This is a genomic window from Clostridium sp. K13 (assembly GCF_019734195.1).
Classification (GTDB): Bacteria; Bacillota; Clostridia; order Clostridiales; family Clostridiaceae; genus Clostridium.
Genome location: NZ_JAASHM010000024.1, coordinates 1 through 51,775, shown reverse-complemented (window position 1 = coordinate 51,775; position 51,775 = coordinate 1). Strand labels below are relative to the sequence as shown.

Genomic DNA, 51,775 nt, shown 5'->3' with positions numbered 1-51,775 from the left:
AACAGGAAAGTTAAGCTCTACAGCGTCAATGGTACTGCACGGGTGACTGTGTGGGAGAGTAGAACGTTGCCAGGTAAGTACTTAGTTTAAAGCTAAGTACTTTTTTTTATTTTAAATTAAAAAATAGTAGAATTCAACGTTCTACCTACCACTGGGAGAGGAAAAAGACATGTTATGCCTTTTTCGGGTAATTTAGTGGAGATTAATCGAAGCGTAAAAAATTGTCCCGATGAACGTTGCCAGGTAGAAGATACTTAGTTTATACTAAGTATCTTTTTTTTCGTTAAAATCAATTAATGTCTAATATATAAAGTATGTAGTATATTGGTTATATACTTTTTTGTTATAAAAATAAATTAATATAAACATAATTATAATATAAAATAAAATTTACTAGGAGAGAGACATGGATATATATACTATAGGACATTCTAATTATTCAATTGAAAGACTTATCGATATGTTAAAATATTATAATATTAATTGTGTTGTTGATATTAGAGGTACACCTTATTCAAAATATAATATTCATTTTGATAAGGAAACTATAAAATATACTTTAAATAAAGCTGGATTTATTTACGTATATATGGGTAAAGAATTAGCAGCTAATAGAATAAACAAGCAATCTTATAATGAAGAAGGATATTCTGATTTTGAAAAAGTAATAAAAGAAAAAGAGTTTATAGAAGGTATAGAAAGATTAAAAAATGGATGTAATAAGGGATATAAAATAGCATTATTAGGAGCAATGCAAGAACCCATAAGGTGTCATCGTTCAATATTAGTAGGTAAGACATTAAAAACATGTGGCTTTAATGTTAAACATATATTAGATGATTATTCTATTGCATCACAAACGGATATAGAAGAAATGCTTTTAGATAAATATTTTAGTAATAGAGGACAGATGACTATTGCTGATTTAACTGGAGAAAGTTTAAATAGAGATGAAATGATTGAAGAAGGATATAAAATGGCTAATAAAGAAATAGGCTACCGTATAGAACACTTGAAATAAATTGCGAACTAAAGCTTAAGTCTACAATTTAAGCAGAATCCCCATAAAGTTAACGACTTGTAATACAAATTTGTAGCAGGAGTCGTTAACTATAAGTCGGGAAACTAAGAAAAACAGTGAAGAGAAAAAATGAAATATTAATTTGGAGAGAAGCATTGAAATTAAGCTGTAGAATTTAATAATTGATGTAGTAAAATTTGCGTGAAGAAGTTTTTACTGTTTGACGCGCTAGCTAGTTTAAAAACTTTAGCAAATTTTATGGAATCAATTATATAAATTCAAAGTGAAAATTTCACCGCTTACCGGAAAAGTAATATTCCATTTTTCGTTCTCACTGTAGTTCGCAGTTTATTAATTAAGTGTATATACGCAGAATTTTTGGCGCTTATCAACTAGATAAAGGTTATGTACAGGTATTTCTTGTCTTAGGGTTAGTGCTGTATAGTTTTCTATATAATATATATATTCTTCAGAGGGATAGTAGAAAATTAAATCTATTTCTCTAGGATTTTCTTCTACTGAAATTAAAATATTATTTAAAACCTTTATAAATAATTGTATTGAAAATGGATTAAAAAAATAAAACTTATTATCTTGTGGTAATATTTTATAATCTTCTGCAAAAATATTTAAGAATTGTATTTTATCTTTAGATTTTGAGAAAGCTTTAAAATAGCTTTTTTTATTATTTTCACATATGTCATAATAATTATTGTTCATTTCTATTCCTGTAACGAATGAATTATAATAATAGTTTATATAAAAAGCTAATCTTCCTTTTCCACAGCCAAAATCTATTAAATGATCAGAAGTATTTAATGTATACTGTTTAAAGAGTGAATCCAAAGCTAGATAAGATGTGGCTTCATATCTATTGTAATGATGTGATTCGTAGAAACCTTGTTGTTCTCCTGTTGTTTTTATATTAAGTAGTTTTTCATATTGTATATCATTCATAAATAAGCTCCTTTTATTATTTATAACTTTAATAGTGTATTTATAAATTATATCAAATATAAATATTAATCAATATTTGTTCTTAAATTAAATGATATATTGACAAAAAGTGAAAAAATATGCGAAAAAAATAGTAAAGGTTAATAAAAATGACAATAAAATAGAATATTTTTATATAAGTATTTATTAATATTCGGGTTTGGTATATACTATTAATGATTGGAATTTTATTAAAATAATATATACTATACATTATATAGTATATATTATATATAGTATATATTATTAAATTTGAATCTTTGAAATTTTAATGTAAAGGGGAAAGTTTGATGTCAGAATTAAAACATGAATTAGGAATAATAGCTTTAGAAAGTTGTAAGGAACTTGGAAATGCAATTGATAAATTTATCCAAGAAAAGAGAAATACTACTGAATCGTTCCTAATACCAATTAATGAAATAAGATTTTCTAACGGAGAGGGAAAGGTCAAAATATCAGAAAGTGTAAGAGGTAAGGATATATACATTTTATGTGATATTGGTAATTATAGTTGTACATATAAGATGTTTGGATTCGTTAATCATAAGGGTCCAGATGAGCACTTCCAAGACATAAAGAGAACTGTTTCTGCAATTAGGGGGAAAGCGGCAAAAATTACAGTAATAATGCCACTTTTATATGAGTCAAGACAACATAGACGTAAGGGAAGAGAATCTTTAGATTGTGCATTAGCACTTCAAGAATTAGAAAGACTAGGAGTACACGAAGTACTTACATTTGATGTACATGATCCTAATGTTCAAAATGCAACTCCTCTATTATCTTTTGAGAATTTCTATCCAACTTATGATATAGTAAAATCTCTTATAAAGAATGAAAATACATTAGAGTTAAACAAAGACAAGCTTATAGTTATAAGTCCAGATACTGGGGCTATGGATAGAGCAATTTATTATTCAAGTGTTTTAGGGGTAGATGTAGGGTTATTCTATAAGAGAAGAGACCACTCTAGAATAGTAAATGGTAAAAATCCTATAGTACAACATGAATATATGGGAAGAGATGTTGAAGGAAAAGATGTATTAATAGTTGATGATATGATAGCATCAGGCGAATCAGTACTTGATATAGCTGTTGAACTAAAAGAAAGAAAAGCAAGAAATGTTTATGTAGCAACAACTTTTGCATTCTTTACAGAAGGATTAGAAAAGTTCCACAGATTCTGTGAAGATGGAATAATAACTAGAGTATACTCTACTAATTTAACATATATACCACAAGAATTACGTGACTCTAAATGGTATAGAGCTGTAGATATGTCAGAATTAGTATCAAAAATAATAAATAAATTAAATTATGACAAGTCTATTGCTTCTTATATGGATGCAACAAGAGTAATACGTGACTTATTAGAAGAATAAGAATATAATATATTATAGCATATGTAAATTGATGGTAATTTGCTGTGCTATAATATTTTTTTTGAGGAGAAAGTATGAGAGAAAAATTAAGCTATAAAATTAAGGATTATAATAAGAAAAAACGTATAAATAAAGAGGAAAGTATAAATAGAATAAGTGAATGTAATTGGAATTATATTTCAACAATCAGTAAAAAGAATAGTAAAAGTATTTCTTCAGAATATAATGTATCTGGTGTAGGAGGATATGGTCTAAATCTTATATAAATTAGATAGATTACTGAAGAAAGGAAAGATATGATGATAGAAGCATTTCATTCAAACTGGACTAAACCATTTTTTACAATAAATCCACATATGGATTATTATGTAGAAGATTTTGAAATATTAACAACTATTCTTTCAGCATTAAAGTGGAGAGAAAAGAATGGAAGTATAAAAATGATTACTGATGAAATTGGTGCTAATTATTATAAGAGTATGGGATTAGAAAATATATGGGATTTAGGAATTGAAATATCTTTAGATAATATAGATTATAATATAGATAGTAGTGTATTTTGGGCAGCAGGAAAGTTATATGCATTAAAAGAACAAAAATCACCATGTGTAATGATTGATACTGATTTTATAGTTTGGGAAAATATAAGGGAGATTTTGAAGAACACACAAGTAAGTGTAATTCATAAGGAAAAAATAATAAAAGAAGTTTATCCCAATAAAAAATTTTTTAAATTTAAAGATGGATATTTTTTAGATAAAGGATTAGATTGGACAGTATTACCTAGTAATACTGCTTTTATGTATATTTCAAATGAAAATTTAAAAGAATATTATACAGAATCAGCTATAAATTTTATGAAGAATTTAGATAATAATAGTGATAAAATAGCTAATATGGTTTTTGCAGAACAAAGATTAATATCCATGTGTGCTAAGATGAAAAATATCGATATTAATGAAATAATGACTTTAGAAGAATTATTTTCTAATAAGCAAAAATTATTTACTCATACATGGGGATATAAGAAGGAAATGAGAAGTGATTTTAATAAAAGGAAAGAGTTTTGTATAAGGTGTATTGTTAGAATAATTAAAGATTTTCCTAAATATGAAGAAGTAATAGCTAATATTGAACAATTAAAGATATATTATGAAGAAGTTAAAAATTTTTTATAGATATAGAAGAGAGTATTTCACAGAGTTTTCAGATAAAATAGAATAATGAATCTTTTTAATTATTTAAAAGATTTAGTGTTATTATATATATATATAATAATTTTTTCGAAGGAGTGTGGGAAAATGAAAACTTTAGTAATAAATTGTGGTAGTTCATCTTTAAAATATCAACTAATAGATATGAGCACAGAAGAGTGTATGGTTCAAGGCTTAGTTGAAAGAATAGGAATTGAAGGATCTGTATTAACTCAAAAGGTTGAAGGAAAAGATAAATATGTAATAAATACAGAAATAAAGAACCATAAAGACGCAATAAAGTTAGTATTAGAAGCATTAATTGATCCAGTTCATGGAGTTATTAAGTCTATGGATGAAATTTCAGCAGTAGGGCATAGAGTTGTTCATGGTGGAGAAAAATATTCAGATTCAGTATTAATTAATGATGAAGTTTTACAATCAATTAAGGATTGTATAGTGCTTGCACCATTACATAACCCACCAAATGTTATAGGAATTGAGGCTTGTAAAGAGTTAATGCCAAATACTCCAATGGTAGCAGTATTTGACACAGCATTCCATCAAACAATGCCAAAGCATTCTTATATTTGTCCATTACCATATGACTTATATCAAAAATATGGAATAAGAAAATATGGATTCCATGGAACATCTCATAAATATGTTTCAAATAAAGTAGCAAAAGTTATGGGAAAAGATATAAAAGATTTAAAAATAGTTACATGTCACTTAGGTAATGGATGTTCATTAGCTGCTGTTAAGAATGGAAAATCAGTAGATACATCTATGGGATTCACACCACTTGCAGGAGTTATGATGGGAACAAGATCAGGAAGTATAGACCCATCTGTTATTAGTTTCTTAATAGAACAACATGGATATACAATAGAGCAAGTAGATGAATTATTAAATAAAAAATCTGGAGTTTTAGGAATTTCAGGAGTATCATCAGATTTTAGAGATGTTTTAGCAGCTGGAGAAGCTGGTAATGAAAGAGCAAAACTTGCTTTAGAAATATTCTATTATAAGGTTAGAACTCAAATTGCTGCTTATGCTGGAGCAATGGGCGGTATAGATGTTATAGTATTTACTGCTGGAATAGGAGAAAATTCTGCTATTACAAGAAAAGAAATATTAAATGGTTTAGAATTCTTTGGATTTACACTTAATGAAGAGAAAAATGAATTAAGAGGTGAAATTCAAGAAATATCTAATGAAGGTTCTAGAGTAAAGGTATATGTAGTACCTACAAATGAAGAATTAATGATTGCTAGAGATACAGCAAAGTTAGTTAAGTAAATTAGAAAAATGGTGTGCCATAAAGATTATTTAATAATCTTAAGCACACTATTTTTATACTTTGGAAATACTAATGAATGAATATAAAATTTATGGAGTATTTTAATAATAACGTATATGTTATAATAATAATTATTATTAATTAGATAAGGAGATTATTATGGGAAATAAAATAACTTTAACATATGAAAATGGAGAATTTAATGTAGCAATAAATGAAAATATTATATATACAGATAAAGATATGGAGAGCTCTCTTCTTAAATTTAACTCAGTAGTTAAGAATAATGCTATAGAACAAAAGATTGCTTGGGAATCTATTGAAGATGAAATTAATAAGTATGATTTAGCAGGTGTAGAATTAAATTCTCAATTTAAAACTGTTAACTTTGGAAAAATGAAATATTTTTACAATACAGATAAAGTATTTTATATTGAAAATAATAGTATGATATCATTAGGCGGAGGATATTCATTATTTAATTTTGTTTTAAATAAGATTAATGAAGGAAAATTAAATAATGAAGAAAGCTTTTTAGAATTATGTAAAATATCAATGGGTAATAAAGCAATATTTAGTGCAAATGAAGATATTGTTATTATATCAAGCCCGAAGTTTAGTTATGGAACAGTAGAATATAATTTTGCTACAAATAAGTTAAATAAGGGAACTAGTACTGAAAAAGTAAGTTTTGAAGAATTTAAGAACTATGTATTAGATATACTTAAATAAATTTTATAACTTACTAAAGAAGAAAAAATATGAAAGCTATTAAAGGTAAGAGTGAAGAGAGAAAAGTGAAAAGTGATTAGTTAAGGTTAAAACTGCCATTGCAGTTTCTTAAAATATATATTTTAATTCAGCTTAGCTGAATTTTCCCCTCACTTTTCACTCTTACTTCTTCACTTTTCACTTAATAAAGTGATTAGTTAAGGGAGATGCAAATGAAAAGATTATTATTAGAAGCAGATAGATGTTTATTATGTAAAAATGCTAGATGTCAGGCAAACTGTCCTATAAGCACAGAAATTCCAGAGGTAGTTAAGCTTTTTAAAGAAGATAAGATAATGGAAGCTGGTGAAATATTATTTAATAATAATCCATTATCAGCAGCTTGTGCTATAGTATGTCCACATGAAGACCAATGTAAGGGAAATTGTATTAGGGGTATAAAAAGTGAACCTGTTAGCTTTTGTGAAATTGAAGAATATATTTCTAAAGAGTATTTATATAAAGTGAAATTTGAAAGTATAGAGAAAAGAAATGAAAGTATTGCAATAATTGGTGCAGGTCCAGCAGGGATTACATTATCAATTGCTTTAGCTAGAAAGGGATTTAAAGTTACTCTTTTTGATGCTCATGAAAAAATAGGAGGAGTACTTAGATATGGAATTCCTGAATATAGATTACCAAATTCAATGATAGATAGATATGAAGAAATTCTTCTTGAACTTGGAGTAAAAATAAGACCTAATACTTTAATTGGACCAGTAATTACACTTGATAAATTGTTCTTTGATGGATATAAAGCTGTATTTATAGGAACTGGAGTATGGAATCCTAAAACTTTAGATATTAAAGGTGAATCTTTAGGAAATGTTCATTATGCTATTGATTATTTAAAATCACCACAAGTATATAATTTAGGGAAAAAAGTTGCTGTAATAGGAGCAGGAAATGTTGCTATGGATGCAGCTAGAGTAGCTAAAAGAAGTGGAGCAGAAGAAGTCTATGTGGTATATAGAAAGGGCTTTGAAAATATGCCTTGTACTAAAGTTGAGTTAGAAGAGGCAAAGGAAGATGGAGTTAAGTTTGAATTATTTAAAGCACCACTAGAGCTAACTGAAGAAGGAATTAAATATATTGAAACAAAAAATGAAGTTACTGAAGATGGAAGAATAAACACTGTTACATTAGAAGGAACTGAAGGAATATTTAATTGTGATTCTATAATTATTGCAGTAAGTCAATCACCAAGAAAGAATATAGTTGCTAATACTACAGGTCTTGAAACTAATAAATGGGGATTATTGCTTACAGATGATAAGGGACATACAACAAAAGATGGTGTGTTTGCATCTGGTGATGTTGTAACAGGAGCTAATACTGTAGTTCATGCTGTAGCATATGCAAAAGTAGTTGCAGATTCCATTGAGGAATATTGTAATAAAAAATAAAAAAATAGGGGGTGTTGAAGTGAGCAATAAAATAGTAAGTAGTGAGTGTGAAAACACCCCAAAAGACAACTTTTATTTTATTAATTGCTCTGAGATGGAAAAAGAATTATGTAATATGGAAATGAGAAGTATTTTTGGAATAGAACCTAAAGAAAAATATTTGTTTTCAGAAAAAAATTTTGATCCATCAAGAAGTCCATTTATTAAATTAAAAATTTCTTCAATATATATAGAAGAAAAGTTAGAACACATAATTAATAAAATAAAAGAAAATAAAATATCATATGATGACTTTAAAGTTAATTATATAAAGAGTGAGAATGGAGATGTTTCTTATGAAGAACGTCTTAAAGCTATAAGGGAAATTGGCTTTGTTGTAACTGGATTCCCAGATATACATAATCCAAAGATTGAGTTAGCAATTACAAAAGTAAAAGATAAGTGGATTTTTGGAGAACTTATAAAAAATAATTTTAAATGGCAAAAACATAATGATAAGCCATATTCATATTCAAATGCAGTGCCGTTAAGAATGGCTAGAGCATTAGTAAATATAGCTGTTGGAGATAATAGAGAATTAACATTGGTTGATCCGTGTTGTGGAATTGGAACAGTTGTTATAGAAGCACTTGATTTAGGTATTGATGTAAAAGGTTATGAAATTAGTAAATCTATTGCCTGTAATGCTAGGAATAATATAGAATTTCTAGGGTATAATAGAGAGATAATAACTAGTGGGGATATGCATAATATAAATGAAACTTTTGATGTTGCCATAGTTGATATTCCTTATGGATTATTTTCACCTGTAACTATACAGGAACAAATAGAAATAATTAATACTTCAAGAAAAATTGCTCGTAAACTAGTTATAATAACATTTGAAGATATGGATAATTTAATAATTTCAGCAGGCTTCAAAATAGTAGAAAAGTGCTACATGACAAAAGGAAATATGACGAGACAGATTAGTATTTGTGTATAAATCATATTTTTAAGAAACAAAATTATAAAACAAAAGATTTGACAATATGTTAAGACGATGCTATAATAAGTTTCGTCAAGAAGAAACAGCCGTTTCTCGCCTTACGGCTAAGCTTAGTAAGGTAATGAGTTTATTGGATTTTTATCTAGAAGAAAGTCTAGATTTTCTAAATAATACGAGGGCGGCAATTATGCTGCCCTTTTATTTATATATTTTTCTTGATAGATTTTATCGGAGGTGAATGTTATCAGTAAAAACTTTACTTGTAATGAAAGTATTAGAGAAAGAGAGTTAAGAGTAATTGATTCAGATGGTAGTCAATTAGGAGTTATCTCAAGAAATGAAGCTCTACAAATAGCAGAAGAGAAGGACTTAGATTTAGTAATGATTTCTCCAACTGCAGTGCCACCAGTATGTAAAATAATGGATTTAGGCAAATACATTTACGAGCAATCTAAAAAGGAAAAAGAGGCTAAGAAAAAGCAAAAAGTAACTGTTATTAAAGAAATCAGATGTAGTTTAACTATTGAAGAAAATGACATTGCTATTAAAGCTAAGAATGCTAGAAAGTTCTTATTAGACGGGGATAAAGTTAAAGTCACTGTTAGATTCAAAGGTAGAGAAGCAACATTAGGTCACCTAGGATTAAAAATCTTAGAAAACTTTGTTTCAAAACTTGAAGATGTTTGTACTGTTGAAAAAGCAGCTAAACAAGAAGGAAGAAACATGACTATGGTATTAGCCCCTAAAAAAGCATAACCAGAGAGGAGAATATTATCATGCCAAAAATGAAAACGCACAGAGGTGCAGCAAAAAGATTTAAGAAGACTGGTACTGGAAAGTTAAAAAGAGCAAAAGCTTTCAAGAGCCATATCTTAACAAAGAAGAGCGCTAAGAGAAAGAGAAACTTAAGAAAAGCAGCTTACGTTTCAACTACTCAAGAAAAAGCAATGAAGAAATTATTACCATACCTATAATATAGAGGACTTAGGAGGAATACAAAATGGCAAGAGTTAAGAGAGCGGTAAATGCTCGTAAGAATCATAAAAAAGTTTTAAAGCTTGCAAAAGGTTACTACGGTGGGAAGAGCAGATTATTCAGAACTGCTAACGAATCTGTAATCAGAGCTTTAAGAAATGCATACGTTGGAAGAAGATTAAAGAAGAGAGATTTCAGAAGATTATGGATAGCAAGAATTAATGCTGCTACAAGAATGAACGGTCTTTCATACTCAAAATTCATGAACGGAATCAAATTAGCTGGAATCGACATGAACAGAAAGATGTTATCTGAAATAGCTATCAACGATCCAAAAGCATTTGCAAACTTAGTAGAAACTGCAAAAGCTCAATTAAGTAAATAATTTTATTTGCATAAAGCAATCCGAAAGGATTGCTTTTTTTTTGAAATAAAATAAGTTCTAATTTAAAAACAATAATATATTATTATGAATATAATATATATGAGATAAATATTAGGATGAAAATAAGTAATATGTATAATAAAGGTGATTTTCATATACACTCAACTTATTCGGATGGCAGCTTAATGCCAAGTCAAATAATTAATTTGGCCAAGAAGAGAGATATGGATATAATATCAATAACAGATCATAATAATACAGATGGTATAGATGAAGCTATTATAGAAGGTAAAAAAAATAATGTTGCTGTAATACCAGGTGTAGAATTATCTACTAGATATAATGATTGCAGGGTACATGTATTGGGATACTTTAAAGATGATAGCTATAAGAATGATTTATTAAAGGAAGTACTTTTAAAGGTTAAGCAGCAAAGAATTAAGGATATAAGAAGAGGATTTGAAGATAAAATAGATTTTTGTGGCTTTAAGAATAAGCTATGTGTTCAAACTGGTGTTGATATATTAAGGTATTTTGGAGCAGTAGTAGTACTTGCTCATCCTGTGCTTTTATGTAAAAAAGATTTTGATAATATTATTAATATAAAGTTTGATGGGATTGAAGCAAAATATTTTAAAAATTCAGAAGAGGATACTAAGTATTTTATAGATATTGCAAATAAAAGAAATATTATTTATACAGCTGGATCAGATTTCCATAATTTTATTGAAGCCTATAGAATTCATGGAATGATAGGAGATGTATATTTAAATAGTGAAGAAATAGAAAGATTTTTAAATATATTAATTTAAGGTCTATATCTAAATAACTTTTAATTAGGTTGGTTAGATATAGATCATTTTTTATTTAATCTAAAATAATTATGAATTTATTTATATATATAAACAAATGATAATAGATGAATATAAATGAAGAATTTTACAAAAAATATTTTTATGACAAAGAGAGGTGGTAACTAATGAAAATAAAAATTACTGTTCAAAAATTTGATGAAATACTTAATGAAATTAAAGGTGAGTATAAAGTAATAGCACCAGTATCTATACCATATGCTGGTCAATATTCAGATACAGATGTAATTAGATATGAAGAAGTAAAAAGTATTAATGAGATTGAATTTGATCGTAAATCACACTTTACAGCTAAAGAAGTAGTTATGCCTGTTACAGAAACATTATTTTATTACACAGAAGATGAATATAAAATTCCAACAATAGATAAAAGAAAAATGTTGGTATTTATGAGATCTTGTGATGTTCATGGATTACATAGAATAGATAATGTTTATTTAAAGAATGGAAAAGAACCAGATTATTATTATAAAAGGCTTAGAGATAAGGTGAAAATAGTGGTGATAGGATGTGCAGAAAGCTTTAGAAATTGTTTTTGTGTAAGCTTTGGTACCAATAAAACAGATGATTATTCTTTAGGTATTAAAGTTGATAAGGGTGATGTGTATGTAGATGTAAAAGATGAAGAGTTTAAGGATATTTTTATAGGAGAAGAGGCAGACTTTAATATTGAATTTGTATCTTCTAATGATGTAACTGTAACATTACCAGAAAAACTGAATCCTCTAGAGGTAGCAGAGGCAGAGTTATGGAGAGAGTATGATTATAGATGTATAGCTTGTGGAAGATGTAATCTTTCTTGTCCAACTTGTTCTTGTTATACAATGCAGGATATAGTAAGTCAGGACAATTTAAGGTGTGGAGAACGAAGAAGAGTAGGGGCTTCGTGTCAGATACCAGGTTTTTCTTTAATGGCAGGAGGTCATGATGTTAGGGTAAGAAATGGGGATAGAATGAGATATAAGACTATGCACAAAATGTATGATTATGGTGAAAGATTTGGACCGCAAATGTGTGTAGGTTGTGGAAGATGTGATGATGTATGCCCTCAATATATATCAATATCTACAGCTATGAATAAAGTAACTCAATTTGTTAAGAGTAAGCAAAGGGGGGAGTAAAAGATGGTAAATGAATATATTCCTTATGAAGTAAAAATTCTAGATATTATTAAGCATACTCCAAAAGAGTGGACTTTTAGAGTTACTAGAAAATGTGATGAAATAAATCCAGGACAATTTTTTGAAATATCAATGCCTAAGTATGGTGAATCACCAATATCAGTATCTGGATTTAGTGATGAGTATTTAGATTTTACTATTAGAGAAGTTGGAAAAGTTACTGAAGAGATATTTAAGTTAAATATAGGCGACACTATGAGATTAAGAGGACCTTATGGAAATGGATTTGAGATAAAAAATTATGTTGATAAGGAAATTATAATTGTATCAGGGGGAAGTGGATTAGCACCTGTTAGAGGTATTTTAGAGTACTTTTATGAAAATATAGATAAATGTAAAAGTGCAACATTAATATGTGGATTTAGATCTCCTGAAGATATTTTATTTAAGGAAGATATAGAGAAGTGGAAGTCTAAATTTAATGTCATATTGACTGTGGATAAAGCTGATGAAGATTATAATGGCAGTATTGGACTTGTAACTAAGTATATACCAGAGTTAAATATAAACGATAAGAGTAATGTTTCTGTAGTTATTGTTGGCCCTCCAATGATGATGAAGTTTTCAATAATAGAATTCCAAAAGATAGGTATACAGGATTATAATATTTGGGTTTCTTATGAAAGAAAGATGAGCTGTGGACTTGGTAAGTGTGGACATTGCAGAATGAATACTACTTATATATGTACTGATGGACCAGTGTTTAATTATGCTTTTGGAAAAACTTTATATGATTAGGAGGGATAGGATATGACTCTTGTACATGATTTAAACACAAGAAAGACAATGAAAAATGCTTTTAGAATAACTAAAAATAAATATATGACAGCAGTAAGAATTAGAATTCCAGGTGGATCAATTAAATCAGATACATTAAAGATAGTTGCCGATTTAGCGGATAAGTATGGAGATGGAAGAGTACATATTACAACAAGACAAGGCTTTGAAGTATTAGGAATTCCTATGGAATGTATGAATGAAGTAAATGAAGCACTTCAACCTATTATAGATAATATGGGAACTAATCAAAAACATAGGGAGAGTGGATATCCATCTGCAGGTACAAGAAATATAACATCTTGTATCGGTAACAATGTTTGTCCTAAAGCACAATATAATACTACAGAATTAGCTAGGAAGATTGAAGATATGGTTTATCCTGATGATTTGCATGTTAAAATTGCAGCAACAGGATGTCCTAATGATTGTATTAAAGCTAGAATGCATGATATAGGAATAATAGGAATGTGTCTTCCAGTTTATGATTCATATAGATGTGTATCTTGTGGAGCTTGTGTTAAAAAGTGTAAACAAGTTTCAACAACAGCATTAACTGCTAAAAACTATAAGGTTATAAGAGATCCTAGTAAATGTATTGGATGTGGAGAATGTGTATTAGCGTGTCCTAATAATGCGTGGACTAGAAGTCCTAAAAAATATTTTAGAATTGTTATTATGGGGAGAACAGGTAAAACCAATCCAAGAATTGCAGAAGATTTTATAAAATGGGCAGATGAAGATACGGTATTAAAGGTTATAGACAATACTTATAAGTTTGTTAGGGAGTATATAAGTCCAGATGCACCTTATGGAAAAGAACATATTGGATATATAGTTGATAGAACCGGATATAAAGAGTATAAAAAATGGGCTCTTGATGGAGTTAATCTGCCTGATATTGCAGAAGTAAGTGAAAATGTAAATTGGAGTGGAGTACATTATATGAGGAAGTAAAATAATTTTTAAATTAGATAAGTGTAAGTTTGTAAAAGAAGGAGTGTTTTATATGAAAGTTATAAGATCAACTTGTAATTATTGTTCTATAGCTTGCAATCTTGATTTTCATGTTGAAGATGGAGAAATAAAAAAGGTTGTGCCTACTGTAGATTATCCTGTAAATACAGGGTTTTGTTGTACTAAAGGTTTAAATTTAGATAAACAAAACACAAAATTTCATAATCCTGTATTACCTCTTATGAGAGATGAAGAAGGACTTATGAGACAAATATCATGGAATGATGCATTTAAGCTTTTTGCAGATAGAGTATTAGATATTCAAAATAAATATGGAAAAGAAAGTTTTGCATTTATAAGTACAGGACAATTAGCAACAGAAGAGATGGCTCTTATTGGGCATATAGGAAGAAGTTTTTTAGGTGGAAATGGAGATGGAAACACTAGACTTTGTATGGCAACATCAGTTGTAGCATACAAGCAAAGCTTTGGATTTGATGCTCCACCTTATACATTAAAAGATTTAGAAGAGTCAGATGTAATTATATTAATAGGATCAAATCCTGTAGTATGTCATCCAATTCTTTGGAGTAGAGTGAGAAATAATAAGAGAAATGCTAAACTTATTGCTGTTGATCCAAGAAGGTCTGAAACAGTAACTAACTGTGATATTTGGTATGATATAAAACCAAAAAGTGATTTAACATTTTTATATACGTTAGCTAATATTTTAATTGAAAAAGGCTGGATTGATAATGAATATATAGAAAATTATACTGAGGACTTTGAAGGGTTTAAAGAAAAGGTAAAAAGTTTTACTTTAGATAAGATAGAACATGAAACAGGTATATCTAGTGAGCGAATGTTGGAGCTTGCAAAAATAATACATGAAGGTGAAAGAGTATCTCTTTGGTGGACTATGGGAATAAACCAAGGATATCAAGCTGTAAGAAATGCACAAGCAATAATTAACATTGCTTTAATGACAGGAAATATAGGGAAGGTAGGAACTGGAGCTAACTCTATAACAGGTCAATGTAATGCTATGGGCTCAAGATTATTTAGTAATACAACTGGTTTTTATGGTGGAGGTGAATATAGTGATCCAGCAAGAAGGGCTAGAATTGCTGAAGTTTTAGAGATGGATGAAGCTATGCTTCCAACAAAACCAACCCTTCCATACAATGTTATTATAGATAAAATAAATTCCGGTGAAATAAAGGCTTTATGGGTAGTTGCAACTAACCCTTTAAGCTCATGGATTAATAATTTAGAGTTTAAAAAAGCTGCAGAAAACCTTGATTTCTTAGTGGTAGAAGATATTTATGCAGATACGGATACTGCACAGTATTGTGATTTATTACTACCATCTACAAATGGTTTGAAAAAAGAGGGAGTATTAATAAATACAGAAAGAAGATTATCAAAATTAAACCCAGTATTGGAGAAGAAGGAGAATGAATTAACTGATTATGAAATTATGCTTGGAGTAGGAAAAGCATTAGGAATGGGAAAACTTTTAGATAAATGGAAGACTCCAAGAGAGGCTTTTGAACTTATGAAAGAGTGTTCAAAAGGAATGCCTTGTGATATTACTGGTGTAGATTATGATAAATTAAAGGATTCAAGAGGGGTACAATGGCCTTGTAGAAAAGGAGAGGAAATTAAAGAAGACGAAAGAAGATTATTTGAAGATAATAAATTTTATACTCCAAGTAAAAAGGCTAAATTTATTTATGAGGATGTAGCACCAGTTCCAATTGAACCATCATCAGAATACCCTTATTTATTCAATACGGGAAGAGGTACAGTAGGGCAATGGCACACTCAAACAAGAACTAGAGAAATATATGATGTAGAAGCAATTGTTCCTAGAAGAGGATATGTAAATATAAATAATGAGTTAGCAGAAGAATTAAATATAAAGGAAAATGATATTGTTAAGATATCTTCGCCAAATGGAGTTAGTAATGAGTTTCTTGTTAAATTATCAAGAACTGTTAAGAAAAATCATATTTATGCACCTATGCATTATATAGAAGCAAACTCACTTTTACCTTCAATATTTGATACATATTCAAAAGAACCTAACTTTAAATATGTACCAGTAAAAATAGAAAAGGTTAGTTAGGAGAAAGTCATGAAGAGAATAAAGATAGATAGAAAAAAGTGTATAGGATGTTTAACTTGTACTACTGCTTGTAAAGTAGCTCATGGTGGAGATACAAGAGGTAGAATTACTATTAATAGTGAAGGTAAGTATGCACCAATATATTGTAGACATTGTTCTAAACCAGAATGTGTTTATACTTGTATGACAGGTGCCATGAGAAGAGATGATGAAACAGGATTAGTTTTATATGATAAATCAAGATGTGCTAGTTGTTTTATGTGTATAATGGCATGTCCCTATGGAGTATTAAAGATGGATAGTGCTACTGATAAGGAAGTAATGAAATGTGATATGTGCAGATCTACAGATGAGAATTATCCACAATGTGTTGCTAGATGTCCAATGGCAGCATTAACACTAGAGGAGGTGGAAGAAGACTAATGAGATATGTAGTAGTAGGAGCTTCAGCAGCTGGAATTAATGGTGCTAGAACATTAAGAGAATATAATAAAGATGCAGAAATTATTTTAGTTTCAAAGGATGAGAATGTTTATTCAAGATGTATTTTACATCATTATTTAGATGGTCGTAGAACTGTAGAAGATTTAGATTTTACACCAATAGAATTTTTTGATAAATATAATATAAAATGGATTAAGGGAAAAGAAGTCATTGGAATTAATCCTGAAGGACATAGTATAACTTTAGATGATGGTGAAGAAATTAAATATGAAAAAATATTATTAGCAACAGGTGCATATTCATTTATACCACCAATAGAAAATTTAAGAGAAGCAAATAATGTAGTTGGATTAAGAGATTTAGATGACGCACTTAAAATTAAGGATATAGCACAAAAGGTTAAAAATGTTGTTGTTTTAGGTGGAGGATTAGTAGGAATAGATGCTATTGCTGGAATAATTGATTATGATATTAATTTATCTCTTATAGAAATGGGAGATAGGATACTACCACTTCAATTAGATAAACATGCAGCAAATAGATATGAAAAATTATTAGAAGATAGAGGAGTAAATTTAAAATTTGGAGTAAAAGCAGAAAAGTTAATAATAGATGAAAATAAAAATCCAGTGGCGATAAAGCTTAATACAGGGGAAGAGGTACCTTGTGAACTTGTAATAGCTTGCACAGGAGTAAGATCAAATATTAAATTTTTAGAAGGAACATCAGTGGCGTGTGATAAGTTTGGAGTAATAATTAATGAAAAAGGAGAAACTGATGCGAAGGATGTATATGCTGCAGGTGACATAAGTGGAAGAAATCCAATTTGGCCAACAGCAGTAAAGGAAGGAATAATAGCAGCTAGTAATATGAGTGGAAAAGTTGCTTTCATGAATGATTTCTTTGGAAGTAAAAATACTATGAATTTTTTAGGTCTTCCAACTATGTCTCTTGGAATCATAAATAAACCAGATGATAGCTATGAAGAAGTTATAGATAAAAATGGAGATGATTATAAGAAAATTATCTATAAAGATGGATGTATTTATGGAGCAATAATTCAAGGAGATTTATCATATGCAGGAGTTTTAACACAGCTAATTAAAGAAAATATTAATGTGTCAAAGGTTAAGAAACCATTATTTGATATTGATTACTCTGATTTCTTTAATATAAAAGAAAATTTAGAGTTTGTATATTAATGTATAAAAAACAAGTAAGTTGTTAAAATAAAAAAATCTTACTTGTTTTTTCTGATTTGTATTACATTTAAGGGGAGAAATGTATATAATAATACGTCACAAAATTACCAGCAAATGGGAAGTGTTATTATAAATTAACAAAAATCATTATCAGTTGAAAATTATTAATTGATAATTAAAAGTATACAAATAAGGGTTTTTAGCATATAATGTAATTATCAAATGAGAAAAAGGGGAAGATATTCATGGAAAAAAGATATGACGAATCAAATAAGGTAACAATATTATCGATTTTACTTAATATAGGATTAACTATAATGAAAATATTAGCAGGTGTTTTTGGTAATTCTACAGCTATAATCGCTGATGGATTACATTCAGCTTCAGATATAATTACTTCCATTGGAATTCTTATAGGAAATAAGATTTCAAGAAAACCAAGAGATGAAGAACATCAATATGGGCATGAGAAAGCTGAAAGCTTAGTAGCTTTTGTTTTAGCAGCAGTACTTATTATAGTTGCAGTAGAAATAGGGTATAAAGGCGTAGCTGCATTATTTAACCTAAATGAAATTCAAGTTCCAACTTTACTACCTTTAATAGTTGCTTTAATTTCAATTGGAGTCAAGGAATATCAATATCAAATTACTATAAGAGTTGCTAAAAAAATAAACTCATCATCATTAAAAGCAGATGCATGGCATCATAGATCAGATGCATTATCTTCTATTGCTGCATTTATAGGAATTGGTGGAGCAATGCTTGGATTTAAGATATTGGATCCAATAGCATCAATTATAGTGGCAATAGTTGTTGTAAAAGTGGGAATTGATATATTGAAATCAGCTTGTGATGAGTTAATGGATAGTTCAATTAGCAAACAAGATATTGGTGAAATTAAATCTATGATAGATAATAATCAAAAAATATACGGAATAAAGGATTTTAAGTCAAGAAAATATGGATCAGTAGCTTATATTGATATGAGTATATTTATTGATAAAGCTAAAACATTAGAAGAAGCACATGATATAGCAGATGATTTAGAGCATAATATAATTTCTACTTTAAGTTATATTAAAGAAATAAATATTCATACAGAACCATATAATAATTAGGGATTATTGAAAAAGTCTTAATTAAGAAGTGTATTTTAAATAAATATTCTACTTCTATTCTAAGGCTTTTTTTATTGTAATTTATATTATATTAGAAGTATAATAGTTAATGGTTTAAGGTGTCTTATTGTAATTTAAGATGCCTTTTATAATTTAATGAAATATGTTTAGGAATAATAATTAATTAAATTTACGAGGGGATAAATTTATATATGAGAATAAATAAATATTTTAGCAACTTAGGAATTTGCTCTAGAAAAGAAACTAATAGATTAATTGAAGAAAAAAGAGTTATTGTAAATGGTGTTTTATGTGAGCCAGGACAATGGGTTGAAGAATATGATGAAATATTATTAGATGGACAAAAGGTACAAGCAAAAGAAAAGATATATATAGCTTTAAATAAGCCTGTAGGGATAACTTGTACTGCTGCAGAGAGTGTTAAAAATAATATAATAGAGTACATGAATTATAATCAATATATATTTCCGGTAGGTAGATTAGATAAAGAATCTCAAGGATTAATAATAATGACTAATGATGGAGTGTTAGCAAATAAAATATTAGAATCAGATAATTTTCATGAAAAAGAATATATAGTAACTGTAGATAAAATAATTAATGATGATTTTATTAATAAGATGGCAAATGGAGTAGATATAGGAGATACTATAACAAGAAAATGTAAGGTGAATAAAATAGATGATAATACTTTTAATATAGTTTTAACTCAGGGACTTAATAAACAAATTAGAAGAATGACAAAAGCATTTGGATATACTGTGATAAAGTTAGAGAGAATTAGAATCCTTAACATAAAAATTGATGATATTCCTTATGGAAAATGGAGAATACTTACTACTGAAGAGCTACAGAGATTAAAGGAAGAATTATAAAATAATTAGATATAAAAAAAGTAGATAGAATTTTAAAATTCATATCTACTTTTTTTATTTATAAGTTAATTATTAACTTATATTATTGTTCAATTACATTTGGATAAATAAATTCGTTTGTAGATCCTAATTTTCCACCACCAGAAGTACGTTGAGTAACTACTATTGATGAATTAGGCTCTAAAGTAATATCAGTAACCATAATTGTATTAGAATCAACAAATATAGTTTTAGTATATTTACCATTTATATAGATTTTACTAAATTTATTGAAGTTCTCACCTTTTACAATTAAATTATTAACTTCTTCAGCAATAACCTCTTCTTCACTTTCTTCAGAGATTTCAGTATCTTCAGAATCTACAGCTACTTCAGTATCTACTACAGGTTCTTTTTCTGTTGGTACAGAAATTTCTTCATAAACATCTGTTATAGAAATATCATAAGTTCCCATTTTTAAGTCTGTAGCTATAAATGGATTAGTACCACCATAAATATATTTTTCACCATATAACATATCATATTGTAATAATTTTAAATCATCTAAATAATCGCTTTTATTTCTAAATTGATTATGGAACTTTGTTAAAACTCCATTATCTATATTTAAACTATTTAGAACAGATGATGTTAATTGGTATGCTGTTAAATCTTCATCATTTTTAGGTAAATCGAAGTTATTCCAAACAACATATTCAGTTTGGAAGATAGAATTATTAACTAAGTCTTCATCTTCAAAATTTAATGTTGGTAAATGATCACCAAATAAAACTAAAACAGTTTTTTCATCTCTATTAGAAAGTGCTTCTACTAATTGTCCAATAAATTGGTCAACTTCATATACTTGATTTATATAATAAGTAAAAGCATTAGTTGTTTCTTCATCAGGTAATCCACTAACTTCAATTTGTGGGTTATCCAATACTTTTTCTTTTGGATAATCACCGTGAGCTTGTACAGAAATAGTATATACAAAATCAGAGTTTTCAGTAGAATTTAATGATTTAAGTATTTCATCTGTAAGATAAAAATCTTTTGCCCAATCCTTTGGTGTATATTCTTCAACATTCATATATTCTAAAGAAGTAAAAGTATCAAATCCTAATTGAGAAAATACAAAGTTTCTACCATAAAAAGTACCTTTATTATTGTGAATAGCATGAGTTGAGTAGCCTAATTCTTTTAAATCATAAGCAACGCTTTCAGCAGTACTTTCTTGAAGAATAGTTTTATAAGGATATTCTCCAGGACCAAAGAATTGTAAACTCATACCGCTTAAAACTTCAAATTCAGTATTTGCAGTACCAGCTCCAACTGAAGGAACTGTTACATATCCAGATGAATAGTTCTCCATAAGCTTTCTGAAGTTTGGCACTGGATCCTCTGAAAATTGTAAATATTTAACCAATGTAGGATCAAAGAATGATTCTAATTGTACCATTATTATATTAGGCTTGTCAGTATCTGTTTGATGGTTTAAACCACCTTCTGTACTTGCTAATAAAATATCATCGCTGCTAAGATTATTTGTTGAATTATTTGATGCAATTAAATCAGAAATAGATGCAATTTTTTCAGCAGAGTAATCTTTAGGCTTATCAATACCAGTGTTTAATAAGGTATTAGAGAAGCAATAAGGAAAACCATAATCCTGATAAGCAAAAGCGATATTTCCAAAATAAGAAGCTATTATATTAAATCCTAAAGCAGTTTTTGTTGAAAGTAAAAGAAAAACCCATACTGATGCAACAATTAATACATTTTTCTTATAATTAAGTTTACCTTTATATTTAGGTCCTTTAAAGAATAAGAATACAATTCCAAGAACTACAAGGATTAAAAAAGTAGCTATAATAGTAGTTGTTGTTTTAGATAAATATTTGGATATTATACCCAATCCTAAATCTGCAAGTGTTAAATCAGTAGCTGTAAAAGGTGTAACTCTATTGCTTAGGATTATTCCATTGGTTATACCAAATCCAATCCATACAGTAGTTATTAAAGTGAAGAAAAATGTTCTTCTCTTAAATAGTAGTACAACCGATAACGTAGCTAATATAATTAACGAGTTATATAAAAATACTAATGGAGATCCAAATATATAACCAAAAGTATCATTTAGATTTCTTCTACTACAAAGTTCAATAATAAAGTTAATAATTAATGGAGCAAATAAAAATTTCATAAATGAGCGAGTCGACGGCTCTTTAAAAGAAAGTTTCATAAAAAATCCCCCTATGATTGTTTTTTCTGTATTAAATATTTGTTAAACAAAGTTAAACTACGTATTAAATCATAGATTATTATACAACTATTAGATTAATATTCCAAGAAAGTGAAATCGATAACATTAAAAATTAAGAAAAAAATAATAAAATGTTACAAAAAATTAAGAATTAGTAAACAGAAGTATTTTATAGTTAATCAATAACAAATTAGTATATATGATTATTTATTAACATATTATAAAGTACTAGAAATATAGTTAAAAACAGCAAAAAGAAGGAAAGGGTTTATGGGAATTGAATTAATATCAGAGTATTTTGTACGCTATGGACTAATATTTTTATTTGTAGTTATTTTTTTAGAACATCTAAATTGTCCAGGTGTTCCAGCAACAATAGTAATGCCTACTATAGGAGCTTTTGTAGCAGAAACAAAAGGAAGTCTTTTTTTAGTAATATTAGTATCAATAGCAGCAGCAGTATTTGGAAGTGTAGTATTCTACATAATAGGATATTATTTAGGAAAACCCATTTTAGATTGGTTTTATAAAAAATCTCCTAAAACTAAGAAGTATACAGAAAAAATATTTGAATACTCTAATAAATATGGGAACAAGACTATTTTTATATGTAGACTTATTCCAGTAGTAAGAACGTTAATATCTTTAGTTTCAGGAGTTTTAAGAACCGATTTTTTCGGGTTTTTATTATATTCAGCAGCAGGGATTAGTATATGGAATACTGTATTAATATCCTTTGGATATTTTGGATTAAAGACAATAATAATTAAATTCTAAGGCTTATTATATTATATGATACTTTCTTCTGGTGATATCATTAATTTTTCTCTATCACTGGCTTTAAAGCTTAAGTCTGTAATTTAAGTAGAATCCCCTTAAAGTTAACGACTTGTCATACAAATTTGTAGCAGGAGTCGTTAACTTTAAGTCGGGGAACTAAGAAAAATAGTGAAAAGTAATATTCCATTTTTCATTCTCACTATAGTTCGCAGTTTAGTTATACTGCGTTTAGTAGGGCATATTGTGATTGGTAAAGGTTATAGTAGTGCCCTCTTAGTGACATTAATTCATCGTGAGTTCCACATTCAACAATGCTACCATTATCTATATACATAATTCTAGAAGAATTTTTAATTGTAGATAATCTATGAGCAATTATAAATGAAGTTCTGCCTTTAAGAAGTTCATCTAATCCTTTTTGAAGTAGAATTTCAGTTTGAGTATCTATACTAGAAGTAGCTTCATCTAAAATTAATATTCTAGGATCAGCAAGTAATGCTCTAGCAAAAGATATAAGTTGTCTTTGACCTACAGAAAGTCGGCTACCTCTTTCATTTACTTCGGTATAATATCCATTTTCAAATTCCATTATAAAATCATGGGCACGAACAACCTTAGCAGCAGCAATTACTTCCTCATCTGTAGCATTAAGGTTACCATAACGAATGTTATCCATTATTGTTCCAGAGAATATGAATGAATCTTGAAGCATTATTCCCATTTGTTGTCTAAGTGATTTTAGTGTTACATCGCGTATATCAATACCATCAATTAAAATTTGTCCTTCATTTATGTCATAGAATCTACTTATTAAGCTAACTATAGTACTTTTACCAGCACCAGTAGGACCTACTAAAGCAATAGATTCACCACTTTCTATATTAATATTTATATTTTTTAATATTGGATTATCTTCTTCATACATAAAAGTTACATCTTTAAATTCTACATGACCTTCTATAGGAGCAAGTGTAGTTGCATTTTCTTTATCATGAATTAAAGGTTTTTCATCCATTGTTTCAAATATTCTTTCAAGATAAGCCATTGCATTAATTATAGTGTTATAAAAGTTACCTATATTAGTTATAGGAGCCCAAAATCTCCACACATATCCTATAAATGCAACTAAAACACCAACTTTAATAGATGAATCAAATATTAAAATACCAAAAAGATAAATTAAAGCAACTGAGGCAACAGAAATAATATCAATAGCTGGCCATACTAAAAAGTTTAATTTAACTGAATCCATCCAAGCATCGCTATATTGAGTACAAACATCGTTATAGATTTTCATATTTTCTTCTTCTCTAGAAAATGATTGAGTTACCTTTATTCCATTTATACTTTCATGAACATATGCATTCATGTTTGATTGTTTTGAACTAAGTTTTTGATGAGCCTTTCTTTGAGCTTTTTTTATAGACATTATAACTGTCATAAGTAAAGGTAAACCTAGTAAACTAACTAAAGCTAATTTATAGTCTAAGATAAACATAAATACTACAGTAATTATTAATGTCACAGTATCTGCTATTAAATTAACGAAACCATTAGACAATAAATCACTTAATGAATTAATGTAATTTACAACTCTAACTAATATTTTACCGTGAGGTCTACTGTCATAATAGCTAAATGGAAGAGATTGAAGATTAACAAATAAATCCTTTCTCATATCAACTAAAATATCTTGTCCTACTTTACCCATCGTAATTATACGTTGTTTCATAAATGCACTAACTAATATAAGAGAAAAAGCATAAATAATTGATAGTATTACCAGATTAGCTAAGTTTCCAGATGGAATAATATCATCTAATGCAATTTTTATTAAATATGGTCCAAGTAAAGAAACAAAGCTTGAAATCAGCATTAAAGTAACAGAAATAATAATTTTATTTTTATAAGGTTTCATATATTTTATAAGTCTTTTAAGATGAGATATGTTGAACCCAGCTTGTAATTCTTCGTCTACATCATATTTATTTCTAGCCATTTAAATCGCCTCCTTAGATACATTGAAATCTCCAAATTGAGTTTTATAAACATCATAATAATAGCCTCTATTTTTAACTAATGAATCATGAGTTCCACTTTCAATAATTCGCCCATTATCAAGAACTAGTATTAAATCTGCTGATTTAACAGAAGATATTCTATGAGCAATTATAAAGTTTGTTCTATTTGGATTATTTAAATTAACTTCTTTTTGAATTTTAAATTCAGTTTCCATATCAACAGCTGAAGTTGTATCATCTAAAATTAATATTGATGGATTAGTAATAAGTGCTCTAGCTAAAGAAATTCTTTGCCTTTGTCCACCGGACAAACCAACACCTCTTTCCCCAACAATAGTGTCATATCCTTCAGGCATTTCGGATATAAAATTATGAGCCTCTGAAAGTTTAGCTATATCTTTGATTTTTTCAAGTGACACAGAAGGTGAGCCATAAGCTATATTTCCTTCAATTGTATCAGAGAATAAGAAAATATCTTGCATTGCCATACCAATAGAAGATCTAAGCTGCTTTATATTTAAATCTTTAATTGGAACATTATCTATATAAACTTTACCTTCAGTAGCATCGTAGAATCTACAAATTAAATTAACTAAAGTAGATTTTCCTGAACCAGTAGGTCCTATGATACCAATAGTTTGTCCTCTTTTAGCTTGGAAAGAAACATTCTTTAATGCAGTAGTATCCCCATAACTAAAAGAAACATTATCAAATATAATATCTCCACGTATTCTTTCAGATTTTATTGGAGCTTCAGGTTCTTTAATATTTGATTCAGTATTTAATAATTCTCTTATTTTAATAGAAGAAGCAACAAATCTTTCAGTATCATTTATTAAATAACCAGCCATTCTCATAGGATTATTTAATGCCCATATTAATCCATTAAATATTACTAAATCACCTAAAGTCATAGATTTATTAATTACTAATATTCCTCCAACAAGTATCATTATTATAGATAAGAAGCTTGATAAATATTCAAGGACAGGCATATACTTACCTATAACCTTTGTAGTATCTAAATTTCTATCTTTGTAATTTAAGTTTTCTTTTTCAAATTTTTCGATTTCATAGTCTTCACGGCTAAAGGCTTTAACTACTCTATTTCCGCTAATATTTTCTTGGGTAATAGAATTAAGTCTAGAATAAGCTTCTCTTATGTTATAAAAAGTTGGAGAAATTTTAATACCCATTTTCACTGTAAGTATAGCAATTACAGGGCATATTGATAACATAAAGAGTGTTAGTGGTAAATTAACATATGCCATTGATATAATTGCAAATATAAATATACTAACATTTGATAGAATATTATAAACAACCCAAGCTATAAAATGGCGTAGGGCATCTGTATCTCCAGTCATTCTAGCCATAATATCACCAGTTTTTGTATTGTTATAATAATCAAAATCTAACTTTAATAATTTTGAATATAAATCTTCTCTAATTTCAAGAAGAATGTCTTGAGATATCTTTTCAAAGATAATTTGATATAAGTATGTTATTAATCCCTTTATTACAACAACAATAATCATAGCAATAAGAATCGGAATTAATATGTTTTTTTGATTTCCATTTAATACCTTGTCTATAATATCACCAGCAAGGAATGGATTAATCATGCAAAGTAATGAAGTTACTAATACTAGTATTAAAGAAATACTATATTTTAGTATGTGTTTTTTTAAATAGCCCATTATCCATTTTAAGCTTTCCATTTGAGTTACCTCCACATAAATAAATTAATATAATTTCCTTATATAGATTATTATTTATAGGATAAAAATGAAATGTGATATCTTAAACTATTGATGTATATTATTATATAAAGTTATAATTATATGGAGTTATATGGTATAAGGAGAAAATTATGTTTGAATATGGTTTGTGCACAGAAAATTATAATCCAGAGTTATTATTTGCATTTCAAGGAGTAGTTGATGGGACAAAAAAAGAATACGATTTTAAGTATCATTGTCATGATTTTTTAGAGTTATCTATAGTGACATCTGGAAAAGTTGAATATTATATTGATGGAAATGAGTATATTTTAAACAAGGGAGATCTATTATTATCTAATCCAGGATTGTATCATATGGAAATACCAAATGAAACATCTAAATACACTCAATTACATATAGGAATTAATAATTTTAAATTAAGTGATATAAGAGAGAATTATATAGATAATAAAGGATTAGGACCTATATTAAAAATTAAAAATTATGGAAATGAATTTTTTAAGTGCTGTGATGAAATTATTAAAGAAGAAAAACTAAAGAGAATGGGATATCCGCTAGTCCTTAAGTCTTTAGTAATGAAGCTATTAATAATAATTTGTAGAGAGCTTGAAGGTGAAAATGAGGTAATAGAGGAGAATATATATAATTGTTCTTTAGAATCAAATGAAAAGCAAAATATAGTAAAATCAATAATTACGTATATGAATGATAATTATATGAATGATATTTCTTTGGACAAGATATCTAAGAATATGTACTTAAGCCCTGTATATATATCAAAGATATTTAAAGAAGAAATAGGGGATTCACCAATAAATTATTTAATAAAAATAAGATTATCAAAAGCAGAAGAATTATTAAAAGATAATACATTGCCAGTTAAAGTAGTAGCAAAAAGGGTTGGATACAATGATGCATATCATTTTAGTAAATTGTTCAAAAAATACTATGGAATTGCACCATCATCCTTTAGATAAATTGAAATAAATTGCGAACTACAGTGAGAATGAAAAATGGAATATTACTTTTCCGGTAAGCGGTGAAATTTTCGCTTTGAATTTATATAATTGATTCCGTAAAATTTGCTAAAGTTTTTAAACTTGCTAAAGCTTCAAACAGTAAAAACTTCTTAACACAAATTTTACTACATCAATTATTAAATTCTAAAGCTTAATTTCAATGCTTCCCTCCAAATTAATATTTCATTTTTTCTCTTCACTGTTTTTCTTAATTCTCCGACTTATAGTTAATGATTCCTGCTACAAATTTGTATGACAAGTCGTTAACTCTAGGGGGATTAAGCTTAAATTGCAGACTTAAGCTTTAGTTCGCAATTTATTAATATTGAGGGTAATTGTATAATGTTTTTTTGAAGTATTTATTAAATAATGAAATAGTTATATCTTCTTCATTTCTATTAATTTTATGTTTATGAATTAAAATCATAGAAATTATTAAGACTATTATTTTTATATGGATATTATGGTTATAAGTTATAACTAAAATATCTAAAAATAATGAACTAACTAACATAACACTTGAGTTTGGCTCTATAACTAAGATAAATTTAAAAAATATTAAAATAAGTGCAAATCCTAAAGCCACATTACTTATAGGATAAAGTGCCAAAAAAGTACCGAAGGTTGAAGCGATTGCTTTTCCACCATGGAAATTTAAAAATGGAGAGTACGCGTGGCCAAGAATTGGAGCTACAGCAATAAAAATTAGAGCTATGTTATTTACATGAAAATATTTAATTGAAATAAAAACTGGTATAAAAGCTTTAAATAAGTCTAATGCTATGCATAATAAACCAAGAAAAACTCCACAATATTTAATCACATTTCCTGAACCAGGGTTTTTATCATCAGAAACATTTGTAATATCGATTCCTTTTAATAGTTTTGGAATAATATATGAATACATAACAGATCCAGATAAAAATGAAATAATTATTAATAAAATATCAATAATAAACAAAACTGAATCCTCATATTTATTTAATTTCTCTATTAAGAACATAGCAATATCATCTGCTGCATTAGGATTAACATTTTCCTTTTGAGCTGAAATTATTTCATTTGATATTTTTATATCATCAAGTAATGAATTACATATAGTAATTGTTTCATCAATAGAATTAGATGGTAAAGCCATTTTATGTATGTTGAAAAACTCGCAATTGGCAGATTCAACACCGGGAATTGGATTTATCATTATCATAGGCAAATTTTCTACCATTGCTTCAGTAGATGTTAGTCCGCCTGGTTTAGTAATTAAAATATCACTAACATTCATTAACTTATCAATAGAATCACTAAAGGATAATAAATTAACATTTTTACTTAAATCTTCTCTTTTTAACTTTTCAAATAAATCATTGTTATGACCACAAATAACTGTAAATTCAACATTTAGTAATTTATTAGATAATTCTAAAGTAGTTTCAAGAAGATTACCGGCACCCATACTTCCACCCATGATTAAAATATGCTTCATATTAGGATTAAGATTTAATTCTTTTTTTAATTCAGATTTTGTATAGTTACACTTAAATTTAGAATGAACAGGTAATCCAAAAGATAAAATTTTATTTTTATCCAAACCTTTCTTAACAAATTCAGTAATTAAGTCTTTATGAGGAATAAAATAATAATTTAAGCATGTTTCTTCCCAAAATGGGGCACAGGTATAGTCTGTAATTATAGCAGCAGTTATAGCAGTAAAATTATATTTTTTTTGAAGATAAGAAATGGTTTGAGCGCAAAATATATGTGTACAAATTATTAAATCCGGTTTTTCTTTTTTTATTATGTTATATATATTTTTAGAATAAAGAGTGTTTAAAATATATATTATAGATTTAATTTTAGGATTACTAATTTTTTCACCAGCTCTATAAAGTAAGCCAAAGAATTTTGGGCTCTTTTTTACTGTTTTAACATAAATATTTTCTACTTTTTTAGAAGTAGATTTACCGGCAAATGCTAAAGTATCTATTTCTACAGTATCAACATTAAACTTTTTTAGAGCATCACAAATAGATTTTCCAGCCGATACATGACCAGCCCCAGTGTTTGTATATAAAATAAGAGCTTTCATAAAACACCATCCTTTAAAATATAAATTCATTAGTTAATAAGTAAGATTTATATATACTTTATATTTAATATTATCATAAATTATATTTTACCATAAAAATAGTTTCTGATAATACCTAACTATATACCATAGTTGTTTTTATGAAAATTATGGATATAATAGAATAAAGAAAGGATAGATAAAATGAATAAAAAGATTTTTATTATAGAAGACGAAGAAAAAATAAGATTAGAGTTAAGCACATTTTTAAATAGATATGGATATGAAACTAGTTATTCTGATGATTTTGAAAATATAGTAGAAATTGCCTTAAAAGAAAAACCACATATTATTTTACTAGATATAAATTTGCCATATTATGATGGTTATTATATATGCAGAGAAATAAGAAAGGCTTCTAATGTTCCCATAATAGTTGTAACAAGTAGAAATAGTGAAATAGATGAACTTATGAGTATGAATTTAGGTGCAGATGATTTTATTACTAAGCCTTATAATACTCAAATTCTTTTAGCTAGAATTTCATCAATAATAAGAAGAGCATATCAAAATGTAGAATCAGAAGTTTTTGAATTTAGAAGATTAAAATATAATATGTCTACTAGTGAGATGGAGTTTGATGATAAAAAAATAGAGTTGACTAAAAATGAAAGTAGAATTTTAGCAACGTTAATTAGAAATAAAGAAAAGATTGTATCAAGAAATGAGTTAATGAAGGCATTATGGCAAAGTGATGAATTTGTTGATGACAATACCTTAACTGTTAATATTAATAGATTAAGAAAAAAGCTAGAGGAAATTGGAGCAAAGGATTATCTTCAAACTAAGAGAGGACAGGGATATATTTTAATATGAGCTTTATAGAATACTTTAAAGAAAAGGCTATATTTATAATGATAAATATATTAGTATTAATCATTACAGGTTATCTATTAAATGGACTAGGTCTATCTTCATATGGAATAATTTTAATATGTATATTAAATTTTTTATCAGCAATAGCTTTTTTTATTTATGATTATTTTAATAAAAATAAATATTATAAAATTTTATTAGATAGAATAAATTCATTAGATAAAAAGTATTTTATTGCTGATGTTACTGAAGAAAGTGAGTTTATAGAAGGTAAGATTTTATATGAAATTATAGAACAAGCAACAAAATCAATGAAGGATGATATTAGTGAAGCTATAAGAAATAGTAAAGATTATAAGGAGTATATTGAACTTTGGGTTCATGAAATAAAAACTCCTATAGCAACTTGTAAGTTACTTATAGAAAATAATGAAAATGAAGTTACTAATAGTATTAATGAGGAGATAACAAAGGTTGAAGATTATATAGAACAGGTTTTATTTTATGCTAGAAGCAGTAATATAGAAAAGGATTATATAATTAAGGAGGTTAAATTAAATCAATGCATTAATTCTGTTATAAGAAAAAATGCTAACGTTTTAATAGAAAAACAAATTAAGGTTGATATAAAAGATATTGATAAAATAGTTTATTGTGATAGTAAGTGGATTGAATTTATTCTAGGACAAATTATAAGTAATAGTATTAAATACATGGATAAAAAGGAAAGTATTTTAAAAATATGTAGTAAAACTATAGGAAATGATATTCTTTTAAAAATTTGTGATAATGGAATTGGAATGGATGAAAAATGTGTAGTTAAAGCCTTTGAAAAGGGATATACAGGTGAAAATGGAAGAAGGTTTGGAAAGTCAACTGGTATTGGATTATATTTATGTAAAAATCTTTGTGAAAAATTAGGACTAGGAATAAATATAAAATCAAAAGAAAAGTATGGTACAGAAGTTTCTATATTATTTCCTATAAATGATATGATGAAATTTTAATATTAAAGGGGGAAGAGGTTTATGAAAATTATTGAAACAAAAAGATTGATATTAAGAAAATGGTGCAAAGATGATTATTTAGATATGTATGACTATGCTAGTGATGATAGAGTAGGGCCTAATGCAGGATGGCCTGTACATAAATCTATAGAAGATAGTAAAGCAATAGTTGATATGTTTATAACTGGAGATGAGGAGTATGCAGTAGTTCTAAAAAAAGAAAATAAAGTAATTGGTGGAGTTGGATTACATTATAAGAAAATTGATAAAGATATGCAAGGAAATAATGTAAGAGAAATTGGATATGTTTTAAATCCTAAATATTGGGGCAATGAGTATATTCCAGAAGCTGTTAAAGAGTTAATAAAATTTTGCTTTGAAGAATTAAATTTAGATTTAGTGTGGTGTGGTCATTTTGACTTTAATTCTAAATCTAGAAGAGTAATTGAAAAATGTGGATTTAATTTTAAATTTGAAAAGAATAGAGAACTACCATTATTAAATAATAAGAAAGTTAATGAACTATACTACAATATTTCAAGGGAAGAATATTTTAAAAAAGCATAAGGATTAAGGAGTAATTAACCCATAACAAATAATTATTAGTTGTTATGGGTTAACTCTTTTTTAAATTATTTAGTAAAAATTGATTTTTTTAATATTATCATAAACCAAATAAGAGATATGCCCAAGATAGCATGTGCAGTTCCTGCAATATGGGGAAGACCTATAAAATCTTTATTTAGTACTTCTAATATTCCACGTACAACTAAAGTAGAAATTAAAGATAGTAGACCAATGTTATAAGTTATAAGCCAACCAATAAAGTATTTAATATTTGAAATATTAAATACTTTTTCTAAAACAATTAGAATTAGGAAGAAAATAAATCCTAAAACTAAAGTATGTGTATGAGCTGCACTTAATGTTGTAATGCCAGTAAAAGCATTAAATTTAGTGAATTCTCTAAAAAATATACCTAATGCTAGTCCTAAAATTAGATAGAAAAATGATAAGTTAAATAGTTTTTTCATATATTTCACCTCTTAATAGAAAATTATTATCCTTTAATAATAATTATACAATTAATATAACAAAAATGTAAGGTTTCTGTTATATAGTTCTATGGATAGAGAGTTGTTGTAAATGTAGAATTAAGATATAGCAAGGATATATTGATAGATAAAAGATAAATTAAAATTTGGAGGTAAGTATGAAAAGTGAAGTTTTAAAGGTAAGTAATATAGAAAAATATTATGGAAGTAAGAATAATATAACAAAAGCAATTAATAATATTAGTTTTACAGTGGAAGAGGGAGAATTCATTGGAGTAATGGGAGCTTCAGGTAGTGGAAAAACTACATTATTAAATTGTATTTCAACAATAGATAGAGTAAGTAGTGGACATATTTATATAAGGAATAACGATATTACAAAATTAAATTCTAAAAAAATCGCAAAGTTTAGAAGAGAAGAGCTTGGATTTATATTTCAAGATTTTAATCTTCTAGATACATTAACATGTTATGAAAATATTGCATTGGCATTAACTATCTCAAGAGTTAACCATAAGGAGATCGATACACGAGTTAAAGATGTAGCAAATAAATTAGGCATAGAGGAAATATTAAATAAATATCCTTATGAAGTATCAGGAGGACAAAAGCAAAGAGTAGCTTGTGCTAGAGCAATAATAACAAAGCCATCATTAGTATTAGCAGATGAACCAACAGGTGCTTTAGACTCTAAATCTGCTAAAATGCTTCTAGAAAGTTTAGAACATTTAAATACAGAAATTAATGCAACTATTATGATGGTAACTCATGATGCATTTACAGCTAGTTATGCAAGTAGAATTTTATTTATAAAGGATGGAAAGATTTTTAATGAGTTAGTTAGAGGAAATGACAGTAGAAAGGATTTCTTTAATAAGATAATTGAGGTTGTTACTCTTCTTGGAGGTGACCAAAGAGATGTATTTTAAGTTAGCTAGCAAAAATTTAAAAAAGAGTATTAAAGATTATACAATTTATTTTTTAACATTAGTATTTGGTATTTGTATTTTTTATACTTTTAATTCAATAGAATCTCAAAGAGTAATGATGGATTTAAGTGAAATTCAAGCTGGCGCATTTCAAATAATAGATGTATTTATGTCTGTAGCATCAGTATTTATTTCTTTTATTTTAGGGTTTTTAATAGTTTATGCTAATAATTACTTAATAAAAAGAAGAAAAAAGGAATTTGGTATTTACATGACTTTAGGTATGGAAAATAAACAACTTTCAAGAATAATATTTGTAGAAACAATATTAATTGGTTTAATTTCTTTAGCTGTGGGAATAGGAATAGGAACTATACTTTCTCAAGGATTATCAATATTTACAGCTAAATTATTTAAAGTGAAGCTAGTAAACTTTACATTTGTGTTTTCTAAATTAGCATTTGTTAAGACTGTTATGTGTTTTGGATTAATATATTTAGTAGTTTTAATATTTAATTCATTTACTATAAGAAAGGTTAAGCTAATAGACTTACTAACATCTGCAAAGAAAAATGAAAAGTTAAAAGTAAAGAATATTTGGGTTTCAGTTATAGTATTTTTAATTAGTGTAGCAATGATAGGTGCGGCATATTATTTAGTTATAAAAAATGGAATAGCAATAATAAGTCCATCAGCTATAGGAATTCCTGTATTATTGGGATCAGTAGGAACAATATTATTTTTCTTTTCATTATCAGGATTTTTACTTAAAGTTATGCAAAGTAATAAGAAATTTTACTTAAAAGATTTAAACATGTTTATTTTAAGACAAATTAATAGTAAGATAAACACTACTTTTATTTCAATGTCATTTATTTGTTTAATGTTATTTGTTGCAATATGTACATTTTCAAGTGGGCTTGGAATTAGTAGAGGACTTAATAAGGATGTAGCAGATTTAACACAATTTGATGCAACATTATGGAATTTGAATGGTGATAATTTAATTGATTCTTTAGGAAAGAGTAGTATAGATAGTTTTGCTGATTATGCACAATATACAAACTATGATAGTAAAGTTCCTTATAGCAAATTCTTAACTTCAGATGGAATTGAAAAGGGAAGCAGTTATTATCCTGTTTTTACTGATTCAGATATTATGGCAATTAGCCTTACTGATTTTAATAATATATTAAGATTATTAGGAAAAGATCAAGTATCATTAAAGGAAAATGAATATTTAGCTTTTACAGATATAGGTGATATGCAAAAAATTATTCAAGAATCAATAAATGATAAAACTAAAATAAATATAAATGGAAAAGAATTAATTCCAGCAGATATTAAGGTTCTTAATATAACTAGCTATGACTCAACTATGAAAAGTAATATATGTACATTTGTGGTTAATGATGATTTAGTAAATGAATTACCAACTGTTAATACCTATTTAAATGTAAATTATAAAGACGATAAATCATTATCAGAAATAGGTATGCAAGATATAATAAAAAGTAACAATGATAAAAATGGATATCAAGTATATTATATAAATAAAGAAACTGTAGAAGCAACAACAGCAGGTCTTGGTGCTATGGTGTCTTATTTGGCTATATATATGGGAATTATATTTTTAATAACATCAGCTGCAGTACTTGCACTTCAACAACTATGTGAATCAGCAGATAATACGTATAGATATGAATTATTAAAAAAGGTTGGAGTAGATGAAAAAATAATAAATAAATCATTATTAACTCAAATAGGAATATACTTTATGATGCCTTTAAGTATTGCGTTAGTTCACTCTATAGTTGGATTAAAATTTGCACAAGGGGTAGTTTCTATAGTTGGTGATGGAAGTATGATGAAGTATATATTAATTACATTATTAGTGCTAGTAATAGTTTATGGAGGATACTTTATGGCAACATACAATGGTGCAAAGAAGATCATTAGATAGAATAAATAATAAAATTTAATTAATTATATATTTTTATTATTGAAATTATTTTCATTATGTAGGATACTTTTATCGTAGACTTTTAATATATTATATGAAGTCAATATAAATGGGGAGTTACGGGAGAAGAAGAGATGAAAAAATACAAATGTATAATATTTGATTTAGATGGAACTATGTTAGATACAGAAAAAATGAATATGATACCATTACAAAGATTAATTAAAGAAGAGCTATCAATTGATATTAAGTACGAAGATTTACTAAAGTACAGAGCTTATGCAGGAAAGACAACATTAAAAATGCTAGGATTTAAAGATATTGAAGCTTCTTATAGTAAATGGGTTAAATATGTTAACGAATATGAAGATGGAGCAAAGCTATATGAAGGTTTTGATGAGGTTATAAAAGGGTTAGATGAAAATGGAATACTTTGTGGGATAGCTAGCTCTAAAATGAAGTCTCAATATGAAATAGATTTTTTGAAAACAGGTCTTCAAAGTTATATGAAAAGCGTAATTTTAGCAGAAGATACAGAAAATCATAAGCCACATCCAGAGCCATTACTTAAGGCTATAGAAATATTAAATATAGAACCTAAGGATGCAATGTATGTTGGAGATACTTTTGCAGATTATAAATCTACTAAGGCAGCAGGAATGGATTTTGGGTTAGCTGTATGGGGAGCGACGGATCTTGATGGTATAAAAGCCGATCATTATTTAAATACGCCAAAAGATATTTTGAAGGTATTAAATTTATAATAGTATGTAATTAAATAAATTAGATTAATAAAAAAATTGCTATATCAAAATTTTGATATGGCAATTTTTTTTTATTATTAAAGTTAACTTATTTTAACAAAAGCAAATGAGCTGTTAAAATAAGTTAACTAGCCTCTAATATTTTCTTAATATAGGTAAAGTAACCTATATGAGGAAGAGAAATTAAGGAGGATTAAAATGACAGAGCAATATCTAGAAATAAATAATATAAAACCTAATAAAGCTATATTAGTAAAAAGAAGAAAAATAACTAAAGGAGAAATGGAACCATATTTCTACTTAATACCTGCATTTATTATATTTGGGCTATTTGTATTTTATCCTTTTGTAAAAACAATAATAATGAGTATGTCTACTACTAATATAAGAGGAGAAATTAAGGACTTTGTTGGATTAGAAAATTTTAAAGAGATTTTAAGTTCGCCAGATTTCTATAATTCTATAATTGTAAGTTTAAAATTTGTAGCTATGGTTGCAGTACCATCTGTACTTATTGGATTTTTATTAGCCTTATTAGCTAACAATAAATTAAGGGGAAATAGGGTTTTTGAACTAATGTTTTCATTGCCAATGGCTATAGCCTCTGCACCAGCAGCTGTAATATGGACAATGATATTTCATCCTACCAATGGAATACTTAACTATGTATTAGGGGTGCAAATTGGATGGTTGACAGATTCAAGGTTTGCATTAATATCAGTTTCAACGGTAACTGTTTGGCTAAATATAGGATTGAACTTTATATTCTTACTAACTGGATTAAGAAATATACCAAGTGAGCTTATGGAAAGTGCATCAATAGATGGAGCAAGTTATCTAACTAAAGTTAAAAACATAATTATTCCAATGGTATCACCACAAATGTTTTTAGTTATATTTATGAATTTAATAAATGCTTTTCAAGCCTTTGGACAAATTAAATTATTAACTCAAGGTGGTCCAGGAGATTCAACAAATGTACTAGTTCATTCTATTTACAGAGAAGCGTTTTTTAATGGAAGATTTGAAATGGCATGTGCTCAAGCACTTATATTATTTGTAATCATGATGATAGTAACATTATTACAATTTAAGTTTGAAAAGAAAGGGGTACATTACCAATAATGAATAAAAGAAAAAGAAAAAAATTTATATTAACTATATTAAGTATAATTACAGGCTTAGTTATTGTTTTTCCACTTTTATATGCATTAAGTTTAAGCTTTATGAGTCCAGCTGAAATGACTCAATATCCACATAAAATTATACCAAGTATGCCTACTTTAGATAATTTTAAAACAGCTTTAAATACAGTACCACTTTTAAAGTTTATAGCAAATAGCTTTGTTGTTTCATTAGCGGTAACTGTAGGACAAGTTATAACAGCAAGTTTAGCTTCTTATGCATTTGCATTTTATGATTTTAAAGGAAAAAACTTATTGTTCTTAATGGTTTTATCAACAATGATGATACCTGCAGAAACTACGGTTATATCAAATTTTTTAACTGTAAGTTCATGGGGATGGAATGATAGTTTAAAGGTTCTTATAGTACCATTTTTAACATCGGCTATGGGAATATTTTTAATGAGACAATTTTACTTAACAATACCGAAAGAAATAAGAGAGGCTGCTAAAATTGATGGTTGTGGAAATTTAAAGTTTCTATTTAGAATTTTAATACCAATATCAAAACCAGCAATTGCATCCTTATCTATATATGTATTTATTAATACATGGAATCAATATTTATGGCCATTATTAACTATAAATAATGGAAATAATAGAACAGTTCAAATAGGAATAAGTATGCTTCAATATTCAGAAGGAAGCAGCTATGGTGTAGTTTTAGCTGGGGCAATTTTAATATTAATACCATCAGTAATTGTATTTATGTTAGGGCAAAAACAATTAGTAAAGGGTATGACAGCAGGAGCAGTAAAAGGCTAATTTAAATTATAAAAATATAAATTATAAAAATATAAAATATAAAAGAAATTAGAGGGGTAAATATGAAAAGAAGAATAATAGCATTAACATTAACGACAATTTTAGGAATTACCGCATTAATGGGTTGTTCAAGTACACAAGTAGGTTCTAATAAAACAACTGAAAGTACCGAAATTACATTCTGGCATTCTATGGGAGGAAAAGGTGGAGAAGCAATAAATTCATTGGTAGAAGAATTTAATAATTCACAAGAAGAAGTTAAAGTAGTAGCTGAATATCAGGGATCATATGATGATTCAATTAATAAACTTAAGAGTTCAGCATTAAGCAATTCAGGACCAGATGTCATGCAGTTATATGATATAGGAACTAAATGGATGATAGATAGTGAATATGCTATTCCAATGCAAGATATAGTTGATAAAAATGATTATGATATATCAAAATTAGAGGAAAACATAGCTGATTATTATACTATAGATGGAAAGTTATATTCAATGCCATTTAATAGTTCAACACCAATTTTATTTTATAACAAAACAGCATTAACAGAAGCTGGCTTAACAGAAAATGATCTGCCAACAAATTTTAATGAAATAATTGAAGTAGCTAATAAATTAGCTATTAAAAATGGAGATCAAGTAACAAGATACGGATATTCAATGCAAATATATGGATGGTTTTTTGAACAATTCTTAATTAAGCAAGGATTAGATTATGCTAATGAAGGAAATGGAAGAGAGGGAGATGCTACAAAAGTAGTATTTGATTCTAATAATGGAGCATTAAATATTGTTGAAGGATGGAAGTCGCTTGTAGACTCTGGTGTTATTGGTAACTTTGGTAGAGATGGTCAAAATACATTAGATGCTTTTTCATCAGGAAACGTAGCTATGATGGTTGCTTCAACTGCGAATTTAGGTGATTTAAAGAGTAAAATTGGAGATAGTTTTGAATTAGGAACAGCCTATTTCCCAGCAGTTTTAGAAGGTGATAAAGGGGGAGTATCTGTTGGTGGAGCATCTTTATGGATAATGGATAAAGATGATGAAGAGAGAGAAGATGCAGCTTTTGAATTTATTAAGTTTATGGTATCAGCTGAATCACAAGTTAAATGGGCTCAAGCAACAGGATATTTCTCAGTTTCAACAGAAGCGTATGAGTTACCTGAAATGGTTGAATATTTAGATGCAAATCCACAATTTAAGACTGCAATAGAACAATTAAGAGAAGATAATAATAATTCAGGAGCAGTTTTAGGTGTATTCCCAGAGGCTAGAGCAGCAATAGAAGAAAATATTGAAAAAGTATTAAATAGTGAAATAACATCTGAAGTTGCTGTAGAAAATATGGCAAAAACAATTAATAGTGCATTAGAAAAATATAATAAGTCAAATAAATAATATATAGTACAAACAATCAAAGGAGAAATAAAATGAAAAGGACTATATTTTTCGATGTAGATAACACATTAGTTTGTAGAGAAAAAAATGTAATGTGTGACTATACTATTAAAGCAATAAAAATGTGTAAAAATAATGGAATAAATGTAGCCATAGCAACGGGGAGATCCCTTGCTATGGTAAAGCAGGAAAATTTCTATAACATGTTTAATACAATAGTAAGTGCCAATGGAGCTTTAATAACGGTAAATAATAAAGTTATTTATAAAAAGTGTATGGATAGAAAAATAGTACAAGATATGGTAAAATATTTTGAATGTAATAATATTCCGTATTGTTTACATTTATTAGATAGAAGTATTGGGAAGATAGAAAATAATTGGGTAAGAAGTTTTTCAGAAAAATATAATATGAAAATTGATAAACTTGAAGATGAAGTATTGAGTAATATTTATGATTATGAAGTATTTCAGTTAAATGCAAAGATTAATAGTAATGATATTAATAAATTAAAGAAGAAGTATGATAAATTTAAATTTGTAAAATTAATAGATATTGAAGAGGGATATGATATATTTAATAAAGAATGTACAAAGGGTAGTGCAATTAGATATATTAGAAATAGTAATCATGAAGAAGGTATAAAGTATTATGCTTTTGGTGATGGATTTAATGATTTAGAGATGTTTGAAGAGGTTGATTTTGGTGTAGCAATGGGAAACGGATGTAAAGAATTAAAGGAAAAGGCTAATTTAGTAACTGATCATATTAATCAAAGGGGTGTATATAATGCTTTAAAAACATTAAAAATAATATAATAAATATTAAAGGGGAGCGATATTATGATAAATTTTGCTCATAGAGGTGCTAGTAAGTATTTTCCAGAAAACACTATATTATCATTAAAAGAAGGAATTAAAACAGGAGCAGATGGGCTTGAAATTGATGTTCACAAAACTAAAGATAATAAACTTGTAGTTATACATGATGAAGATATTGAACGTACATTTAAAGGTAAGGGTTTAGTTAAAAATTTTACTTTAGAAGAGCTAAAGGAATTTAAGTGTAGAAATAAAAATTTTGCAGATAGTTTAGAATGTAGAATACCAACTTTAGAAGAGGTTCTAGATGTTGTTAAAGCATCTAATATAATATTAAATATAGAATTAAAGACAGATGAAATACATTATAATGGAATAGAAAAGGATGTAATTGAACTTGTTAATAAGTATGAATTAAAGGATAGAATAATACTATCAAGTTTTAATCATGAATCTATAAAAATATGTAGAGAAATAGATAGTAGCTTTAAAACAGGATTATTATATTATAAGCCCATAGAAAATGTAGTTGAATATGCTAAGAGTTACGGAGCATATGCAATACATCCTGATATTAGATTAGTTTCAGAAGAACTTATAAAAGAAGCTGAAGAAAATAATATAAAAGTAAATGTATATACTGTTAATAGCCCAATTCATATGAGAATGTTGATAAAAGCAGGGGCTAGCGGAATATTTACTGATTACCCAGATTTGTTAAAAGAAATAATTGATTCAATTTAATGAGATAAATTTATAAAAAAATTGCTATATCAAAAGTAAGTTTTGATATAGCAATTTTAATTTTACAAGTAATTTTTATTAAGCTTGTTGAGCTTCAAATCTTTTTTCAAGCTCTTCAAAAATAGGTCTATCATATAAGCTGAAAACATAGCATAAGATGCTTGGTATAAATAATACTAATAATACATGAAGCTTAGAAGCTATAAAAAATACTAATAATGTTATAATTATTTTTAATATTGTAGTAGGAAATTTCTTTATTGAATAGTAGAAAGATAATGCAAACAAATCCTTTAATTTAAGTTTAAATCTACAATTAATAGGAAATGCATATGCTCCTAATATAAGTATAAATATTCCTAGTATTAGAAATACAATATGAAGTCCTATAGATGGACTATTAAAATAAAAATATTGAAAATCTACAAACATTACAGTTAATAAGATTAGTTGTACTAGCCATAGCTTAAGGTTAGACTTAAAATTATTTTTATAGGAATTAAAGAAATAAGAAGAAAAAGAAATGTCTTTTTCTCTAATTATTTCACCCATTGTAGAATATAAAGCACCAAGAGCTAATCCAAATGGTAAAAAGCATATAAATAATAAGGCTATATTAAATTGACTAACATCAAATGAAGTTATTGTGTAGAAGAATATAAGTGGAATATTAAGTGCTATAAAATAAATTCCACCTTGTAAAATCCATATAATATAATTAGCTAGTGAAAATAGGGGTTTATCATAAAATTCTCTTTGTTTACTCATATTTAATCCTCCAAATTTAAAATATATTTTATTCTACATTTATTTTAGGAATTTTAATTGTTACTGATGTACCATGACCATAACTACTTTTAAATGAAAGACCATAGCTTTCGCCATATAAAAGTTTAATTCGTTTATTTATATTTTTTAATCCATATCCACTTCCTTTAGAAGAAGATAATTTATTTGTAAGTAGTAAATTAATAGATTCCTCTTTCATACCAATGCCATCATCGGCAACTATTAAAACTATATGTGAGTCAATAGAATAACCTAATATAGAGATAATACCATTACCTTGCCCTTTGCCAAGTATTCCATGATTAATAGCATTTTCTAATATTGGTTGTAATGTTATTTTAGGAATTAAATAATCATTAATTTCATCATCTACATTAATTTTTAATGAAATTCTATCATTATATCGCATATTTTGAATTTTTACATATAAGGTGGCATGTTGCAATTCATTCTTAATAGAGACTAAATCATTGCCTTTATTTAAAGATAACTTATAGAATTTAGCTAAAGTATTTACAGCAACGCTTATTTCTCTATTCATCTTTTTATAAGACATCCAATTTATCATATCTAATGTGTTATATAAAAAATGTGGATTTATTTGAGACTGTAAAGCTTTTAATTCTGCATTCTTAACACTTTTACCAAGTTTATATTGATCTTCTATTAAGATAGACATTTTACCAATCATATAATTATAACTATCTATTAATTCTCCAAGTTCATCATTACTAGTATTTTCAATATAATGATCTAAATTACCAGATTGTACAGAATGCATGCCTGTTATAACCTTTGAAAGTCTTTTATTTATTGAATTAACAAAATAAAATGCTAATGCAATTGAGGTTCCACCACAAATAATAACTATTAAAAATAAATAAATTCTTTGAGAGTTTATTTCTGAAATAATACTTGCTTCAGGTAAAATAGTTACTAAATACCAGTCAGTTTTGTCTATTAAGGAACTTTTGATATAGATTTTATCATTGTTAAACTTAGTTGTAATAAATTTTTCATTACTATCTGAGTAGTTTTGAATTTTATATATATCATTAATAATTTTAGAATCTTCATTTTCATCTGAAGAACAAATAATAATTCCTTCAGAATTTATAATATAACTCATACTATTAGGAATAGAATTGATTTTTGTAATTATATCTCTAATTAATGATTTTTTAAAATTTAGTTTTAAATATCCAATATCTTCAGCAAAATTATCTGGACTTTTTATAGTTTTAAATAGTGATAAGTATTCAGAGTTATTGTTACTAAAACTATAATTATTAAAGTATGAAACTGGTCCCCATATAAATCTGGAATTAGTAGAATTAATTATGTCCATTGCCTTAGTTCCAGATAGTGAAGACATACTAAAAATATTTTTATTATCATTAGAATAAATAAAATCATTGTTTACAAATAGACTTATATTAGATACATCAGATTCATCTTCATATGCTGAAAGAAATAATCTTAAATATGAAAGATGGCCTATTTGATCTGATAATAAATAATTATTAGGGTCATTTCTAAGTATATTTACGATATTTTCGTCTATAGCTAAGCTATTAGATATATCAAATATTCTATAAAATTTATATGTTAAAAAATCTATAGACTGGTCAAAAGCTTGATCTGTAGAATTTAGTATATTACTTTCAATAATTTGTGACATTTTCGTGTATGTGTATCCAAATAAAATAGTAAGAGGAAGTAAAATTAATATACAATATGTCAATAAGAATTTTTGAATTAAATTCAAATTTTTAAAGAAAGTAATTTTTTGTAATATAAAATTTTTCATTATGTGAATTTACGCCTATACTCAGAAGGACTGTATCCAACTTCTTTTTTAAATGTTTTTGCAAAATAGTTTCCATCTCTATATCCTACCTTAGAGGCTATTTCACTCATCTTTATTGAAGGATCTTTTAACAAATCTTTTGCTTTATCTAATCTATACTCAGTGATATATTTATTTACTGTTGTATTAGTATTATCTTTGAAAATAACACATATATGAGCTGGTGTTAAAAATATGTTTTTACTTATTTCTTCTAATGATAGATTAACATTTGAATAATTTTCATGTATGAATTTTAATATATTTAATATAGGTTTATTGCTATTATTCTTTTCTGTTAGCAGTTTGAAAAGATTATCTATAGAATCTAATAAGTAGTCATTAACTTCATAGATATTATTAAATTGCAAAATATCTTCAAAAATACTGTTATTATCGATATATATAGAAAAATCTAAATTTCTATCTTTTGAAAAATTAATTAATTTTAATAATAAGTTATAGTAGATATCTTTTACATAGCTTATAGAAGTATTAGGATAATTTTTAATTTCAGATGTAATTTTTTTTATTAATAAAATTAAACTTTTCTTATCTTCTTCTCCTAAATATTTTTGGAAGTTTTCATATATATCATCGTTAACAATATATGTAGTAGTTAAGTTATCAAAATATAAAACTGAATTATAATTATAGAAAAATGTAGAATTAACTATCTTACATACATTGTCATAAGAGGATTTTACATTATAAATATTTTTAACTACACTACCTATGCAAATATATAATGGAGTAGATAACTTTATATAATCCTTAATCGAAAATAGTAGTGAATTAAATTCATTACTATAAATAAACAATGAATTATTTGTTGGTAAAAATAAATTAATTAAAATTTGTTTTTTGTTAATAAATGAAATAAGGCACTCTAACTTATAAATACTAATTATTTTTTTTAACTCGTCAATGAATAAGTTTTCATCAGAGGAAATTGGATTTATTAAATTTAAAAAAACGATTACAGAGGGCTTGTCTAATAATTGCTTATAATAATCTGAAGAATAATGAGATGATAGTAATATATCAATTTCATTATTATTTGCATCTAGCAAGTCTAAAACAATATTATTCTTAATGTTTTTATATATTACTTTAGATTTTTGAACTTCAGATACAGCAAATTTAAGAGCTTCTTCTAATTCTTCTAAGTCTATTGGTTTTTCGACGTAGCTAATGGCTTTAAGGTGAATAGCTGATTTTAAATACTCCTTATCAGAATAACCACTCATAAATATAATAGAACAGTTGGGATATAATTCTCTGGCTTTAAAAGAGAGTTCTATTCCATTTAAACGTGGCATTCTTACATCTGTCAATATAATATCAGGCTCAAAATCTTTTAATATTTCAAATGCATTTTCCCCGTCAAAAGCTTCTCTAATATCATAAATGTTTAAATCTTTCCAAGGCATTGTTTCTACTATGCCTTGACGAGTAAAACTTTCATCATCTGCGATTAAAAGTTTAATCATACTCTATACCTCCTTATACAAAATATGTTAAAATTATAGCACTATTATTTTAAATTTCCAATAAAAAATAATAAAAAACAAATTATTACAAAAAAAGTGAATTAATAAATTAATATGGTAGTAAAAAGATAATAATATTTTACTATCATCTAATTATTTTACTAATAAATTATATATTCCTAGATGATATCATTAACTCAAGAAGTGAAAACGATAACTTAAGGGGGATATATATGGAGAAGGGATTAGAAAGTAAAAAATTAAAAAATGGATTTTTTTCTAAAAACAAAAAAGAAGACACTTTATATCAACAATCTTCTTTTGTAAGGCAATTTAAAAGAAATAAAATATTAATATTTATGATTGTTCCAGCAATTGCTTATTTCTTTTTATTTAGTTATCTACCAATGAGTGGAGCTGTAGTAGCATTTAAAAATTATAACTTTAGAGATGGTATTTTTGGAAGTCCATGGGTTGGGTTTGATAATTTTGAGTATTTCTTTATTTCAGGACAAGCTTGGACTGTTACAAGAAATACAATTTTCTATAATGTATTATTTATAATAATAAATACAGTTTTACAAATGGGATTAGCGATATTAATTTCAGAAATTGGAGGAAAGTTCTTTAAAAAGATTACTCAAACAGCAATGTTTTTACCGTACTTTATTTCATGGGTTGTTGTTGGTATGATAGCTTACAATTTCTTGAATGTTGAATATGGTACAATAAATGCTTTAATTGCTAAGCTAGGTGGTGAGAAGATTAACTTCTACGGGACAACATGGGTATGGCCAATTATTTTAGTGTTTTTCTCAGCTTGGAAGAATGTTGGATATGGAACCATACTATATTTAGCAGCAATAATGGGAATTGACACAGAAATATATGAAGCAGCAGAAATTGATGGTGCAAATATATTCCAAAGAATATTTAGAGTTACAATTCCATGTTTAGTACCAACATTAATAATTCTTACATTATTAGCAGTAGGAAATATCTTTAGAGGGGATTTCCAAATGTTCTATCAACTTGTAGGTAATAATGGACCGTTATTTAATACTACAGATGTTATTGATACATTCACATTTAGATCTCTTATTCAATCAGGAGAAGTTGGAATGTCAGCAGCGGCTGGGTTATATCAATCAGTATTCTGCTTTATAACAATAGTATTTACTAATTTCTTAGTTAAAAGATATGATCCTGATTATTCATTATTCTAGGAGGTATAAAAGATGAAAAAGTCAAAAGATATAAAGGCATTTAATATTATAAGCTACACTGTAATTTCAATAGTAGCATTAGTTTGTTTAATACCGTTTTTAATGGTAATAATAGGTTCATTTACAGCGGAATCGGAAATAGTTGCAAATGGTTTTTCATTCTTTCCTAAGGAATTATCAATAGAAGCATATAAAACAGCATTAAAAGAGCCTATAGCAATATTAAAAGCCTATGGCGTAACAGCAAGTTTAACTGTAATTGGTACAGCAATTGGTTTATTTATAGTGGCAATGACAGCTTATGTATTACAAAGAAAAGATTTTAAGTGGAGAAATAAAGTATCATTTTTCTTCTACTTTACAACGTTATTTAGTGGTGGATTAGTTCCCTGGTATATATTAATGGTTAAATATTTAGGATTAAAAGATAGTTATTTATCCTTATTATTACCACCAATGTTAAGTGTTTTCAATATAATTATTATGAAGAGCTATATGGGAGGAATTCCACAAGCTTTAACAGAATCTGCTAAGATTGATGGAGCTGGAGATTTTACAATATTCGTAAAGATAATTTTACCATTAGCAAAGCCGGCATTAGCAACAATTGGAATGATGATTGCTTTAGGATATTGGAACGATTGGTATAACTCAATGTTATTTATAAATAACGAAAATTTATATTCACTCCAATATTACTTATATAAAATTGTAAACAATATAGAAGCATATAAGACAATACTGGCCCAGGCTGGTGGTGGAACTTCATTAGGTTCTACAATTAATATGCCAAGTGAATCATTAAAAATGGCATTAACTATTATAGTAACAGGTCCTATAATATTAGTTTATCCATTTATACAAAAATATTTTGTAAGTGGTGTAACTATAGGAGCAGTAAAAGGATAAAGAAGAAAATATATATGGTTTAGAAATTTAAATTATGAGGGGGATTTTTACAATGATAAGAAGAACAGTAAAGAAATTAGCAGCAGTAGGATTAAGTATACTTATGTTAAGTACATTCATGGTTGGATGTGGAGCGAAAGACAATAGTGGAAATGTAGCATCAAGCTCATCTGAATTAAAAGAAGTAAAATTAAAAATGTATTTAATTGGAGATAAACCTAAAGATTTTGATTCAGTTTATGAAAAGGTTAATGAAAGAATGAAGGAAGAAATAAATGCAACATTAGAGGTGAATTTTATTCCTTGGTCAGATATGACTACTAAATATCAATTATTATTCCAATCAGGTGAGGATTTTGACTTAATATTCACAGCAGCAGGATGGGGATATTATAGTCAAGTTGCTACTAAAAATGGATTTTTAGAATTAACAGATGAATTATTAAAAGAATATGCACCACAAATTTATGAAAATGAACCAGAAGATGCGTGGAGTCAAGCTAAGGTTGATGGAAAAGTATATATGGTTCCAAATGATAGAAATGAATATGGAACAAATGTATTTGCTTATAGAGGGGATTTAGCTAGTAAATATGGTTTTGAATCTATAAATAGTTATGATGAGCTTGAAGCATTTATGAGCGCTGTGGCAGAAGGTGAATCAGGAAATGGAATAAAGGTAATAGCCAACGGAGGAGGACAAAATTTACAATGGCCATATATGATTGAGAAAAATGGATTTTCAACTATTAGTGGAGCACCAACACCATCAATTGGATATGATGTAAATGATACATCTGGAGAAGTATTTGCCTTTGTTGACACTCCTGAATATTTAGAATATGTGAAAAAGATGAAAGAATTTGCAGATAAGGGGTACTGGGCAGCCGACTCAATTTCAAGTCAAGCTACTAGAGATGAAGATTTCGTAGCAGGAAAAACTGCAATAATGACTTGGAATCTTAGTACTGTAGCTAATAGAACTGTTGAAATGAATGCAGCTAATCCAGATTGGAATGCAACATTGCTAGATTTAAGTGAAGGTATAAATAGAGTAGTTCAACCTTATACAAATAATGGTATTGCTATAAATGCTAGCTCAAAGAATCCAGAAAGAGCATTAATGGCTATTGAATTATTAAGATATGATGAAGAAATTAATAACTTAACTTGGTATGGTATTGAAGGAACTCATTGGGAAAATTCTGCAGATGATGAATATACATCTTTAGCTGCTAGTGAAGCTTTTCCAGCTGGTGAAGTTTGTCCATGGGGCTGGTATACTACTGAATTTGCTCGTAGATCATCTACAGAGCCTGAAATAGTTCAAGAAACTATAAATAAATGGTCTGAGGAATATACAGTTTCAAATCCTTTAGCAGCATTTTCATTTGATGATTCAAATGTTAAAAATGAAATGGCAGCAGTAGGTAATGTTATAACTCAATATGGAGTACCATTAGATTTAGGGATGGTTGATGATGTAGAAGCGGGTGTTAAGGAATTTAGAGAAAAATTAACACAAGCAGGATTTGATAAAATATTAGAAGAATGTCAAAGACAAGCAAAAGAGTTTGTTAAAGAATATAAGTAGCTCTCTCTATCACTTTTAATAGTGTGTTAAGCAGGTGATTTAAATTAAGTAAAATTAGAGTCACCTGCTATTTTACTAATATGACATATAAGAAAAGTAATTGAATTTAATATAACATATAAATTAAAAAGGAAATTTTAATCTGGAGGAAAGTAGTTATGAGAAAATTTAAACCAGTTAATGAAAAAGTTAAAGGATTTTTACATGGAGGAGATTATAATCCAGATCAATGGCTTGATTATCCCGAAATATTAAAAGAGGATGTTAGATTATTGAAATTAGCACATTGTAATTGCGTTTCTATAAATATTTTTGGATGGAGTGCTATAGAGCCAGAAGAAGGAGTTTACACATTTGAATGGCTTGATAAAGTAATGGATGATATGGCTGAAGCAGGTGTACATGTTATACTTTCTACACCAAGTGGAGCTAGACCAGCTTGGATGTCAGAAAAGTATCCAGAAGTTTTAAGAGTATGGTCAGATAGAAAGAGAATACTTCATGGGCAAAGACATAATCATTGCTTTACATCACCAATTTATAGAGAAAAGACTTCAGAAATTAATAGGATATTAGCAGAAAGATATAAGGATCATCCGGCGTTAATAATGTGGCATGTATCTAATGAATATGGTGGAGAATGTCACTGTGAACTTTGTCAAGAAGCTTTTAGAGAATGGTTAAAAGTTAAATATGAAAATGATTTAGATAAATTAAATAAAGCTTGGTGGACAGGTTTCTGGAGTCATAAGTTTACTAACTGGTCACAAATAGAAAGTCCAGCACATCATGGTGAAGAGTTTGTTCATGGACATAACCTTGATTGGAAGAGATTTGCTACTGATCAAACTATAGATTTTTATAAGAATGAAATTGCGCCAATTAGAGAAATAACCCCTAATGTACAAGTTACAACTAACTTTATGGGAGATTATCCGAGGATGACTTTATTTAATGGATTAGATTATTGGAAATTTGCAAAAGAAGTTGATGTTGTATCATGGGATAACTATCCAGCTTGGCATAATGATTTTGAAACAACTTGGGATACTGCTGCAAATGTAAGTTTTGTACATGATGTATATAGAACATTAAAAGGTGGACAACCGTTTTTAATAATGGAAAGTACACCAAGCTTAGTTAATTGGCATAAAGTAAATAAGACTAAAAGACCAGGAATGCATTTATTATCATCACTTCAAGGAGTAGCTCATGGAGCAGATTCTGTTCAATATTTCCAATGGAGAAAAGGAAGAGGAGCATCAGAAAAATTCCATGGAGCAGTAGTTGATCATTGTGGGCATGAAAATACAAGAGTATTTAGGGAAGTTACAGAAGTAGGAACTACATTAGAAAAGTTAAGTGATTTAATTGGAACAAGTGTGGAACCAGAAGTTGCAGTAATTTATGATTGGGAAAATAGGTGGGCAATTGATGATTGTCAAGGTCTTAAAAATGATAATAAGGGCTACTTTGAGTCAGTAGAGGATTATTATAAGGTATTTTGGAGAAAAGGTATTTCTGTAGATGTAATAAATATGGATTGTGATTTTTCAAAGTATAAACTTCTTGTAGCACCAATGCTGTATATGATTAGACCAGGTGTCGCTGAAAGAATAACTGAGTTTGTTAAAAATGGTGGAACTTTAGTTACAACTTATTTTAGTGGATTAGTTGATGAAAATGATTTATGCTTCTTAGGTGGATTCCCAGGTCCATTAAGAGATGTAACTGGAATTTGGGCAGAAGAAATTGATACATTATATGATTCAGATGAAAATTATTTAGAGTTTAAAGAAGATAATACTTTAGGGGCTAGTGGATCTTACAAGTTAAGAGATTATTGTGATGTAATTCATGTTGAAACCGCAGAAGTATTAGCAACGTATAAAAATGATTATTATGCTGGAATGCCCGCATTAACAGTTAATAATTATGGATGTGGTAAAGCTTATTATGTAGCAGCAAGAACAGATAATGATTTTGATAATGAATTCTTTACTAAGGTGATAAATGATTTGGAGATAAAACCAGTAATAAATACAGAATTACCTCTTGGAGTGACAGCACAAATGAGAACTGATGGAGAAAGTGATTATGTATTTGTTATGAACTTCACTGAAGAAAGCAAGAAAGTTTTATTAGATGAAAAAGAATATATAGATATGCTTACTAATGAAGTGGTAAGTGGAGAAGTAAAATTAAATAGATTTGATGTGCGTGTTTTAAAAAGATAATAATACTTTAACAAAGGAGATTGTATTTGAATGAAAGTATTAGAAATAATAATATTTGCGTTAAAATCAATATTGTATGATACAATTGATATATTGGGTATTAATAATGAAAAAACAATTAATATTAGTAAAAGATTAGATATATTTATTTTAAAGAGACAAATTAGATAAGAGAGTAGATTAAAAGATTTAAAGTAAAAATAATCATATATTTAAAAAAGGAGCTGTCGCAATAGCGGGTAAAAAAATCCGCTAGCGATAGCTCTTTTTCTATATTTTCAAAAAAATAATTGTACA

Annotated in this window: 47 protein-coding genes and 1 rRNA gene; 39 read left to right on the top strand and 9 right to left on the bottom strand. The window is 27.4% G+C overall.

All coding sequences use genetic code 11. The features are described 5' to 3' along the window. Both rrf and HCG76_RS13060 read left to right on the top strand, forming a co-directional pair. Positions 1-75, top strand: a 5S ribosomal RNA gene (rrf, locus tag HCG76_RS19625); the annotation flags it as partial. 331 nt (positions 76-406) lie between these two features. Next, positions 407-1,021: a DUF488 domain-containing protein gene (locus HCG76_RS13060; RefSeq protein ID WP_221700800.1), complete on the top strand. Its 615-nt coding sequence runs from the start codon at positions 407-409 to the stop codon at positions 1,019-1,021. A 351-nt stretch (positions 1,022-1,372) separates the two neighbouring features. On the opposite strand, the gene HCG76_RS13055 is transcribed toward HCG76_RS13060, so the two are convergent. Then, complete coding sequence (locus HCG76_RS13055; RefSeq protein WP_221700801.1) at positions 1,373-1,978, bottom strand: methyltransferase; 606 nt, start codon at positions 1,976-1,978, stop codon at positions 1,373-1,375. A gap of 329 nt (positions 1,979-2,307) precedes the next feature. Here HCG76_RS13055 and HCG76_RS13050 point away from each other — a divergent pair, with 329 nt between their 5' ends. From HCG76_RS13050 to HCG76_RS12960, 19 genes are all read left to right on the top strand, one after another. Further along, on the top strand, positions 2,308-3,399 hold the full coding sequence (locus tag HCG76_RS13050) for a ribose-phosphate pyrophosphokinase (RefSeq protein WP_221700802.1): 1,092 nt from the start codon (positions 2,308-2,310) through the stop codon (positions 3,397-3,399). A gap of 74 nt (positions 3,400-3,473) precedes the next feature. Continuing rightward, positions 3,474-3,665 carry a hypothetical protein gene (locus tag HCG76_RS13045; RefSeq protein WP_221700803.1) on the top strand — a complete coding sequence of 64 codons (192 nt, stop codon included), beginning with the start codon at positions 3,474-3,476 and terminating at the stop codon, positions 3,663-3,665. Positions 3,666-3,695: 30 nt separating this feature from the next. After that, positions 3,696-4,577 carry a DUF6734 family protein gene (locus tag HCG76_RS13040; RefSeq protein ID WP_221700804.1) on the top strand — a complete coding sequence of 294 codons (882 nt, stop codon included), beginning with the start codon at positions 3,696-3,698 and terminating at the stop codon, positions 4,575-4,577. A gap of 123 nt (positions 4,578-4,700) precedes the next feature. Further along, positions 4,701-5,894, top strand: coding sequence for an acetate/propionate family kinase (locus tag HCG76_RS13035; RefSeq protein ID WP_221700805.1), 1,194 nt, complete (start codon positions 4,701-4,703; stop codon positions 5,892-5,894). Between the two features lie 160 nt (positions 5,895-6,054). Beyond that, positions 6,055-6,627 (top strand): hypothetical protein, encoded by a 573-nt coding sequence (locus tag HCG76_RS13030; RefSeq protein ID WP_221700806.1) that lies wholly within the window; start codon positions 6,055-6,057, stop codon positions 6,625-6,627. Positions 6,628-6,839: 212 nt separating this feature from the next. Continuing rightward, positions 6,840-8,072 carry an NAD(P)-dependent oxidoreductase gene (locus HCG76_RS13025; RefSeq protein WP_221700807.1) on the top strand — a complete coding sequence of 411 codons (1,233 nt, stop codon included), beginning with the start codon at positions 6,840-6,842 and terminating at the stop codon, positions 8,070-8,072. Positions 8,073-8,091: 19 nt separating this feature from the next. Next, positions 8,092-9,057, top strand: coding sequence for a TRM11 family SAM-dependent methyltransferase (locus tag HCG76_RS13020; protein WP_221700808.1), 966 nt, complete (start codon positions 8,092-8,094; stop codon positions 9,055-9,057). 237 nt (positions 9,058-9,294) lie between these two features. Further along, positions 9,295-9,816: a translation initiation factor IF-3 gene (gene infC / locus HCG76_RS13015; protein WP_221700809.1), complete on the top strand. Its 522-nt coding sequence runs from the start codon at positions 9,295-9,297 to the stop codon at positions 9,814-9,816. 20 nt (positions 9,817-9,836) lie between these two features. Beyond that, the gene (rpmI, locus tag HCG76_RS13010) at positions 9,837-10,034 is read left to right on the top strand and encodes a 50S ribosomal protein L35 (protein ID WP_005211352.1); all 198 of its coding nucleotides are present in this window, start codon (positions 9,837-9,839) and stop codon (positions 10,032-10,034) included. A 26-nt stretch (positions 10,035-10,060) separates the two neighbouring features. Beyond that, positions 10,061-10,420 carry a 50S ribosomal protein L20 gene (rplT, locus tag HCG76_RS13005; protein WP_221700810.1) on the top strand — a complete coding sequence of 120 codons (360 nt, stop codon included), beginning with the start codon at positions 10,061-10,063 and terminating at the stop codon, positions 10,418-10,420. A 131-nt stretch (positions 10,421-10,551) separates the two neighbouring features. Then, entirely contained in the window at positions 10,552-11,232 is a 681-nt protein-coding gene (locus tag HCG76_RS13000) for a PHP domain-containing protein (RefSeq protein ID WP_221700811.1), read from the top strand. Between the two features lie 167 nt (positions 11,233-11,399). Next, positions 11,400-12,413, top strand: coding sequence for an anaerobic sulfite reductase subunit AsrA (asrA, locus tag HCG76_RS12995; protein ID WP_221700812.1), 1,014 nt, complete (start codon positions 11,400-11,402; stop codon positions 12,411-12,413). A 3-nt stretch (positions 12,414-12,416) separates the two neighbouring features. After that, complete coding sequence (asrB, locus tag HCG76_RS12990; protein WP_221700813.1) at positions 12,417-13,211, top strand: anaerobic sulfite reductase subunit AsrB; 795 nt, start codon at positions 12,417-12,419, stop codon at positions 13,209-13,211. Between the two features lie 12 nt (positions 13,212-13,223). Beyond that, positions 13,224-14,207 carry a sulfite reductase subunit C gene (asrC, locus tag HCG76_RS12985; RefSeq protein WP_221700814.1) on the top strand — a complete coding sequence of 328 codons (984 nt, stop codon included), beginning with the start codon at positions 13,224-13,226 and terminating at the stop codon, positions 14,205-14,207. A 52-nt stretch (positions 14,208-14,259) separates the two neighbouring features. Beyond that, the gene (locus tag HCG76_RS12980; RefSeq protein WP_221700815.1) at positions 14,260-16,338 is read left to right on the top strand and encodes a molybdopterin oxidoreductase family protein; all 2,079 of its coding nucleotides are present in this window, start codon (positions 14,260-14,262) and stop codon (positions 16,336-16,338) included. Positions 16,339-16,347: 9 nt separating this feature from the next. Continuing rightward, positions 16,348-16,761: a 4Fe-4S dicluster domain-containing protein gene (locus tag HCG76_RS12975; RefSeq protein WP_195989648.1), complete on the top strand. Its 414-nt coding sequence runs from the start codon at positions 16,348-16,350 to the stop codon at positions 16,759-16,761. Then, positions 16,761-17,984: an NAD(P)/FAD-dependent oxidoreductase gene (locus HCG76_RS12970; protein ID WP_221700816.1), complete on the top strand. Its 1,224-nt coding sequence runs from the start codon at positions 16,761-16,763 to the stop codon at positions 17,982-17,984. Before HCG76_RS12975 ends, HCG76_RS12970 begins: the two co-directional genes overlap by 1 nt. Before the next feature lie 245 nt (positions 17,985-18,229). Next, a complete protein-coding gene (locus tag HCG76_RS12965; RefSeq protein WP_221700817.1) occupies positions 18,230-19,102 on the top strand; it encodes a cation diffusion facilitator family transporter in 873 nt (290 codons plus the stop codon). Between the two features lie 212 nt (positions 19,103-19,314). Next, positions 19,315-19,998: a pseudouridine synthase gene (locus HCG76_RS12960; protein ID WP_221700818.1), complete on the top strand. Its 684-nt coding sequence runs from the start codon at positions 19,315-19,317 to the stop codon at positions 19,996-19,998. Between the two features lie 82 nt (positions 19,999-20,080). On the opposite strand, the gene HCG76_RS12955 is transcribed toward HCG76_RS12960, so the two are convergent. Beyond that, positions 20,081-22,222: an LTA synthase family protein gene (locus tag HCG76_RS12955; protein ID WP_221700819.1), complete on the bottom strand. Its 2,142-nt coding sequence runs from the start codon at positions 22,220-22,222 to the stop codon at positions 20,081-20,083. Positions 22,223-22,513: 291 nt separating this feature from the next. On the opposite strand from HCG76_RS12955, the gene HCG76_RS12950 reads away from it, so the two are divergent. Continuing rightward, entirely contained in the window at positions 22,514-23,020 is a 507-nt protein-coding gene (locus HCG76_RS12950; RefSeq protein WP_221700820.1) for a DedA family protein, read from the top strand. Between the two features lie 220 nt (positions 23,021-23,240). Here HCG76_RS12950 and HCG76_RS12945 read toward each other — a convergent pair whose 3' ends face one another. After that, positions 23,241-25,022, bottom strand: a complete 1,782-nt coding sequence (locus HCG76_RS12945; protein WP_221700821.1) for an ABC transporter ATP-binding protein — start codon at positions 25,020-25,022, stop codon at positions 23,241-23,243. Next, positions 25,023-26,765, bottom strand: a complete 1,743-nt coding sequence (locus HCG76_RS12940; RefSeq protein WP_221700822.1) for an ABC transporter ATP-binding protein — start codon at positions 26,763-26,765, stop codon at positions 25,023-25,025. Positions 26,766-26,917: 152 nt separating this feature from the next. Here HCG76_RS12940 and HCG76_RS12935 point away from each other — a divergent pair, with 152 nt between their 5' ends. After that, the gene (locus HCG76_RS12935; protein WP_221700823.1) at positions 26,918-27,766 is read left to right on the top strand and encodes an AraC family transcriptional regulator; all 849 of its coding nucleotides are present in this window, start codon (positions 26,918-26,920) and stop codon (positions 27,764-27,766) included. A gap of 361 nt (positions 27,767-28,127) precedes the next feature. Here the strand turns inward: HCG76_RS12935 and HCG76_RS12930 are convergent, their stop codons facing one another. Beyond that, positions 28,128-29,891, bottom strand: coding sequence for a glycerol-3-phosphate acyltransferase (locus HCG76_RS12930; protein WP_221700824.1), 1,764 nt, complete (start codon positions 29,889-29,891; stop codon positions 28,128-28,130). A gap of 183 nt (positions 29,892-30,074) precedes the next feature. On the opposite strand from HCG76_RS12930, the gene HCG76_RS12925 reads away from it, so the two are divergent. From HCG76_RS12925 to HCG76_RS12915, 3 genes are read left to right on the top strand one after another with little or no spacing between them, the layout of a single operon-like run. Then, positions 30,075-30,746: a response regulator transcription factor gene (locus HCG76_RS12925; RefSeq protein WP_221700825.1), complete on the top strand. Its 672-nt coding sequence runs from the start codon at positions 30,075-30,077 to the stop codon at positions 30,744-30,746. Continuing rightward, complete coding sequence (locus HCG76_RS12920; RefSeq protein WP_221700826.1) at positions 30,743-31,753, top strand: sensor histidine kinase; 1,011 nt, start codon at positions 30,743-30,745, stop codon at positions 31,751-31,753. The genes HCG76_RS12925 and HCG76_RS12920 overlap by 4 nt, the downstream gene beginning before the upstream one ends. A gap of 21 nt (positions 31,754-31,774) precedes the next feature. Further along, positions 31,775-32,320, top strand: coding sequence for a GNAT family N-acetyltransferase (locus HCG76_RS12915; RefSeq protein WP_221700827.1), 546 nt, complete (start codon positions 31,775-31,777; stop codon positions 32,318-32,320). A gap of 65 nt (positions 32,321-32,385) precedes the next feature. Here HCG76_RS12915 and HCG76_RS12910 read toward each other — a convergent pair whose 3' ends face one another. Next, positions 32,386-32,787 (bottom strand): DUF2871 domain-containing protein, encoded by a 402-nt coding sequence (locus HCG76_RS12910; RefSeq protein WP_221700828.1) that lies wholly within the window; start codon positions 32,785-32,787, stop codon positions 32,386-32,388. Positions 32,788-32,966: 179 nt separating this feature from the next. Here HCG76_RS12910 and HCG76_RS12905 point away from each other — a divergent pair, with 179 nt between their 5' ends. From HCG76_RS12905 to HCG76_RS12870, 8 genes are all read left to right on the top strand, one after another. Next, the gene (locus HCG76_RS12905; protein ID WP_221700829.1) at positions 32,967-33,737 is read left to right on the top strand and encodes an ABC transporter ATP-binding protein; all 771 of its coding nucleotides are present in this window, start codon (positions 32,967-32,969) and stop codon (positions 33,735-33,737) included. Next, positions 33,727-35,700, top strand: a complete 1,974-nt coding sequence (locus HCG76_RS12900; RefSeq protein ID WP_221700830.1) for an ABC transporter permease — start codon at positions 33,727-33,729, stop codon at positions 35,698-35,700. Before HCG76_RS12905 ends, HCG76_RS12900 begins: the two co-directional genes overlap by 11 nt. A gap of 134 nt (positions 35,701-35,834) precedes the next feature. After that, positions 35,835-36,464, top strand: a complete 630-nt coding sequence (locus tag HCG76_RS12895) for an HAD family hydrolase (protein ID WP_221700831.1) — start codon at positions 35,835-35,837, stop codon at positions 36,462-36,464. Between the two features lie 198 nt (positions 36,465-36,662). Continuing rightward, the gene (locus HCG76_RS12890; protein WP_221700832.1) at positions 36,663-37,589 is read left to right on the top strand and encodes a carbohydrate ABC transporter permease; all 927 of its coding nucleotides are present in this window, start codon (positions 36,663-36,665) and stop codon (positions 37,587-37,589) included. Beyond that, positions 37,589-38,413: a carbohydrate ABC transporter permease gene (locus tag HCG76_RS12885; RefSeq protein WP_221700833.1), complete on the top strand. Its 825-nt coding sequence runs from the start codon at positions 37,589-37,591 to the stop codon at positions 38,411-38,413. Before HCG76_RS12890 ends, HCG76_RS12885 begins: the two co-directional genes overlap by 1 nt. 62 nt (positions 38,414-38,475) lie before the next feature. Then, positions 38,476-39,816 (top strand): ABC transporter substrate-binding protein, encoded by a 1,341-nt coding sequence (locus HCG76_RS12880; RefSeq protein WP_221700834.1) that lies wholly within the window; start codon positions 38,476-38,478, stop codon positions 39,814-39,816. 32 nt (positions 39,817-39,848) lie between these two features. Beyond that, the gene (locus HCG76_RS12875) at positions 39,849-40,634 is read left to right on the top strand and encodes a Cof-type HAD-IIB family hydrolase (RefSeq protein WP_221700835.1); all 786 of its coding nucleotides are present in this window, start codon (positions 39,849-39,851) and stop codon (positions 40,632-40,634) included. Between the two features lie 24 nt (positions 40,635-40,658). Then, entirely contained in the window at positions 40,659-41,381 is a 723-nt protein-coding gene (locus HCG76_RS12870; protein ID WP_221700836.1) for a glycerophosphodiester phosphodiesterase, read from the top strand. Positions 41,382-41,459: 78 nt separating this feature from the next. Here HCG76_RS12870 and HCG76_RS12865 read toward each other — a convergent pair whose 3' ends face one another. The 3 genes from HCG76_RS12865 to HCG76_RS12855 form a co-directional block, all read right to left on the bottom strand. Further along, complete coding sequence (locus HCG76_RS12865) at positions 41,460-42,149, bottom strand: YesL family protein (RefSeq protein WP_221700837.1); 690 nt, start codon at positions 42,147-42,149, stop codon at positions 41,460-41,462. 28 nt (positions 42,150-42,177) lie between these two features. Beyond that, positions 42,178-43,851, bottom strand: a complete 1,674-nt coding sequence (locus tag HCG76_RS12860) for a sensor histidine kinase (protein ID WP_221700838.1) — start codon at positions 43,849-43,851, stop codon at positions 42,178-42,180. Between the two features lie 128 nt (positions 43,852-43,979). Beyond that, positions 43,980-45,512, bottom strand: coding sequence for a response regulator transcription factor (locus HCG76_RS12855; RefSeq protein ID WP_221700839.1), 1,533 nt, complete (start codon positions 45,510-45,512; stop codon positions 43,980-43,982). Positions 45,513-45,745: 233 nt separating this feature from the next. On the opposite strand from HCG76_RS12855, the gene HCG76_RS12850 reads away from it, so the two are divergent. The 5 genes from HCG76_RS12850 to HCG76_RS12830 all read left to right on the top strand — a co-directional run bounded on the left by HCG76_RS12850 (position 45,746) and on the right by HCG76_RS12830 (position 51,649). Beyond that, positions 45,746-46,738, top strand: coding sequence for an ABC transporter permease (locus HCG76_RS12850; protein WP_221700840.1), 993 nt, complete (start codon positions 45,746-45,748; stop codon positions 46,736-46,738). 12 nt (positions 46,739-46,750) lie between these two features. Next, positions 46,751-47,647, top strand: a complete 897-nt coding sequence (locus HCG76_RS12845) for a carbohydrate ABC transporter permease (protein ID WP_221700841.1) — start codon at positions 46,751-46,753, stop codon at positions 47,645-47,647. Between the two features lie 52 nt (positions 47,648-47,699). Then, entirely contained in the window at positions 47,700-49,241 is a 1,542-nt protein-coding gene (locus HCG76_RS12840; protein WP_221700842.1) for an ABC transporter substrate-binding protein, read from the top strand. A gap of 158 nt (positions 49,242-49,399) precedes the next feature. Next, complete coding sequence (locus HCG76_RS12835) at positions 49,400-51,478, top strand: beta-galactosidase (protein WP_221700843.1); 2,079 nt, start codon at positions 49,400-49,402, stop codon at positions 51,476-51,478. A gap of 30 nt (positions 51,479-51,508) precedes the next feature. Then, complete coding sequence (locus HCG76_RS12830; RefSeq protein ID WP_221700844.1) at positions 51,509-51,649, top strand: Spo0E family sporulation regulatory protein-aspartic acid phosphatase; 141 nt, start codon at positions 51,509-51,511, stop codon at positions 51,647-51,649. Positions 51,650-51,775 lie beyond the last annotated feature (126 nt).

Bases quoted from the DNA above. Each gene is read 5' to 3' on its own strand.
- HCG76_RS13060 (WP_221700800.1), top strand. From the start codon at position 407: ATGGATATATATACTATAGGACATTCTAATTATTCAATTGAAAGACTT.
- HCG76_RS13055 (WP_221700801.1), bottom strand. From the start codon at position 1,978: ATGAATGATATACAATATGAAAAACTACTTAATATAAAAACAACAGGA.
- HCG76_RS13050 (WP_221700802.1), top strand. From the start codon at position 2,308: ATGTCAGAATTAAAACATGAATTAGGAATAATAGCTTTAGAAAGTTGT.
- HCG76_RS13045 (WP_221700803.1), top strand. From the start codon at position 3,474: ATGAGAGAAAAATTAAGCTATAAAATTAAGGATTATAATAAGAAAAAA.
- HCG76_RS13040 (WP_221700804.1), top strand. From the start codon at position 3,696: ATGATGATAGAAGCATTTCATTCAAACTGGACTAAACCATTTTTTACA.
- HCG76_RS13035 (WP_221700805.1), top strand. From the start codon at position 4,701: ATGAAAACTTTAGTAATAAATTGTGGTAGTTCATCTTTAAAATATCAA.
- HCG76_RS13030 (WP_221700806.1), top strand. From the start codon at position 6,055: ATGGGAAATAAAATAACTTTAACATATGAAAATGGAGAATTTAATGTA.
- HCG76_RS13025 (WP_221700807.1), top strand. From the start codon at position 6,840: ATGAAAAGATTATTATTAGAAGCAGATAGATGTTTATTATGTAAAAAT.
- rpmI (WP_005211352.1), top strand. From the start codon at position 9,837: ATGCCAAAAATGAAAACGCACAGAGGTGCAGCAAAAAGATTTAAGAAG.
- rplT (WP_221700810.1), top strand. From the start codon at position 10,061: ATGGCAAGAGTTAAGAGAGCGGTAAATGCTCGTAAGAATCATAAAAAA.
- HCG76_RS13000 (WP_221700811.1), top strand. From the start codon at position 10,552: ATGTATAATAAAGGTGATTTTCATATACACTCAACTTATTCGGATGGC.
- asrA (WP_221700812.1), top strand. From the start codon at position 11,400: ATGAAAATAAAAATTACTGTTCAAAAATTTGATGAAATACTTAATGAA.
- asrB (WP_221700813.1), top strand. From the start codon at position 12,417: ATGGTAAATGAATATATTCCTTATGAAGTAAAAATTCTAGATATTATT.
- asrC (WP_221700814.1), top strand. From the start codon at position 13,224: ATGACTCTTGTACATGATTTAAACACAAGAAAGACAATGAAAAATGCT.
- HCG76_RS12980 (WP_221700815.1), top strand. From the start codon at position 14,260: ATGAAAGTTATAAGATCAACTTGTAATTATTGTTCTATAGCTTGCAAT.
- HCG76_RS12975 (WP_195989648.1), top strand. From the start codon at position 16,348: ATGAAGAGAATAAAGATAGATAGAAAAAAGTGTATAGGATGTTTAACT.
- HCG76_RS12970 (WP_221700816.1), top strand. From the start codon at position 16,761: ATGAGATATGTAGTAGTAGGAGCTTCAGCAGCTGGAATTAATGGTGCT.
- HCG76_RS12965 (WP_221700817.1), top strand. From the start codon at position 18,230: ATGGAAAAAAGATATGACGAATCAAATAAGGTAACAATATTATCGATT.
- HCG76_RS12960 (WP_221700818.1), top strand. From the start codon at position 19,315: ATGAGAATAAATAAATATTTTAGCAACTTAGGAATTTGCTCTAGAAAA.
- HCG76_RS12955 (WP_221700819.1), bottom strand. From the start codon at position 22,222: ATGAAACTTTCTTTTAAAGAGCCGTCGACTCGCTCATTTATGAAATTT.
- HCG76_RS12950 (WP_221700820.1), top strand. From the start codon at position 22,514: ATGGGAATTGAATTAATATCAGAGTATTTTGTACGCTATGGACTAATA.
- HCG76_RS12945 (WP_221700821.1), bottom strand. From the start codon at position 25,022: ATGGCTAGAAATAAATATGATGTAGACGAAGAATTACAAGCTGGGTTC.
- HCG76_RS12940 (WP_221700822.1), bottom strand. From the start codon at position 26,765: ATGGAAAGCTTAAAATGGATAATGGGCTATTTAAAAAAACACATACTA.
- HCG76_RS12935 (WP_221700823.1), top strand. From the start codon at position 26,918: ATGTTTGAATATGGTTTGTGCACAGAAAATTATAATCCAGAGTTATTA.
- HCG76_RS12930 (WP_221700824.1), bottom strand. From the start codon at position 29,891: ATGAAAGCTCTTATTTTATATACAAACACTGGGGCTGGTCATGTATCG.
- HCG76_RS12925 (WP_221700825.1), top strand. From the start codon at position 30,075: ATGAATAAAAAGATTTTTATTATAGAAGACGAAGAAAAAATAAGATTA.
- HCG76_RS12920 (WP_221700826.1), top strand. From the start codon at position 30,743: ATGAGCTTTATAGAATACTTTAAAGAAAAGGCTATATTTATAATGATA.
- HCG76_RS12915 (WP_221700827.1), top strand. From the start codon at position 31,775: ATGAAAATTATTGAAACAAAAAGATTGATATTAAGAAAATGGTGCAAA.
- HCG76_RS12910 (WP_221700828.1), bottom strand. From the start codon at position 32,787: ATGAAAAAACTATTTAACTTATCATTTTTCTATCTAATTTTAGGACTA.
- HCG76_RS12905 (WP_221700829.1), top strand. From the start codon at position 32,967: ATGAAAAGTGAAGTTTTAAAGGTAAGTAATATAGAAAAATATTATGGA.
- HCG76_RS12900 (WP_221700830.1), top strand. From the start codon at position 33,727: ATGTATTTTAAGTTAGCTAGCAAAAATTTAAAAAAGAGTATTAAAGAT.
- HCG76_RS12895 (WP_221700831.1), top strand. From the start codon at position 35,835: ATGAAAAAATACAAATGTATAATATTTGATTTAGATGGAACTATGTTA.
- HCG76_RS12890 (WP_221700832.1), top strand. From the start codon at position 36,663: ATGACAGAGCAATATCTAGAAATAAATAATATAAAACCTAATAAAGCT.
- HCG76_RS12885 (WP_221700833.1), top strand. From the start codon at position 37,589: ATGAATAAAAGAAAAAGAAAAAAATTTATATTAACTATATTAAGTATA.
- HCG76_RS12880 (WP_221700834.1), top strand. From the start codon at position 38,476: ATGAAAAGAAGAATAATAGCATTAACATTAACGACAATTTTAGGAATT.
- HCG76_RS12875 (WP_221700835.1), top strand. From the start codon at position 39,849: ATGAAAAGGACTATATTTTTCGATGTAGATAACACATTAGTTTGTAGA.
- HCG76_RS12870 (WP_221700836.1), top strand. From the start codon at position 40,659: ATGATAAATTTTGCTCATAGAGGTGCTAGTAAGTATTTTCCAGAAAAC.
- HCG76_RS12865 (WP_221700837.1), bottom strand. From the start codon at position 42,149: ATGAGTAAACAAAGAGAATTTTATGATAAACCCCTATTTTCACTAGCT.
- HCG76_RS12860 (WP_221700838.1), bottom strand. From the start codon at position 43,851: ATGTCACAAATTATTGAAAGTAATATACTAAATTCTACAGATCAAGCT.
- HCG76_RS12855 (WP_221700839.1), bottom strand. From the start codon at position 45,512: ATGATTAAACTTTTAATCGCAGATGATGAAAGTTTTACTCGTCAAGGC.
- HCG76_RS12850 (WP_221700840.1), top strand. From the start codon at position 45,746: ATGGAGAAGGGATTAGAAAGTAAAAAATTAAAAAATGGATTTTTTTCT.
- HCG76_RS12845 (WP_221700841.1), top strand. From the start codon at position 46,751: ATGAAAAAGTCAAAAGATATAAAGGCATTTAATATTATAAGCTACACT.
- HCG76_RS12840 (WP_221700842.1), top strand. From the start codon at position 47,700: ATGATAAGAAGAACAGTAAAGAAATTAGCAGCAGTAGGATTAAGTATA.
- HCG76_RS12835 (WP_221700843.1), top strand. From the start codon at position 49,400: ATGAGAAAATTTAAACCAGTTAATGAAAAAGTTAAAGGATTTTTACAT.
- HCG76_RS12830 (WP_221700844.1), top strand. From the start codon at position 51,509: ATGAAAGTATTAGAAATAATAATATTTGCGTTAAAATCAATATTGTAT.